We start from the raw sequence: 57,106 nt of genomic DNA, 5'->3' as shown, positions 1-57,106 counted from the left end.
AAATCCCCTGCCGCCACATGTTCCAGCTGTTCAATTGAGCTTTGCAGCGGTTTTAACAGCATATGACGCAGCGCCAGCCAGGCCAGCACAATGATCCCGGCCACCAGCAGCGCCACTACCATAATCAGCATCATTACGACATTTTTACTGCTCTGCACCGCAGTGACTTCCGCTTTGCCGCGCGCTTCGCTCCACTTCTGAAATGCCTGCATGTCGTTATCAAACTTGCGTGAGATCGGGATAAGTTTGTTTTCCAGCAAATCGTAGTAGGCATCGGCGCTCTGTTGGTTTAGCGCGTTCTGCATCGGTTTAATCCCCTGGCTTACGTAGTCGCCGTAGCTTTTCGCCAGTTGCGCCAGCAGCACAGAACCCTGCTCGTCATCTACGCCCGCATTGATCACACCAGCCAGCGCTTGCTCGCCGTTCTCGATTTCGCCATTGATCATTTTCACAGATTTAGCAGCATCATCCAGCAAGCCAACTTCCATCATGCGCACGGCCTGGCCGGCTTCGTTACGTGCACGCAAAATCAGGGTATAGCCTTCGCTCAGGCGCGCCATCTTCTCGCCCTGCAGTTGGCTAATGCGTTCAAGGGAAGAGGAACTTTTATTGAGTGCGTAAACCCCGATGCCGCTGACCAGCAGCAGGAGAAGTGTCATAACAGCCAGTAAAGAAAGTAAACCAGTACGGATCGAAAGCGTTTTAAGCATGATATGAATCCCGGTAGCAGTGATACTTTTTGGCGTGAATTAAGCCTTGTTCGACAGTTATCGACTGCTACCGGAATTACTTTAGGGAAAAACAACCTTTTCAATATGTTACTATTTTGTTGCTGTAGTGCTAACGCGTGTAACAGGTGAGCTTTGGCGGCTCTCCCACAGTACCGTGAGGCCACGTTGCAACGCGATAAAAATAAACAACAGGATGCCGATGGCGATCTTCGTCCACCATGAGCTCAGCGTGCCGTCAAAGTTAATATAGGTCTGGATAAGTCCTTGTATCCCTACGCCAAACAGCGTGCCGAGCACCGTGCCGACGCCGCCGCTCAGCAGCGTGCCGCCAATGACCACCGAGGCGATAGCATCCAGTTCAACGCCGACGCCCGCCAGCGCGTAACCGGCCTGGGTGTAAATAGAGAAGACAATGCCCGCCAGCGTCGCAAGGCCGGTGGAGAGCATATAGATGCGTATAGTGGTGCTGCGCGTTGAAATCCCCATCAGGTTAGCCGAAGTGGCATTGCCGCCGATGGCGTAAACTTCATTGCCAAAACGGGTGCGGTGGGCAAGAAAAATACCGACGATCACCACCAGCAGCATCAGCAGCCCCATCGCGCTCAACCGCCCGCCGCCGGGGATCATCCACGCCAGGCTGGAGAGGGAATCGTAGACCGGATGGTTAATGGGAATAGACTCTTCCGACAGCAGATAACTCACGCCGCGCAGGAAAAACATCCCCGCCAGGGTGATGATAAACGCCGGAATTTTTAGCGCGTCGATCAACAGCCCCATAAACGCACCAAACGCGGTGCCCATCAGAAGAATCAGAGGAAAAGCCAGCAGCGGCGAAATACCCCAGTCGCCAATGGCTTTGGCTAAAAATACCCCGGTGAAGGCGATCACAGAGCCGACGGACAAATCGATGCCACCCGAAAGGATCACAAACGTCATGCCGACGGCAATAATCCCCAGAAACGCGTTGTCGGTAAGGATGTTACAAATCACCCTTGTTGAGGCAAAGCCGGGAAATTGTGTCAGGCAGTAGAGGTAGCCGAGCACAAATACGCCCAGCGTTATCATCAGCGGTAAGTTACGTTTTATCATGACCGCGTACTCCTTTAATCAACGCGATAAAGCGCGGCGACTGCACAATCAGTACGCACATCACCACCACCGCTTTCACCACCTGGTTGAGTTCCGGCTGGAAACCGGAGAGCAAAATGCCGGTGTTCATGCCCTGAATAATCAGCGCGCCCACCACCGATAGCACAAGGTTAAAGCGCCCGCCCATCAGCGAAGCGCCGCCGATCACCACCGCCAGAATGGCGTCCAGCTCCAGCCACAAGCCCGCGTTATTGGCATCCGCGCCGCGAATATCCGCCGTGACAATCACCCCGGCGATTGCCGCGCAGACGCCGCTCAGCACATAGGTCAGCATCACGACAAGGCGCGTATTCACCCCGGCGTTTTTCGCCGCGCGAATATTAATGCCCACCGCCTCGATAAACATGCCGAGGGCGGTTTTACGGGTAAAGACCCAGAACAACAGCAGCGTCACCAGCGCGATAATCACCGGTGTCGGGAACAGCAGCAGCGAGCCGCTGCCGAGCCACGAAAGCGACGGAGCGTTAAAGGTAACGATCTGTCCGGAGGTAATGAGCTGGGCAACACCGCGCCCGGCGACCATCAGGATCAGCGTGGCGACAAAGGGCTGAATTTTTAAAATCGCGACCAGGATACCGTTCCATAATCCGGCCAGTACGCCGGTGGCGAGCGCCGCCAGCAGCACCACCGTCAGGCTGTGCCCGGCGACCGTTAACGAGGCCGCCGTCGCACCGGCAATTGCCATTACCGCGCCAACGGAGAGATCGATACCGCCGGTGGCGATCACCAGCGTCATGCCAATCGCCAGCAGCGCAACGGGCGCGGCGCGGTTAAGAATATCTATTGGGCTGCCGAATAGACGACCATCCTGTAACACCACCTGATAAAAATGCGGCGCGACAAGGCTATCGACCACCAGCACCAGCAGCAGAGCTATCAGCTGCGGCGTACCCGTCGGCCAACGAAAGCGGCGCTTGTGCGGCGTCGCTTGACCCAGTGATTGAGGCATCACACTCTACTCCTTACGCCGCAATGGCATTCATGATCGCCGGCACCGACAGCTCAGCGAGCGGGATCTCCGCCACCTGTTTGCGATCGCGCATAATAATCACCCGATCCGCATAGCCCACCAGCTCCTCCAGTTCGGACGAAATGACCAGCAGCGCGAGGCCGTCGGCACAGAGGGTTTCGATCAGGCGAATAATTTCCGCATGAGCGCCGACGTCGATGCCGCGCGTTGGCTCATCAAGAATTAGAAATTGCGGGCGCGTCAGCAGCCAGCGCGACAGCAGGACTTTTTGCTGGTTACCGCCGGAGAGAAATTCGATCGGCTGCTCGGCGTTCGGCGTGCGAATGCCGAGCTGGCGAATAAAGCGTTCGGCAATGGCGTTCTGCTCTTTACGCGGAATCGGCCGCAGCCAGCCGCGCTGAGCCTGTAGAGCCAGCACAATGTTTTCCCGCACCGATGCGGCGGCGATAATGCCGTCGGTTTTCCTGTCTTCCGGGCAAAAACCGATGCCCAGGCAGGAAGCCTGATGCGGGGAACGTAAGCTTTGCTGTTTGCCTTTCAGCATGGCGCTGCCGCTGTCGGCGGGTTTAATACCGAATATCACTTCGGCGGTTTCGGTACGGCCCGAGCCTAACAGCCCTGCCAGGCCGACAATTTCGCCGGGCCGCACCTGCAGATCGAACGGCGCGATGACGCCTTTTTTGCCGTAACCGGTAAACGCCGCTACCGGTTTGTCACTCAGTAAAGTACGTCCGGCGCGTTGCAGCGCATTACTTTCCAGCTCGCGGCCAAGCATCATTTTGACCAGTTCTATTTGCGGCAGCTCGCGGGTGGATTTGCAGCCGACAAAACCGCCATTGCGCAGTACGGTAATACGATCGCTGACTTCATAAACTTGATCGAGAAAATGGGTGACAAAGATCAGGCTAACGCCCTGATCGCGCAATTGGCGCATCAGGGTAAACAGCATCTCCACTTCCTGGGTGTCGAGGCTGGCGGTGGGTTCATCAAGGATCAACACCTTCGCGGAGAGATCGATGGCGCGGCAAATCGCGACAATCTGCTGCATCGCCACCGAATAACGGTTGAGGGGCTCGCGCACATCCAGCGAGAAGCCGTAAGACTCCATTAGTTTCGCCGCGCGCTGCTCCATCTCTTTACGCCGCAGCAGACCGAAGCGTCGAGGCTCGCGGCCAATAAACAGGTTATCCGCCACCGACATATTGGGCAGCAGGTTCACTTCCTGGTACACCGTCCCGATGCCCAGCTGCTGGGCGTGAGCGGTGTTTTTTGGGTTGATTTGTTGACCTTCCAGCCAGATGGCACCTTTATCTGCGTGATAAACCCCGGTTAAGGCTTTTATCAGCGTCGATTTTCCCGCGCCGTTTTCCCCGAGCAGGGCCATGATCTCGCCGCGGCGCAGGCTAAAATCCACGTTATCGAGCGCTTTGACGCCGGGAAAGAATTTACTTAAGCCTTCAGTACGCAGGATTTCCTGGTGTGCTTCCGCGTTCATTGTGACCCCTTACACATTGACCCCCTCCCCGGCGGGGAGAGGGTTTTTGCGACTCAGTAACCCATGTTTTTCTTCTTCTCGAGCTCCTCTTTCGCCGTGTCCGGCAAATAGAGCGTCGATTTGGTAATGGTCAGCTTCGGCGGCTCGGTGCCGTCCTTTTTATATTTCTCCAGCGCATCAAACGCCGGACCAGCCATGTTCGGCGTCAGTTCAACGCTGGCATTGGCTTCGCCGTCGATCATCGCTTTATAGATATCCGGTACGCCGTCAATTGAGCCGGTGAGAATATCTTTGCCCGGTTTTAGACCGGCTTCCTTAATGGCCTGAATCGCACCAATGACCATGTCATCGTTATGGGCGTAAACCATGCAGATGTTTTTGCCGTTGTTTTCCGCCTTGATAAAGCTCTCCATCACCTCTTTACCTTTGCTGCGGGTAAAGTCGCCAGACTGAGAACGAATGATCTTAATGTTGGAGGCTTTGGAGATGGCTTCGGCAAACCCTTTCTTACGATCGATAGCCACGCTTGCACCCACGGTGCCCTGCAGCTCAACGACGTTACAAGGTTTACCGTTGACGGTTTTCACCAGCCATTCGCCAATCAGCTTGCCTTCAAGGATGTTGTCGGCGGTCACGGTGGTCATAAACAGCGATTTATCTTTGACATCAATTGAGCGGTCGAGCAGAAAGACCGGGATTTTGGCGTCTTTGGCTTCTTTCAACACCGGCTCCCAGCCTGTCGCTACCACCGGCGCGATAAAGATCGCATCGACGCCCTGGGCGATAAAGGAGCGTACCGCTTTAAGTTGGTTTTCCTGTTTTTGCTGACCGTCAGCGATTTTCAGCGTGATGCCACGCTTGCTGGCTTCGCTTTTCGCGACGTTGGTTTCAGCGGCTCGCCAGCCGGATTCAGATCCGACCTGCGAAAATCCTACGGTTAACGGGGCGGCCATCGCCATAGACGACATGGCTGCCGAAACTGCTGTGACAAGAAGTAAGCGCTTCCACATAAGAGCATCCTCAAGGGTTATTGTTGGCTACAACTTCGCCTGCGGAGAAAACTATAGACAATCGGAGATGTAACAAAATGCGTTACATCACAAATCGGAAAAGTTAATAAAATGTTGATATGCAGTTGAGATCTGACACGCGAAAAGCGCTGTTTTCATTCACCTGATTTATCCATTGAAATTGCAGATATTTACCATCAATGGACCGAGTGATGAAATCACTGTAATCGGTTACACAAAATTATTGAGGATGCTGCTATGGTTATGGATAAAACAGTCATAAATTAGTGCCAGAAAGCGCCGAAAAAAGTGTGAGCCGGTTAAAACAGCCCAAGACATTCACCGCCAGTTGGCTATAATACCCGGCACTTGTTTGCCACACATTTTAAAGGAAACAAACATGAGCTTACTGAACGTCCCGGCGGGTAAAGATCTGCCAGAAGATATCTATGTTGTTATCGAAATTCCGGCTAACGCTGATCCGATCAAATACGAAGTAGACAAAGAGAGCGGCGCGCTGTTCGTTGACCGCTTTATGTCCACCGCGATGTTCTATCCGTGCAACTATGGCTATATCAACCACACCCTCTCTCTGGATGGTGACCCGGTTGACGTACTGGTGCCGACGCCGTACCCGCTGGAGCCAGGTTCCGTTATCCGCTGCCGTCCGGTTGGCGTACTGAAAATGACCGACGAATCCGGTGAAGATGCCAAACTGGTTGCCGTGCCGCACACCAAACTGAGCAAAGAGTACGATCACATTAAAGATGTGAACGACCTGCCGGAACTGCTGAAAGCACAGATCACGCACTTCTTCGAGCACTATAAAGATCTCGAAAAAGGCAAATGGGTGAAAGTTGACGGCTGGGAAAACGCTGAAGCCGCGAAAGCGGAAATCGTTGCCTCCTTCGAGCGTGCTGCGAAGAAGTAAGCCGGTTTCGCCGAATGAAACCCTGACGCGCCCGGCGCTCAGGGTTTTTTTATATCTGTTGTTTGTTTACCTGCACGGGATGCAGCCGGGGCTTTTCTCAGCAAACGGATTTATCGCGCGTTTAGCATCGTCGTTTTTCTGATCTTTTTCCTGCCGGTGATATCCAGTAATACCCGCTGCATTAATCACGCAGGCTATTCGCGTGCGCTGTGCCTTATCTGGCTTATCGCGCCCTACCTGATGCTGTTTATTCCCTTTTTTCTTCCGCGAAAGCTGCAGGCATAAAAAAACCGCGCCCTGCGGCGCGGTTCTCTTTGCATGATTACTTCTGATACTGTTCGCGGTCGAGCCAGTTACCGCTCTCAATCAAGGTTTTCCCCTCAACCGAGCGCTGGTAAACATACATCCAGGCGCTGCCATAAGGCGTCTGGATCAGCTGACGTTTGTACTCGCCGCCCGCGGTGCGCAGCGCGTCCAGCTCTCCGAGCGTCGCCGCGTCGATACGGTACACTTCGCCCTTCACGCTTCCTTCACCGGCTACGGCTCCCGGATAGTGCCCCAGGCTGTACAGCTGATGATTTTCGACACAAAAGTCCCCCAGCCACTGCGCATTGGTCATCCAGTGGCTGTTGCCCTGCTTGCGTCGTAAACTGCCGTAAACAAATATTCGCATTGCTAAAACTCAAACTGATAGAGCAAATCAAGTGCCTGATCTACGCCAGACACCGCTTCAAGATACAGCTTAGGCATCAGACGATAACGTAACGTGAGAGTCGCCAGTGAGTCAAAAATTCCTACACCATATTTTACTTGTAGACCCGGCAACACATAGCCGCTGACCACCACCTGGGAAGAGTCACCGACGCCCTGGGTGTCCAGCGCCAGATTGCTGACGCCAAAAGTCTCGCCGATTTTACCCACAACCTGACCACTTTGTGCAACCCCTAAGCCAATCAGCATGGAGGTCATCGCCGCACTGTCGCTCTGCCCGCTATCCAGCCCCTGGCCGCGCAGGAGGTACGAGAGGGCTTCTTGTTGCGACATCGCCGGGTCGGAGAAGATTTCCGCTTTCGGCTCATCGGCATTGCCGGTCACGCGCACGCCGGCAATCACCCCATTCTCCGTGGCTTCCGGGTTACGAATCGCTTCAATATTGAGCATCGGCTGATCCGGCGGCCCGGAGAACAGCAGCTCGCCTTTGCGCACCAGCAAATCCTGACCATACGCGCGGAAACGCCCTTCCGGAATATTGATCTGGCCGTTCAGCCCCAGGCCCTGCTTATCCTGGGCCACTTTCAGATCGCCCGTCAGGCGCGCTTTCAGGCCGAAGGCGTTGAGCCGCACGTTGTTGCCGACATGCACCGTGACGTTACTGTTAATCGGAATCGACGCGCTTTTCCGCTCCTCCGGCTGCAGCTGATCGTTCAGCATCACTTCGTCGCTGGAGACGCCGACGGCGCTTTCCGGCAGATCGTGCACCACAATGCGCGCCCAGGGTACATCCACATCGCCATCCAGCGTAAACAGGCGTGGCGTGGCTTCAAACACCACATCCGGCGAGACATCAAGTCGCACCATCGGCGGCACGGTAATCCGCACTTTGCTGCCTTTGGCCGCCACGCGAGCGCGCCAGTTATCAATCTGACTCCAGTCGGCGTCGCCGCTGAGGTTAATCTCCCCCTGCCCGGTGCGTACAACACCCTGCAAGGTTGAGCGCATGCCGTTGAAATTGATCGCCAGCTGGCTCGGCTGCATATCAAAAGGCATAAAGTTGCCATCAATATCTACGCCGTTCAGCCCCAGTTGCCCGAACAGCTGCGGACTTTGCACATTGCCGCCCAGGCGCAAGTTGGCGTTGAGGGTACCCACGGCTTTTTCACCCCGGCTAAAGATGGCGTTCGCCATGGCCAGTGAGAAGTTGCGAATATTAACGTTGCCGCCGAGATTGCGCCGCCCCTGCGGATCCGTCACCTGGATCTTGCCATCGAACTGACCGTTATTACTCAAGCGGATAAGCCATCCTAAATCGGCACGGTTATTACTCAGTTTCGCATTCAGATTGAGCGTATCGAAGGCCACCGGCAGCGGCGCATCGTTGACGATTTGCGTCACCTTCACGCCACGCCCGGAGAGCGTCACTTCCCCCTGCGGTAAGCCAGCTTTGGTGGCATCCCAGCTGATATCCGCTTTACCGCTGAACATGCCGCTTGCCTGGGTTGTTTCCGGCATAAAGGGTTTCAGCATCGCCAGATAAAAGCGGTTCAGATTGATAACCGCCCGCCCCGTCTCACCAACGTCAACGGTTTGCGGAATGCACAGCTCGGCATTGGGGTTAAGCCAGCAGTGGGGACCGATGGCGATTTTTTGCTCCTGGTTGCGATAATCAAGCGTTACCGGGTGGTTGATGGACCAGGGCCCCACGGGCGTTGCAAAGCGCGTATCGCTGAGAGTACCTTTCCAGCGCTGCTGCTGGCGGTCAAAACTGCCTGACAGGTTAAGCTGACCGGAAACCGGCTCGCCCTGCAGCCGCAGCTGCAATTTATGCTGCTTTTCATTACCGTCCGCCGCAAGCTGCACAAGGCTGATATTAACGCCTGGCTGGACAATACGCTCCACGCGCACGTTGAGTTTGCCGCCAATCTGATCGCTGGATTTCACATCGCCTTCCACGCGTACGCGGGAAACAGAGAGTTCCTGCCAGCGCAAATTGTTGGCGGTAATGTCCGCCAGCGCCTGCGGGGCATCCACCGTACCGCGAATCTTCACCAATCCTTTTGCCGTACCGCCAAGACCCGGCAGCGCATTGTTCAGCCCCGGCGCGTCAATAGTGGCATCAAGGTTAAGATCTTTGACTCCCAGCTCCCCTTTAATATCGGCGCTGTTTTTGCCAAGGGTGAGATGCAGTCCCGGAATGATCCATTGCAGATAACTGTTGCCTTTGATCTGTCCGTCAACGTTGACCTTGTTCTCTTTGACGTTACCGCTGAGCTTCAGCTCCGGCACATCCACCTGCCAACTACCGCCGTACAGGCTGCCGCGGGTTTTGATGGAACCGTTAATTTTTGACGGCCAGTCGGGGAACGCTTTCGCTGTATCAATGCCGGTGAGGGTCAACGCGCCGCTCCAGCTGATCGCCTGCTGCCAGTCGAGCAGCGCTTTCAGCTCGGTTTTGCCTTCCAGCGCAGCAATCACCAGCTTATCAAGATTCAATTGCTGTTCATTCCCTTTGGCCTCAAGGGTAATGGTGGCAGGCGGCACACTTTGGCCTTTTACCGCCGCGCGAAAAGCCAGCGTATAGTCGGTCATTTTGCCGGAAAGCTTCAGGCTAACGTTGTCCGCCTGGTACTGTTTATCCCCGGTAAAGGGCCAGTAAAGTTGCTTACTGGCTATCTCCAGATTCAGCGGCAAACCGGCTTCCGCCAGCTGGGTTTGCGCTTGCAGCGTCATATCAACCGGGCCGGAAAGATTGACAGCAACGTTGAGCTGTTTACGCACTTCGCCGCCGACTTTTAGCTTTACCTTCTCCCCTTTCAGCGGGTCAAAATTGAGCGCCGTATTGAGGGTGATGTCCACCGGCCAGTTATCGCGCAGCTGGGCGCTGCCGGTGGCGCTTACCTGCCCCTGATTGGAATCCACTTCTAGCGCATCGAGCTTCATTTGCCCGTCAATACTGCTCACTTTCAGCAGCAGGCTACGCACCAGAATGTCGGTGTCGCCGGTAAGGCGCAGCTGTTCGCCGCGAAACGCCTCGATATTAAGATTCAGCGGCAGGTGAACATCGGTCATCTCCGGCAGCAGCGGTTTTTCAAACAGCACCTTCATGGTTTCACCAAGGGGCTTTTCCTGCGGCTGCGGATTCTGAATTTTCGGCTCTACCACCTCTTTTTGCGCCACATCCGCTACTTTCGGCAGGGCGATTAGTAGCCCCTGCAGCGACGTCGGTTTCAGCGTCAGGTTCTTCTCCTGCCAGTGCAGGCCAGAGCTGAAGTCCATTACCGAGACGGTAGTGTCATCAATGTTGATATTGATATTATTGAGCGCTACCCGGCTTAAAGTTATCGGGTAAGGCGTGGAGAGATTGAGCGGCCCGTTATCGACCTCTTCGACAGGCTTCGTGGGCGCCATTTTTTTGCTGTCGATAACCACATTGATATCTTTTAACGACAGGTCGTTGACGCACAGGCTGCTGTTGCGCAGACAACCGAGGTTAACCGCCAGATGGACTTCCCCGGCATTCACCGCCACGCCCGGCTGGGTATAACGGATATTTTTTAGCGTCAAATCGCGCCAGCCGCCGGTCACCTGGCTAATCTCCAGCCCCGGCACCCAGCGGTTGGCGGCTTTAAATAACAGATGCAGACCGGGGGTGGTGCCCACCAGCAAGGCCACGGTAACCAGTAGCAGCAGGATAAAGGCGAGGATGCCGAGACTGATTTTCTTCCATAAACTCATAATTCCGGCCCCAATCCGATATAAAACTGCAGTCCGTGTTCTTCTTTATCCCCCACCGGCACCGCGAAATCGAGCTTAACGGGCCCGACGGGCGATTCCCAGCGCACGCCAATGCCCGCGCCGGTTTTCACGTTGCTGCGCCGGATGTCGCTAACCGCTTCGCCGCTGTCGATAAACGCCGCGCCCCACCACTTACCGGTCACGTTGTACTGATATTCCAGTGAACCGGTCGCCAGCTTCGAGGCACCGATCAGTTTGCCGTCGTCATTTCTCGGGGCGATAGATTTGTATTTGTAGCCGCGAATACTGCGATCGCCACCGGCGAAGAAACGCAGATCCGGCGGTACACGTTCAAAATCACCGGTTTCGATCCAGCCGAGGTTACCGCGCGCCACGAAACGGTGGCGATCGTACAGGGTGCGGATCCAAACGTTTTGTGCCTGCAGTACCAGGAAGTCGACATCGGACCCCCAGGCGGTATTGGAGTAGTCCACTGAGTAGCGCTGTGAATCGCCCCAGGTTGGCATCAGGCCGCCGCGCGAGCGAGTGCGGCTGATCATCACGCCCGGGTAGAGCAGCATGGTGGTATTGGTGACATTGGCCTGCGTAAAGTGATCGAGGCTCCAGCGCAGGTTAATCGCACGCTGCCAGCCGCTGGAGAGCTCCCAATAGCGAGACAGCGCAAGGGTAGTGGAATCCGCCTTCGTGTCATTTAGATCGGTACGTTTAAAACCGCCCTGCGCCAGGTAATATTGCTCAAGGGGATTTTTCAACAGCGGCATTTTGTAGCTGAAATCGAGCTGCTGTTCGGGCGCCGAAATACTGGCGCTGGTGGTCAGGCTGTGGCCGTAGGAGTTCACCCACGGTTTTTTCCAGGTGGCTCTGACGCGCGGACCGACATCGGTCGAGAATCCGACCCCGGTTTCGATGGTGTTTTCCGTGCGCGGCGAAACCACGCCCTGCAGCGGCAGAATTTTCGTTTTTCGCGCTTTCTCGAACTCCGGCGCAACAATCACCGAATTAAACCAGCCGGTGGCGGAAAGGCGGCGGTTTAGCTCCGCCAGCTCCTGCGTCTGGTAGTAATCCCCTTCATGGAAAGGCACCAGGTTTTGCAGATACTCCTCGCGAATCTGCGAGCCTCGAAAGGTGACCTTGCCAAAGCGGTAGCGCTCGCCGCTGTCGTAATCGATATCCCAGAACGCCTGGCGGCGGTCCAGCGCGACGCCAAGCTGGCTTTTGGTGAACTGGCTGTCAAAGTAGCCTTTGCGTAACGCCACGCGGGTGAGCGACTTTTTAAAGCTGTCATAATCGTTATGGTGCAGCACGGTGCCGATAGCGGGACGTTTTTTCAATAGCGTCAAATAATCGCTGTCGGTGCGTGCGCCGCCGCGCAGGATAACGTTCGTTCCGCCAATCAGCACCGGCTCGCCGGCCTTTACGCGGGCGATTAATACCTGCCGACCTTTCACCGGCGGCGGGCGCAGTTCAAATTCAATAGTCGGTTCGTAGTAGCCTAAGGCTTTTAACCCCTCGCGGATGGCGTCATCCACCCGCGCCTGAAAACGGCGATCCGGTGTGACTTCATCGCTTTGAATGGTGGATAACTGGGCGCGGACGTTCTTTTGCAACGCCCCGGTTAGCCCTTCGAGTTGCAATCGCACATCGGCGGCGAAAGCCGTTTCACTCACCAGCAACAACGCGGCACAACATAGCAGACGGATCTTTGGCACGTTCTCTCCTGAATATCCTTGTTCCCACCCCTGGAAGGAAACGTAAGCGCAACTCCGCGCTGAGCCCGGTTTTGCTTTACAACAAAACACAAGCCGATAAAAATCTGTTAACACAGATTGAAAAACGGACGACTATCCCAAACTTTCTTATTTTAAATCTAGTCTGGTTTAGGCCGTGTATTGTGTTAAAACAACGGCCGCAACACAACCCTAACCGCAATTAGCCCCTCCGGGAGGTATCACCGTGAGTCTATTCGATAAAAAAGACCTTGTTTCCCCGTCAGATGCATTGCCCGGACGCAATACGCCGATGCCCGTAGCCAGTTTACATGCTGTTAACGAGCATTCAATGAGCCATGTCCCGCAAGGCTTTGAAACGGCCTTGTTCGCCATGGGCTGCTTCTGGGGCGTTGAACGCCTGTTCTGGCAGCTGGAGGGCGTTTACAGCACCGCCGCGGGCTACACCGGTGGCTATACGCCAAACCCGACCTATCGCGAAGTGTGCTCCGGGATGACCGGCCATGCGGAAGCGGTGCGCGTGGTGTATGACCCGAACGTGGTGAGTTATGAAAAATTGCTGCAGGTGTTCTGGGAAAACCACGATCCGGCCCAAGGTATGCGTCAGGGCAACGATCTCGGCACCCAGTACCGTTCGGCAATCTATCCCCTGACCCAGGAGCAAAGCGACGCCGCCCAGGAAAGCCTTGCCCGTTTCCAGCAAGCGATGCAGAGCGCAGGCGACACACGACAGGTCACGACAGAAATTAAAACCGCGACGCCGTTCTATTACGCTGAAGATGATCATCAACAGTATTTGTATAAAAACCCGCATGGCTATTGCGGTATCGGCGGGATTGGCGTCTGCTTGCCACCGCAGCTTAACCCCTGAAAACATGTGGCTTTTCTCACCAAGCAACGGTGAAAATTAAGCCTCTGGCAGCTTGTAACACCCTTACGCTATACTACCCCTCGAAATTGCCGGTCCACCGCTTCGGACCGGCTTTCATTGTGTTTACCACATGGATATTCAAAAACCCCTTCCGAGGATCCGGTTAATAGCTGGATAAATTATGTTAAACAGTATCTTAGTCATACTCTGTCTGATCGCGGTTAGTGCGTTTTTCTCGTTATCCGAGATTTCGCTCGCCGCATCGCGAAAAATTAAACTTAAACTTCTGGCCGATGACGGCAACATCAACGCACAACGTATTCTGAAAATGCAGGAAACCCCCGGCACCTTCTTTACGGTGGTGCAAATTGGCCTCAACGCCGTTGCCATCCTTGGCGGTATCGTCGGCGACGCGGCATTCTCCCCTGTTTTTTACAGCCTGTTGATCAAGGTTATCTCCCCGGAGCTGGCTGAACAGCTGAGCTTTATTATCTCCTTCTCGCTGGTGACCGGTCTCTTTATCCTCTTTGCCGACCTGACACCGAAACGCATCGGTATGATTGCGCCCGAAGCCGTGGCTTTGCGTATCATCAACCCGATGCGCTTCTGCTTATTCGTTTTTCGCCCGCTGGTCTGGTTCTTCAACGGTCTGGCCAACGTTATTTTCCGCATTTTTAAACTGCCCATGGCGCGTAATGACGATATCACCTCGGACGATATTTACGCGGTGTTCGAAGCCGGTGCGCTGGCCGGGGTGCTGCGTAAGCAAGAACATGAACTGATTGAGAACGTGTTTGAGCTGGAGTCGCGTACCGTACCGTCTTCTATGACGTCTCGTGAAAACGTCATTTGGTTCGACCTGCATGAAGACGAGCAGAGCCTGAAAAATAAAGTATCCGAGCATCCGCACTCGAAGTTTCTGGTCTGTAAGGACGATATTGACCATATCGTCGGCTACGTTGATTCGAAAGACTTGCTTAACCGCGTGCTGGCAAACCAGAGCATGGCCCTTAACAGCGGCGTGCAGATCCGCAATACCCTGATTGTGCCGGATACCCTGACGCTCTCCGAAGCGCTGGAAAGTTTCAAAACCGCAGGGGAAGACTTCGCGGTGATCATGAACGAATATGCGCTGGTGGTCGGCGTTATCACCCTGAACGATGTGATGACCACGCTGATGGGCGATCTGATTGGTCAGGGGCTGGAAGAGATGATAGTCGCCCGCGATGAGAACTCATGGCTGATTGATGGCGGTACGCCGATTGATGACGTGATGCGCGTGCTGGATATCGATGAGTTTCCGCAGTCCGGCAATTATGAAACCATCGGCGGTTTTATGATGTTTATGCTGCGTAAGATCCCGAAACGTACGGATTCGGTGAAGTTTTCCGGCTACAAATTCGAAGTGGTGGATATTGATAACTACCGCATCGATCAGCTGTTGGTGACCCGTATCGATACGCGCGCCGCCGTGCTGACGCCAAAGCTGCCGGATGCTGAGGATAAAGGCGCGGCCTGATCTGCCGCAGAAACGTCAACGGCCCCTGCGGGGCCGTTTTTTTTATACTTAAACTACTGCATAGCACTGCTGTTAAGCCATTTCGGTCTGCAGACGCATAACCTGACGGTTAACTTCAGACATCACAGACAGATGCTGTATGTCTTTCACTTTCGGGATCAGGATTTTACCTTTATCAAACTCGAAAGCGCCAACGTCCTTAATATACAACCGTCCACGGAACAGGATTTTTACGTACTTTGCCACCTGGAGTGGGTTGTAACGCTGGAAAATTTTCATTCTTATATCTCCTGTAGAACATTACGCTCTTGCGGTTCCACAATCGGACCAGCGTCGATGAGCGCAAATTTTAATGCTCAATGACTATAGTTCAGAACCTAACCGATACATAGTGTGAATAACTTTATTTACCATCTGATGACAATTATTCAGAATATTCTTTTCAAAGCGGCAATATGCGCAGTATAAGCCGACATTTTTTTACAGTTATGTGCGTTCACACGCAAACTGGCACCCGGATTGCGGGAAAAACGCATTAATCGCATTTATGATTGAAAGACGATCCCAAGTGGTCGGATCACCTGCATAAAGACAATAAACGCAACAGATAAAGGAAACGCCATGACCCTACGTAACATCCTGGCAGCGACTTGCCTGTTACTGCCGCTGGTTGCCGCAGCGCATAATTTTGAAAACAACCAGCGCGTGCCGCCTGTGGGCATAGCCGACAGAGGGGAGTTGATTCTCGATAACGATAAGTTTAGCTATAAAAAATGGAACAGCGCCCAACTTGCTGGCAAAGTGCGAGTGGTGCAGCATATTGCCGGTCGATCGTCAGCCAAAGAGAAGAATGCCGGGCTGATAGAGGCGATCAAGGCGGCGAAACTTCCTCACGATAAATACCAAACCACCACCATCGTTAACACCGACGATGCCATTCCCGGCAGCGCCATGTTTGTGCGCAGCAGCATTGAAAGTAATAAGAAGCTCTATCCGTGGTCGCAGGTGATTGTGGATAGCGAAGGCGTGACGCGCAAAGCCTGGCAACTGGAAGAGGAAAGCTCGGCGGTGGTGGTGCTGGATAAAAACGGTCGCGTGCAGTTCGCCAAAGATGGCGGCCTCAGCCAGCAGGAAGTGCAGCAGGTAATTGACCTGCTGCATAAGCTGCTCGCTCAGTAGAGCGAGACGCGGAAACCGGGATTGAGGAAGGATTCACGCGGGGTGTAATCCAGCGTGCGTCCCTGCCAGTCGTGAACGTGCGCCCCGGCGGCGACCGCCACCGCGTGACCCGCCGCGGTATCCCAGACGTTGGTCGGCCCAAAGCGCGGGTAAAGCTGCGCTTTACCTTCCGCCACCAGGCAGAACTTCAGCGAGGAGCCAATCGCCGTGGTCTGATGCTCCCCAAGCTGCTGCAAATACTCTTTCAGTTCATCATCGGCATGAGAGCGGCTTACCACCACCAGCGGCGGGCGCGCATCACGCACCTGGATCTGCTGATGATGCCCGGCGTCATCTTTCCAGGCTTTACCTTCCGCCGCCGAATACATCACTTTCAGCACCGGCGCATACACCACGCCAAGCACCGGTTTCCCATTTTCGATCAAAGCAATATTGACGGTAAACTCGCCGTTGCGCTTGATAAACTCTTTGGTGCCGTCCAGCGGATCCACCAGCCAGTATCGTCCCCAACTCTGGCGAATCGCCCAGCTGGGCGGATCTTCTTCTGAGAGCACCGGGATCTCCGGCGTCAACGCCTGTAAGCCGCGCACAATCACCCCGTGCGCCGCAATATCCGCAGCCGTGACCGGAGAGTCGTCCACTTTGCTGGTGACCTCCATCGGCTGATGGCCATCGTAAACCTGCATAATAGCATCGCCCGCTTCGCGCGCGAGCTGGCAAATTGCATCTAACATTTTCCACCTCTTCTGTTAAGTGGTACGTAACTCATTGTTTTACTTATAACGTATCGCAGTGGAATCTGCCATCTGTGATAGTGCTTGCGTTTTCTGTGCACATTTTTATGGCAGTATTCACAATTCTGTAAGCAACAAAATGTACATAACAATTTATTTTGTGGCTTGTACCCAAAAATAATTCGCATTGTATGACGGGTACAGATCGAAAAAGGATGCCTCTGATGATTAAGTTTAGTGTAACGCTTCTGGCCACGCTGATTGCGGCCAGTGCGCAGGCCGCAACGGTGGATTTACGAATTCTGGAAACCACTGATTTGCATAGCAACATGATGGATTTTGATTACTACAAAGATACGGCGACGGAAAAGTTTGGCCTTGTGCGCACCGCCAGCCTGATTAATGCCGCCCGCCATGAAGTCAAAAACAGCGTGCTGGTGGATAACGGTGACTTAATCCAGGGCAGCCCGCTGGGCGATTATATGGCGGCGAAGGGGCTGAAAGCCGGTGAGATCCACCCGGTGTTTAAAGCGATGAACACGCTCGATTACGCCGTCGGCAACCTTGGGAATCATGAGTTTAATTACGGTCTGGATTACCTGAAAAAAGCGCTGGCCGGGGCAAAGTTCCCCTACGTTAATGCCAATATTATTGATGCGAAAAGCAAAAAGCCGCTGTTTACGCCGTATCTGATCAAAGAGACGCCGGTGACGGACAGTGAGGGGAAAAGCCATACGCTGCGTATCGGCTACATTGGTTTTGTGCCGCCGCAAATCATGGTGTGGGATAAAGCCAACCTGAGCGGCAAAGTGACGGTCAATGACATCACCGAAACCGCCCGCAAATATGTGCCGGAAATGCGCGCCAAAGGGGCGGATCTGGTGGTAGTTGTTGCCCACTCCGGGCTGTCGGCGGAGCCGTACCAGGCGATGGCGGAAAATTCCGTTTACTACCTCAGCGAAGTGCCGGGCGTGGATGCGATCCTGTTTGGTCACGCCCACGCCGTTTTCCCGGGTAAAGATTTCGCCGCCATCAAAGGCGCGGATATCAGCAAAGGGACGCTGAACGGTATTCCATCGGTAATGCCGGGCATGTGGGGCGATCATCTTGGCGTGGTCGATCTGGTGCTCAATAACGATTCCGGTAAGTGGCAGGTGAGCGAGTCGAAAGCCGAAGCGCGGCCAATCTATGACGCGGCGGCTAAAAAAGCGCTGGTGGGCGAAGACAGCAAGCTGGTGCAGATCCTTAAACACGATCACGATGCCACGCGCGAGTTTGTCGGCAAGCCGATCGGCAAATCCGCCGACAATATGTACAGCTACCTGGCACTGGTGCAGGACGATCCGACGGTACAAGTGGTGAACAATGCGCAAAAAGCCTATGTCGAACACTTTATTCAGGGCGATCCGGATCTGGCGAAACTGCCGGTGCTTTCTGCCGCCGCGCCGTTTAAAGTCGGCGGGCGTAAGAACGATCCCGCCAGCTATGTCGAAGTGGAAAAAGGACAACTCACCTTCCGTAACGCCGCTGATTTGTACCTCTATCCGAACACGCTGGTGGTAGTAAAAGCGACGGGCAAAGAGGTGAAGGAGTGGCTGGAGTGTTCCGCCGGGCAGTTTAACCAGATCGATCCCCACAGTGACAAGCCGCAAAGCTTGATCAACTGGGACGGCTTTCGCACCTATAACTTCGATGTCATCGACGGCGTTAACTACCAGATTGATGTTACGCAACCGGCGCGCTACGACGGCGAATGCCAGAGCGTAAACCCGCAGGCAGAACGTATCAAAAATCTGACCTTTAACGGTAAGCCAATCGATCCGAATGCGGTATTCCTCGTGGCGACCAATAACTACCGCGCCTACGGCGGCAAGTTTGCCGGTACTGGCGACAGCCATATCGCGTTTGCCTCACCGGATGAAAATCGCGCCGTGCTGGCGAAGTGGATTGGCGATGAGACTCACCGTGCAGGGGAGATTCACCCGGCAGCCGACAATAACTGGCAGCTGGCACCGATTCACAGCGACACGCAGCTGGATATTCGTTTTGAAACCGCGCCAACGGACAAAGCCGCCGCGTTTATCAAAGAGAAAGCCCGCTATCCGATGCAAAAAGTGGCCAACGACGAGATCGGTTTCGCGATTTATCGCCTTGAACTGAACAAGTAGTTAGCCGACCAACGCCTGCTGGCCTTCCCGCACCTCGCGGAAGGTCAGCACTTCCTCAATATTCAGCTCAATCCAGTCCGCCAGCGCGGCGACCTTAACACTTACCTGCTCGCCCATTGGCGTCAGGCTGTATTCCACATGGGGCGGGACGACCGGATAAGAGACACGGTTGATAAACCCATCCTGCTCCAGCCATTGCAGGCTCTGCGCCAGCATCTTCTCACTCACGCCACCCATTTTGCGGCGCAGGTCGCTAAAGCGGTGGGTACCATCGCGAAGCGCCAGCAGAATTAATACGCCCCAGCGGCTGGTGACATGTTTCAGAACATCTCGCGAAGGGCACTGCTCGGCGAACAGATTGCCGTTGCGGATCTGCTCACTCAACGTTTGTGGCCGGGATGCTGTTTTCATACTTACCTTTTTGTACGTACTTACTAAAAGTTAGTTAAGGTGCTAGCGTACCACAACACTCACCGAAGATGACAGGAGAATACCCATGATCGCACTCACCGGCGCGACCGGCCAACTGGGCCAGTTTGTGGTTGCAGAACTGCTGAAAACCGTAGCGGCAAAAGAGATTGTCGCCATCGTCCGTAACCCGGCAAAAGCCGAAGCCCTCGCTCAGCAAGGCGTGCTGGTACGCCAGGCAAATTATGGCGACCAGGCCGCGCTGACCCAGGCGCTGGCGGGCGTGGATAAACTGCTGCTGATTTCCAGCAGCGAAGTGGGCCAGCGCGCCACGCAGCATCGCAACGTGATTAACGCCGCCAAAGCTGCCGGAGTGAAATTCATTGCCTATACCAGCCTGCTGCATGCGGACAATTCGCCGCTTGGTCTGCATGTTGAACATGTCGAAACGGAGAAAATGCTCGCCGAATCCGCTATCCCGTACGCCCTGCTGCGTAACGGCTGGTACAGCGAAAACTACCTGGCCAGCGCACCGGCCGCACTGGCTCACGGCGTGTTTATTGGCGCGGCAGGTGACGGTAAAATCGCCTCCGCCACCCGCGCCGATTACGCCGCCGCCGCTGCGCGCGTCATTAGCGAAGAGGGGCACGCAGGCAAAATCTATGAGCTGGCGGGTGACAGTGGCTGGACTCTGAGCGAACTGGCCGCGCTGCTGGGCAAAGCCAGCGGTAAAAACGTGGTCTACCAGAACCTCAGCGAAGCGGATTTCGCCGCCGCGCTGAAAGGGGCTGGGTTGCCGGAAGCCTTCGCTAACCTGCTGGCGGATTCCGATGTCGGCGCGTCGAAAGGCGGGCTGTTTGACGATAGCTTAAGCTTAAGCAAACTGATTGGCCGCCCAACGACCTCGATTGAAGAGAGCGTTAACGCCCTCTTCTGAGGTTACAAAACGGTTAATTTTTGTAGCCTCCCGCCGGGTCATCCCTAATAATGAAGGTATGACCCGAGCGGAGAGAAGCAGTGGAAGGCGTACCCGAACAGTTTACTGACGAGCGTGATTGCGCAAGCTTTCGTCACCTGGCGTTACTGCCGGGCGTTGAGCTGTACCATGCGCATATCTCGCGCTACGCCTTTGAACCGCACACCCATGAAGCGTTTGGCATTGGCGCGATTGAAGCCGGTGCCGAGCGCTTTCGCTATCGCGGCACCCAATATGTCGCGCCGACAAACTCTCTTGTCACCATGAACCCTGACGAGCTGCATACCGGCGAAGCGGAAACCGCTGATGGCTGGCGCTACCGCATGGTCTATCTCGAACCGGATTTACTGGAACAGGTCACCGGGATTCGCCACTGGTGGTTTCGCGATGTGCTGCGCCACGATCCGCTGCGCACCCGGCAGATTTGTGCACAAATTCATGGGCTATGGCACACGGACGATGCGCTGGCGCAGCAGGGGATTTTACTCAATCTTATCGATACTTTCCGCCCGCTGGCGCACCATGCGCCGCAGCGTGCGGAAGGTGGACATCGCTTTGAGCGCGTTCGCGATTACCTGCATGATAACTATATGCATACGCTCACCCTCGACGAACTGGCAAGGGTGGCGGCACTCAGCCCTTACCATTTCCAGCGCCAGTTCAAGGCGCATTTTCACGTCACGCCCCATCAAATGCTGATGGCGATTCGCCTGTGGCGCGCCAAATCCTTTCTTGCCCAGGGCATGCCCGCCGCCGATGTCGCGGCCGTTACCGGGCTTACGGATCAGTCACACCTGACCCGGGCGTTTACGCATCGCTATGGCATCACGCCGGTCCGTTACCAAAAGCAGGTCACGCGCCGCTAATGCGCAACCTCGTACAATATTCCCGCCAGCACCTCTCCTACACTGAGCATTGCCGAAGTCGATGTGGATAGAAAAATGATTCGTGGTGTGCTGTATGCCCTGCTCGCCGGGCTGTTGTGGGGGCTGATATTTGTCGGACCGTTGCTGGTGCCGGATTACCCGGCAGCGCTGCAATCCACCGGACGCTATCTGGCGCTGGGGATTATCGCTCTGCCGCTGGCATGGCTGGGACGCGCCCGTTTGCGCAAGCTTGCGCGCCACGACTGGTTCACCGCCTTGCGCCTGACAATTATGGGCAACCTTATCTATTATCTTTGCCTGGCAAGCGCCATTCAGCGCACGGGCGCGCCGGTATCGACGATGATTATCGCCACCCTACCGGTAGTGATTCCGGTTTTCGCAAACCTGCTTTATAGCCAGCGTGATGGCAAACTCCCGTGGCGGCGGCTGGCACCCGCGCTGCTGTGCATTGCGCTGGGGTTAGCCTGTGTCAATATCGCCGAGCTGCGCGGTGGGCTGCCGGACTTTAGCGGCTGGCGTTATGGAAGCGGCATTGTGCTGGCGTTCAGCGCGGTGGCCTGCTGGGCATGGTATGCGCTGCGTAATGCCCGCTGGCTGCGAGAAAACCCGGATAAAAACCCGATGATGTGGGCAACGGCGCAGGCGCTGGTGACGCTGCCGGTTTCGCTGGTGGGCTATCTGGCGGCGTGCCTGTGGCTCGGCGCGCAGCAGCCGGATTTCGCCCTGCCCTTCGGCCCGCGTCCGCTGGCGTTTATTGGCCTGATGTTCGTTATTGCGGTGCTCTGTTCGTGGGTGGGCGCGCTGTGCTGGAATATTGCCTGTCAGCAGTTACCGACGGTGATTGTCGGCCCATTGATTGTCTTCGAAACCCTGGCCGGGCTGCTGTATACCTTTCTACTGCGCCAGAGCCTGCCGCCGCTGCTGACGGTTATCGGCATTATCCTGCTGGTGGGCGGCGTGGTGATGGCGGTACTGTCAAAGCCGGAAAAAGCGCGGGTTACTGCCCTTTCTGCAGAATAAAAAACCCGGCATGTGCCCAATGCCAATGGCTCCCTGTTATGGAAGCCGTTATAGTCCGCAGATTAAGGATTGGTCAACGGATCCTTAACCGATCGGCATTGCACAATAATGCGGGTTTTTATTAGGGATCAGTTTGGGGTGTTTCGGCAAAAGTGGTTTTTGATCTGGTGTCTAACGTCCCTGCGAAGAACTGAGGCTCAGTCTTCTGTAGCGCCAGGCTTTAAAAGTTAATACCGGGGGTTGAAAAAACCATGTAACCAACAGGCCGAAAGTCAGGGCCACGCCCCCGGAAATGATATTGTAGAGTTCAGCAAAAAGCACCAGAGCGAGAAAAACCAGTATTTAGCCGATGGTTATGCATAACACCATAACAAAACGTTGCCCCAGTTCCTCGACAACCTCGCGAAGCGTTGATCCGTATCGGCTGATATTGTTATTCAGGTAGGACAAATCCTTTTGTGTGAAACCTGATTCAAGCAATTCCGTTTCAAAACTGGTCATATACGCTTCCCTCCCGCTTTTCGAAATATAATCCGACTTACCTTAATCCAAAACAAATGTGAGCAAACAGTCCCCTGTTATGTCAGTGTGAAATCATCATCGAATAAATGCGCAGCACTGGCGACCCAGTCGGCAATGATTGTGTATTTAATCCCCTCAGCCAGCGAAACCGGGCGAGCAAATTCCAGCATAAAACAATCATCATACGTTTTTTTGAACCCGTATCCGCATTCTTTAGGCCGCTGAAAAAACGCATTATCCGGCAGGCTGCTTTTCAGGTTTCTGAATCCGGCCTCGATTTCCCACCGCGTGTGGTAACGCTCTGCCACCTCTTTTGCTTTATAGCGCTCTGCCGAAAGCGAGGTCAGTTCCGTTTTTCCACGCCATTCAGCTCATATGTCACCGCCCCCAGCCGCTGACGTGCCTGGGTAACCGCGCTGCGGGCCAGCAGGTTCAGACGCCGGACCACATCGATAATGGGCTCATTGCGGTAAAGGCCATAGCCACCACCATCCAGATAACCATGCCGCCCGGTAAACGACGGCGGCGAACTGTTGCATGTTCAGAAAGCGTCAGACAATGTTGTATCCACTGCGCAGGAAGATGTTCCGCAACATCTGTGCGGATGACGGTGGTATAAGCGGAAGGTCACTGAAGTCGAGAAGGTCGTTGAGACGTGGCATAAGAAAACGGCTCCCTGTTATGGAAGCCGTTATAGTCCGCAGATTAAGGATTGGTCAACGGATCCTTAACCGATCGGCATTGCGGCATGTGCCGGGTTTTGATGATGCCAAAGGATTATCAGAAGGTTTCCCAGTTGCCTTCGTTAAAACTCTCACTCGCTTTTACCGGCGCTTTGCCTGCGGGCGTCACCAGCGCGGGGCGGCGGGTGCTGGAGGTACGGTTGAGCTTAAATACCGCCACCGTTTCGGTCAGGCGCGCAGCCTGCTCTTCCAGCGCGGCGGCGGCCGCAGCGGACTCTTCCACCAGCGAGGCGTTCTGCTGAGTGACGCGATCCATTTCGGCAACGGCCTGGCCGACCTGATCGATACCGCGGCTCTGCTCATCGGAAGCAGAAGAGATTTCACCCATAATATCCGTAACGCGGGTGACGGCGCTGACGATCTCGGCCATCGTTTCCCCGGCCTGGTGTACCAGTGCCGTACCTGCGTTTACCCGATTACCGGAATCTTCAATCAGGCCTTTAATCTCTTTCGCCGCCTGCGCGCTACGCTGCGCCAGGGTACGCACTTCTCCGGCAACCACCGCAAAACCACGACCCTGTTCGCCGGCGCGCGCCGCTTCTACGGCGGCGTTGAGCGCCAGGATATTGGTCTGGAAGGCAATACCATCAATCACGTTGGTGATCTGGGCAATTTTGCTGGAGCTGGTGGCGATTTCGTCCATGGTGCGCACCACGCCATCCACGACGTCACCGCCTTTTTTCGCCGTGCCGGACGCATTCAGCGCCAGCTGCGTTGCCTGACGCGCGTTGTCGGCGTTCTGTTTCACCGTGGCGGTCAACTGCTCCATGCTGGCGGCGGTCTCTTCCAGAGACGCGGCCTGTTGTTCGGTACGGGAAGAGAGATCGTTGCTGCCCGTCGAGATTTCGCCTGCGCCGGTATAAATGGTATCTGCACCGTCGCGTACTACGCTCACGGTTTTCACCAGCGATTGCTGCATCTCCAGCACGTTTTGCGCCAGCAGCGCCATTTCGTTTTTGCCTTCGGCATCAATGTCATGGGTCAAATCACCGGTAGCGATGTGGCGAATATGGCCCATTACCGTGCGCAACGGCTGCAGCAACACGCGCTGCATGGCGACCCAGCTCAGAACAATTACCGCCAGCACCACCACCATGACCGTGGTGAGGATCCACAGAATACGCTGGTATTCATGTTCGCTCTGGGTAACACCTTTGTCCGCCAACACGGTTTGTGCATCGCGCCACGCGCGGTAGCTTTTCTGCATAGCAGCCTGCTTGGCTTCGGCATTCTGGCGGAACATCTCTTCCAGGTTGCCCGCCACCAGCAGACGGTTCATTTCCGTCAGCGTCGCATGATAGATGCCGTACTGGGTTTCCAGATCTTTTGATAACGATTTATCCAGCCCCGGCGTTTCCGGGATGCCTTTGTACTTCTCAAAATGCTTCTGCGCCTGGTTCAGCAAATCGGTCGCGGCGCTGGACAGCTCGCTGAGCTGACCGCCGTTAATCTCACCAGCGGTGCTGCTTTGCAAACGCAGCATGGCGCGGTTCAGGGTGACTCGCGCCTGGTTGAGGCTGATCCAGGCATCGGTAAATTCGGAAACGTTCTGGCTGGATACCTGAGAAATGTTGAAGTTGGTTTTGTCATTGTTAAGGGCGCTGATAAACACGCCCGCAGAGATGAGCTGCATGGCGCCAAGCACAACCAATACCATGATTAATAGAGTAATAACTTTTATTCGTTTAAACATTATGGGCCTTTATAACGTGCAGGATATTGTCTAAAGACTGGGTATCGGCAGCCAGCTGGTGATGTTTAATCCACCGACGGCGCAAAACGGAAAAATTTCCAATAAAGACAACGCCTTTCAACGGCTTAAAGATTTAATAATATTTGTGACGAATATCACGGTTTTTACCACAGGAAAGGAATAAGGCACCCATGAATGCCTAAAAAGGGGTATATCTTCGGCTTAAAGATGCATTTAATATACATCTTATAAATTCCACTTGAGGTAACTGCTATGGCTTTCCGCGATCAACCCCTGGGCGAGCTGGCGCTCTCTATCCCCCGCGCCTCCGCACTGTTCCGTAAATATGATATGGATTACTGCTGCGGCGGTAAGCAAACGCTGGGCCGTTCTGCCGAGCGTAAAGAACTGGATATTGATGCTATTGAAGCTGAGCTTGCCGCCCTTGCCGCACAGCCGATTGAGAAAGACTGGCGCATCGCGCCGCTCGCGGAAATCATTGACCATATCGTTGTGCGTTACCACGATCGCCACCGTGAACAGCTGCCGGAGTTGATCCTGCAGGCTACCAAAGTTGAACGTGTGCATGCAGACAAACCGAATGTACCGCGCGGTTTAACCAAATACCTGACCATGCTGCATCAGGAACTCTCCAGCCACATGATGAAAGAGGAACAGATCCTGTTTCCGATGATCAAGCAGGGCATGGGCTCCCAGGCGATGGGGCCGATAAGCGTGATGGAAAGCGAGCATGATGAAGCGGGTGAACTGCTGGAAGTGATCAAACACATTACCAATAATGTGACGCCGCCGGCGGAAGCCTGTACCACCTGGAAAGCGATGTATAACGGTATCAATACGTTGATTGACGATCTGATGGAACACATCAGCCTCGAGAATAACAATCTGTTCCCGCGTGCCCTCGCAGGCGAATAAATAAAGGCGCCCGAGAGCGCCCTGTATCATGGAAGTTTAGAGCCGCTCGCGCGGCTCTTTTTTATGGCTGGCGGTTAGCCATACGCTTTTTACCCGCGTAGAGCCAGCCTGCGCCGAGGATGATAAACCACAAAGGCGTGACCAGCAGCGCCTGGCGGGTATCCGCTTCCAGCGTCAGCAGCACCAGTACAAAGACGAAGAACGCCATGCACACCCAGCACATCACTTTACCCAGCGGCATTTTGTAGCTTGATTTCTCGTGCAGCTGCGGGCGCTGCTTACGGTACACCAGGTACGAACAGAGAATAATCGTCCAGACGAACATAAACAGGATCGCCGAAACGGTGGTGATCATGGTGAAGGCGGCAATCGCGCTCGGATTGACATACAGCATCACCACGCCGCCCAACAGGCAGATACAGGAGAAGGTCAGCCCTTTCGCCGGTACCGCGCGTTTAGAGAGTTTGGCGAAGGCTTTCGGCGCAACGCCATCCTGCGCCAGTCCGAACAGCATGCGGCTGGTGGAGAAGACGCCGCTGTTGGCGGAAGAGGCCGCGGAAGTCAGCACCACAAAGTTGATGATGCTCGCCGCCGCCGGAATACCCACCAGCACGAAGAGTTCCACAAACGGGCTTTTATCCGGCACCACTGAGCTCCACGGCGTCACCGACATAATCACAATCAGCGCGAAGACGTAGAACATAATGATACGCACCGGAATGGAGTTGATGGCGCGCGGCAGGGATTTCTCCGGATCTTTGGTCTCGGCAGCGGTGGTGCCCACCAGTTCAATACCGACAAAGGCAAACACCGCAATCTGGAAGCCGGCGAAGAACCCGCTGATCCCTTTCGGGAACCAGCCGCCGTCATTCCATAGGTGTTCAAAGGAGGCTTCAACGCCGGTCGGCGATTTAAAGTGCATCAGTACCATCGCCACGCCCACGATAATCAGCGCGACAATGGCGACGATTTTGATCATCGCGAACCAGAACTCCATCTCGCCGAACATCTTCACCGTCGCCAGATTAAGGCTTAACAGCAGTAGAACGACCGCCAGCGCGGCCACCCAGTCTGCAAGGCCTGGATACCAGAACTGCGCATAGGCGGTGATGGCGACAACATCCGCCATGCCGGTGACGACCCAGCAAAACCAGTATGTCCAGCCGGTAAAGTACCCCGCCCACGGGCCTAACAGGTCGGCGGCGAAGTCACTAAAGGATTTATATTCGAGATTCGATAGCAGTAATTCGCCCATGGCGCGCATGACGAAAAACAGCATAAAACCGATGATCATATAGACAAATATGATTGACGGCCCGGCGAGGCTAATGGTTTTCCCGGAGCCCATAAACAGCCCGGTGCCGATGGCGCCGCCAATCGCAATAAGCTGAATATGCCGGTTTGTGAGATTTCGCTGGAGCGACTGTTCGGTCGAAACCTGTTCGTCGGCCGCAACCTTAACCTGATCTACCATGATGTATTCCTGTCTGTGTTGTTGGGCTCTACTGGCCTTTTATATATGCTGGTTCCGTCCTGGACGGACGCAAAGATAGTAGGTAAGAATCGGCGGGATGAATACCAGGAATTAAAAACAATGTTAAATATTTGTTTAAAGTGAGTGTCATATCACTGAGCTAACGCGAAACAGGTCACAAAAATACACCTGCTTGCGCCATTTGCAAGATAATCTGTCGACATTGGTTTGATTAACAAAGGATCAGCGCAGTGAGGGGCTGCCCCTCCCCGAACGGGAAGAGGCATTCACGTGGTAAATCAGAGGATTTCGAGCAGTTCCACTTCAAATACCAGCGTGCTGAACGGCGGGATAGAGGCACCAGCGCCGCGCTCGCCGTATGCGAGGTTATGCGGAATGGTCAGTTCCCATTTCGAGCCAACCGGCATCAGCGTCAGGGCTTCGATCCAGCCAGCAATAACGCCGTTAACCGGAAATTCAGCCGGCTCACCGCGGGCAACGGAGCTGTCGAACACGCTGCCGTCGATAAGCTTACCGGTATAATGTACGCGTACGCGGTCGGTACGCGCCGGAATTGCACCTTCACCCTGGGTGAGTACGCGGAACTGCAGGCCGGATTCGGTGCTGTTCACGCCTTCGCGCTCGCGGTTCTCTTCCAGGTATTTAACGCCTTCGGCCGCCATACCTTCAAAACGGGTGCGACGCACCGCGTCGGCACGCTCATGAATTTCACGCAGCGCGCGATGTACCACGTCTACCGGCACAGCAGGTTGTTTGCCTTCCAGCGCATCGGCAATACCAGCAACCAGCGCTTCCGGTAACAGCCCCTCTAACCCGGATTCACTCAGCTGTTGTCCTACCTGCAAACCAATGCCGTAGCTGGCTTGCGCTTCGATCGTGTCAAAAGTTGGGGTTGTCATGGGTTTTCCTTTCATCGCTTTTTAAGGTAGCGCGCAGCATAACAGCCGCGCTGCAGCGGGTAAAACTTTGTCGCAGGAAAGATGACAAATCGCAGGGAAAGGGAAAGAATATTGAAAGTAAGATGCAGCCCCAATTATGTTCACAAAACGACGCTTTTTACCGCCTTTCAGGCAGTTAAAAACGATGCCCACCGCCTTTGCGGGCTAAAGTGTATATACTACGAGACAGGACATTACATGACGCGGAGCAGGAGGAAAGCCATGCCCGGGCGATTTGAACTGAAACCTACCCTGGTGAAAATCTGGCATGCCCCGGACCATTTTCGCCTGATGGATCCGCTCCCGCTAATGCACCGTCGCGGCCTGATCCTTGCTGCGCTGCTGGTGGTTATCGGTATTCTGTTACCGTCCACCGATGATAACAGCCGCAGCACAACGCCTTCCGGCGCGCGTGAAGCGCAGCTTAATCTGCCGAACAGTGCGGATGCACCGCCGCCGCCGGTGGTCAGCGAGCAGGAGGCAAGCGTGCCAAGCGCAGAAGAGTCTATCCAGCAGCAGCAGCCCGAAGCGGAGCCGGTGCAGCAACAGCGCCAGCCGGTGGCGCAGAATACCCTGCCCGCCTCCAGCGGTATTGAGCAGCAGTGGCGTACTTACCGAGTTGAAGAGGGGAAAACCCTGGCGCAGCTGTTTCGCGATCACAATCTGCCGCCAACGGATGTTTATGCCATGGCAAAAGTGGAAGGTGACGGTAAGCCCTTAAGTACGTTAAAAAGCGGCCAGATGGTGAAGATTCGCCAGAACGCGAGCGGCGTGGTCACCGGGCTGACCATTGAAACCGGCGGCCAACCGGTGCTGTTTACCCGCCAGCCGGACGGCAACTTTATCCGCGCACGCTAATGCCCCAGGCCGGGTAAAGGTTTACCCGGCTCGCTTGTTGACCCACCAAATCCCCGAACATACCAATATCAGCGCAACCGCGTATTTGATATCGAGAATCTCTTCCCCCAAGAAAATAGCTGAAAGCACCGTACCGGCGACCGGGATAACGAAATTGAAGGGCGCTATCATGCTGACGCGGTTTACTTTTAACAGCATGCTCCACAGCGCGAAGGCGACCGACGACAGCAGCGTCAGATAAGCCAGCAGCAGCACCGCGCTTACGCTGTACACCTGCAGAGAGCCACCTGACCGATAGCCGCCCGCCAGCAGCGCCAGGCCGCCAATCGCGAGCTGCCAACCGGTCATTACCGTCGGATCCACCGTTTGCGAGATGCGTTTGCCATACAGCGTAGCGGCAGAGAGGATAAAGGCTGCCAGCACAATAAAGCCGTCGCCCTGCCAGACAAAGGTAAAATCGCGCAACCCGCTATGGAAGTTAACCAGCATCACGCCGGCAAACCCTAAACCACAGCCGAGGATTTTGTTATAACTGAGCTTGTCGTTTTGATAGATAAAGTGCGCCAGCAGCACGCTAAAAAAGGTGCCGGTCGCATTCATGATCGAGCCATTCACGCCGGTGGTCCAGGCAAGGCCAATATAGAAAAAGGTATATTGCAGGGTGGTTTGCGTTAAACCGAGCAGCGTTAACTGACCAAACTGTAGGCGGGTTAGTCGGCCGATGGGTTTGCGCTGCACTAGCGCGAACAGTAGCAATAACACGCCAGCGAAGAGGAAACGGTAGCCCGCGAATACCACTTTCGACGGGATATCATCGGTGGCGATATGAAAGAGTTCGTAACCGTTTTTGATAGCCGGATAGGAGCTACCCCAAAGCAGACAGCAGAGCGTGGCGCAGGCATAAGCCACATGACGACGGGCAAACAGCGGCGCAGGCAGAGCGGATTCCATAGCAAATCTCAAAGATAAAATAGCGTTTCACTTTATTATCTGAGGATGCGGGACAAATAGCCACCCTGCGCAGGTAAACCACTCTTTTTAGTGGGCAGAAAAGCAAAACGCCGGCACAAGGCCGGCGCTTCGTTCCCTGTTATCGTGCAGACAAAAGCCTGAACAACTTCAGAGCATCGTCACGAGTAAAAATTACTCAGCAACAACGTTTACAGTCAGTTTAGCGAACACTTCGCTGTGAACCTGGAAGTCCACTTCGTGCTCACCAACGGTACGCAGAACGCCGTTCGGCAGGCGAACTTCGCTCTTCGCAACGTTAACGCCAGCTGCAGTTACAGCGTCAGCGATGTCGCGAGTACCGATGGAACCGAACAGTTTACCTTCGTCGCCTGATTTAGACGCGATGGTAACGGAGCCCAGTGCATTGATGCTTTCAGCACGAGCGTTAGCCGCTGCCAGAACGTCAGCCAGTTTGGCTTCCAGTTCAGCGCGACGAGTTTCGAAAAACTCAACGTTTTTCTTGGTAGCAGGAACAGCTTTACCCTGCGGTACCAGGAAGTTACGAGCGTAGCCCGCTTTAACGTTAACCTGATCACCCAGGCTACCCAGGTTTGCTACTTTATCAAGCAGAATAACTTGCATTACCTTATCCTCTCAAAGTCGTATTAATGGACCGTGACCGATTACTGATGACGATCAGTGTACGGCAGCAGGGACAGGTAGCGAGCGCGTTTGATAGCGCGTGCCAGCTGGCGCTGATATTTTGCACGGGTACCGGTGATACGGCTCGGGACAATCTTACCGCTTTCGGTGATGTAGTTTTTCAGCGTAGCGATATCTTTATAGTCGATCTCTTGAACGCCTTCCGCGGTGAAACGGCAGAACTTGCGACGACGGAAATAACGTGCCATTTGGCTAGTCTCCAGAATCTATCAATTCAATCTGCTCGGCATGCAAAACCATTTTGCTCAGACCGTTCTTTGCCTTGTGGCAACTAATGAACCCCTGAACGGTAATGCGGCTGCCGACCGTTATACTGTGAGTAATGGCCTGGTTCTCCTGCCCGCTGATTATTACAGGCATTTGGCACCACGCCTGCCGGTGAAATCCGGCCTCCTCCTGCACAGAACGGTGCTCAAGCACGAACTGGCAGTGAGGAATTCCTGACGGGCTGACCTTACGAAGCGGCGTCTGACACACTGTGCCGGACAACACCAGGCGGTTGGCCATCAGTAATTACTCTTCAGAATCCCCAGCATCTGCATCATCTGCGGTTTCGTTGGCGAAATCATCGCGACGCTCACGACGCTCATCTTTCGCTTTAACCATCGGAGATGCTTCGGTAACAGCGTGTTTAGTACGCATTACCATGCTACGGATAACGGCGTCGTTGAAGCGGAAGTTTGTTTCCAGCTCATCGATCGCTTCCTGCGGAGCTTCAACGTTCAGCAGAACGTAGTGCGCTTTGTGCAGTTTGTTGATCGGGTAAGCCAGCTGACGGCGGCCCCAGTCTTCCAGACGGTGGATCGTACCTTCTGCTGCAGTGATTGCACCAGTGTAACGTTCGATCATACCCGGAACCTGTTCGCTCTGGTCAGGATGGACCATAAAAACGATTTCGTAATGACGCATCGAATTGCTCCTTACGGATTATTCAGCCTCCTGTCTGGGTCAGCCGTATCCCGGGGAGGCAAGGAACGTGTTAAAGGTCGGCTGAAAAATTGACGCGCCATAATACTGGCCTACCCCGATAAACTCAAGGTCATTGCACAAATAATTCGCACTAAGCGCAAAGAGAAGTCGCTCAGGCGGATTAAAATTAACCACACCGCCCTGCGGCAATTTTTTTGAATAAGTGCATCAGAAAGGGTCGCGATACCTTTTCGGCCTAACGCGTAAACTGTTAATACGCCTCAAAACCAAGGAGGAGAGATGAAAGAAAATTAACAACAATACGTCGTAACGGAGCACAACATCATGAAATACATCGCACTTTTACTCGTCACCCTGCTTTGCGCCAATGCTGCTGCGGCCATTAAAATGACGCCTCAACAAGCCCGCAATATGGACGATGTTCACAGCTTAGGCGTTATCTATATCAATCATAACTTCGCTACCGCGCAGGAAGCAGACCAGGCGCTTGAGAAAGAAGCCGATACGCGCAGCGCCAAATATTACCGTGCAGAACTTATTCATGAGCCGGGCAGCAACGGCAATCTGCACGCCAGTGCCTTTCTCTACCGCTGACCAGATTATTGCGGCCCCGCTATGGGGCCGCGCACCGCAGCATCCCTTTTGCGCCGGTTGCGATAAAACTTCGCCGAATGGCTTAAAGATAACGGCTGAAAAAATCCGTCGTGGCGCTCAGGGCCTGCGGGGTAATTCGATGCTTAACGCCAGCTTCCCACTGCCAGGTCAATTGCGCATCCAGCCCCTGTGCCTGCAATGCCTGCTGTAAACGCAACGACTCCGCCGCCGGCACCACATCATCCTCTTCACCGTGCCACAGCAGTAGCGGGCGATCGGCGACACGCGCCAGCTGGGTGCTGACTTCCCATTCGGCCAGCGGGGCGATTATCGCGTCGAATTCGCGCTGTTGTTGCGGGTTAGTGACCGTTAACGGTGGGAAAAGCCTAGGGGCAAGAGAAGTGAAATAACCTGAACCCATCAGGCTTGCGACACAGCGCACTTCTGCGTGTCGGGTCATTATCCCCAGCGCCGTCATGCCGCCCATTGACGCGCCACCAACCGCCAGGCGCTGCTTATCAATCAACTCGCGCGCCAGTAACGCATCGCGCAGCGCGGCGAACTCTTCAAGATTACCGCGCAATATTTGCCAGAACTGGTGCAAACGGCGTTCAACATTGCCGCTAAAACGCGCGCCGTGCTCCGGCGCGTCTGGCATCACCACGCGAAAACCCGCCTGTGCCAGCGCCACGGCAAAATAACTGTAAACCAGCTTAGAAGAGGCAAAACCGTGATAAAAGACCACACAAGGCAGCGGTTCTGCGCCTTTTCCCGCCGGGAAAGCATGCAGCGCTTCGATACCAGCAAAATGTTCAGTTTGAAGTTCAATCATGACGAGCTCCTTGATCTATAGTGCTGGTATGCCACTGGCAACCTGCTGGCGCAAGTCAGATTTCGTATTAGCCTTCGGCAAGGGTGAGAGATAGCTTACGCTTTCAAAACACTTTCATTCGAAATTAGTGCTTAAGGTAACAATTCGGGAACATTCCCCCCAAATGCACATTTACCAGGAACTACACTATGGCAATCAGGAGAAATGAGAAAACCCTGCGCAGTTTGCTTTACGTTCTGTTTGCTGTGCTATTAAGCAGCTGCGCAGGACTGGAAGGTAAGCCGCAGCCCGCACCGCCAGTTAGCGACCATCCGCTGGAAATCCGCCGCGATCAAACGCAGGCACTCAGCAAAATTGGCGCTATTAGCGTAACGGTAATAGGTTCTCCCATGGACGTAGAAGACGCGATCAAAGCCAAAGCTGCGGCAGCCAGGGCCGATTATTACGTCATCCTTTCAATGGATGACACTATTTTCCCCGGCCGCTGGTTCGGACGCGCCCTGTTGTATAAACAGTAAAGAGGCGTTGATTTTCAGTACCTTTACATTGCTTTGCGTCCCTTGATCTTCTCCTGGCCACAATGAGATTTTTCGGATCTGCTACGCGAAAGGAAGCCCTGCTACCAGGGTAACGAAAAATGGGACTGAATATGAAACGATCTCTTGCCTTAAACATGCTGTTGCTGTCTACCGGTTTGCTCAGTACCACGGCGCAGCCTGCAGAGTTCGCCAGTGCGGATTGCGTGACGGGATTAAACGAAATCGGCCTTATCTCCGTCAGTAATGTCACAGGGAGCCTACAGGATGTGGAGCGGGTTATCGCGTTAAAAGCAGATGAACAGGGTGCTTCCTGGTATCGCATTGTGCAAATGCAGGAAGATCAACGCGTTGATAACTGGCGGGTGCAGGCCATTTTGTACGCCTGAGCCGCCTGATGAAAACCACCTTTTTTGGGTGGTTTTCTTATGCCCCTACATTCTTTAAGATTATGTTATTGCAAAGAAACATAGATGCAACATCTTGTTACAATAACCGACTAAATGTTAGTTAAAATGTGCCGTTGAAGGAGCCTCATACACAGAACAACGGACAGATTATGAGCGCCCTTTTTCGACGTACCGGCCTCGGTGCAAAATTGTCACTTCTGACTGGCGCAAGCGTAGCAACGCTTTTCCTCTTCTTCACTTTTCTGATGAGCAATAAAGCCAGCCAACAGTTGGAAACTCTGGCCATGGAAGACCTGCACAATCAGTCCACCGGCGTGGTGGATATGGTTGAAATGTTCAACAGTAGTCTCAGTGATGAAGTCGAGAGCTACACGCGCTTGTTCAGCAGTTTTTTACCACAGCCGCTGGCAGTTGATCTCCAGCAACGCCGCGAAATTAATGGTATTGATGTGCCGCTTCTCAAAGCGGGCGACACGGAACTGCATAACAACAACGCTATCCCTGACGACTTTCTCAACCGCACCGGCGCTATCGCTACCCTGTTTGTACGCAGCGGCGACGACTTTGTTCGAGTCGCCACTTCGCTGCGTAAAGAGAATGGCGATCGCGCTATCGGCACCAAACTGGATAAAGCCAGCCCGGCTTTCGTGCCGGTGATGAAAGGTGAAGTCTATCGCGGGCTGGCGCTGCTGTTTGGCAAGCGCTACATCACCCAATACCAACCGGTCAAAGATGCCAGCGGCAACACCATTGCCATTCTGTTTGTTGGCGTCGATATCTCCCGCTCCTGGCAGGTGATGCGTAATAAGATCCTCGGCCGCAAGCTGGGCGAAAGCGGGCACTTCTTCGTCCTCGATCGCAACGAAGGCAAGAATTACGGTAACTACCTGTTTCACGATACTGACGAAGGCAAACGTCCACAGTGGGATGAGCAAACGCTGCAGACCCTGTTGAAAAACACCAGCGGCACGCTGGCGCACCAGAGTTCTGACGGTCGTACGCTGATGATGTCTTATATCGCGCTGCCCGGCTGGAACTGGACGGTGGTCGGGGAAGTCGACAAAGCGGTACTGCTGCACGATGTGACCACCATGCGTAACCAGTTCCTGCTGGCGGGCGTTGTGGTTTCTCTGCTGTTCGCCGCGCTGTTTGTGGTGATTATTCGCCGCTGGTTAAGCCGCCCGCTGCGTAATGTTATCGATGTTGCCCGGCAGTATGCAGATGGCGATCTGCGTGCGACGCTGACCGTCGAACGCCATGATGAAGTCGGTCAGTTGATCGAAGCCATTAACGGTATCGGCGATGGTCTGCACAAAATTGTGCTGCAGGTTCGCGAGTCTGCCGCCGAGATTAATCTTGGCACCAATGCGCTGGCTGCCGATAGCGGCGAGATTAGCGAGCAGATCAACAAACAAGCCAGCAGCGTAGAAGAGACTTCCGCCAGCATGGAGCAGCTTGCCGCTACCGTGCAGCAGAACGCCGCCAATATGGAACAAACCCAAAGCCTGGTAAATGAAACCACCAGCGCGGTGCAAAAAGGCGGTGAAACGGTCAATCACTCGGTGGCGACGATGGAAGATATCCGGTCGGCCTCTCAGCGAATTGCCGATATTACCCATGTCATTGAATCCATTGCGTTCCAGACCAATATCCTCGCCCTGAACGCCGCCGTGGAAGCCGCGCGCGCCGGTGAACACGGGAAAGGTTTTGCCGTGGTCGCGCAGGAAGTTCGCGCCCTGGCAGCGCGCAGCGCCAACGCGGTAAAAGAGATTGAAGCCTTGATTGGCGATACGTTGAAGAAAGTGGGCGAAGGGCATGCCCAGTCAGAAGCGACGCGCGTGGCTATGCAATCGATCATCAGCCATATGGGTGAGATCAACCAATTAGTGCATGAGATTAACCACGCTTCTCACGAGCAGTCCGCCGGCATTAATCAGGTTAACCTTGCGATGACGCATATTGGCGACGCCACCCATGTAAACGCCGGACGCGTTTCGCAGAGTGAGGAAACCGCCCGGACGCTGCGCGAGAAAGGCGCGCATTTAAGTGAACTGGTCAGCCTGTTCCGCTTAAAAATGGATTAACTCGCCCCGCCCGTGGCGCGCAGCAGCAGATCGCTTTGCACCTGCTCGCTAATGGGCGTTGTGCCACGCGTATCAAGCCAACCCTGACACCACGCTTGCGCCATCGGCGGCGCAGCGTGGTGCAGCATTTGCGCCGCTGTGCCCAACCACCAAAGCTGCTGCGTAATTTCCCTTCCCTGCGCTTCGTCAGGTCTGCGTAACCGATGCTGTAACTGCCGCCATGCGCGGTCGAAATGGCGATCTTGCCCCTTCACGGTGGCAAACTCCTCGCTTAACCACTCCAGAATGCCGGGCTGTTTACTTAGCACGCGCAGCACGTCGAGGCACATCACATTGCCGGAACCTTCCCAGATACTGTTGACCGGCATCTCACGATACAGGCGCGGAAGTTCGCTATCTTCGCAGTAGCCAATGCCGCCGAGCACTTCCATCGCCTCACCGACAAATGGGATGCCGCTTTTACACACCGCGAACTTCGCGACGGGCGTAAACAGACGCGCAAACAGTGCCTCTTGCTCATTACGGCGACCGTCCCACGCGCGGGCCAGGCGAAACAGCATCGCGGTTTGCCCTTCCAGTTCGAGCGCCATTCGGCTAAGTACACTGCGCATTAACGGTTGATCGACGAGGTTTTTACCAAATGCTTGCCGACGGTGCGCATGGTACAGCGCTATCGAGAAGGCACGGCGCATCAGCCCGTGGCTGCCCAGCGCGCAATCGAAGCGCGTGAGCCCGCCCATTTTGAGGATCTGCCGTACGCCATCGCCCTCTTCGCCAAGCAGCCAGCCGCTGGCATCGCAGAACTCCGCTTCGCTGCTGGCGTTAGAACAGTTACCGAGCTTCTCTTTTAGCCGCTCGAGCCGCACGCCGTTACGCTGGCCGTCAGGCAAAAAGCGCGGCACAAAAAAGCAGGAAAGCCCGCCTTTCGCCTGCGCCAGCACCAGATGCGCATCGCTTTGCGGCACCGAGAAGAACCATTTATGCCCCACCAGCCGGTAGGTATCGCCGCTTTTTTCCGCCCGCGTGGTATTGCTCAGGACGTCCGTTCCGCCCTGCTTTTCCGTCATTCCCATACCAATCAACAGCCCGCGTTTCTGATTACCCGGCGCCAAATGGGGATCGTAACGATCGCTGAGTAACGGTTTTAACCAGTCATGAAAAGGTTTAGGCAACAGCTGTTGCAGCAGCGGCGTGGCGGCCGAGGTCATGGTGACAGGACACAGCGTGCCGGATTCGACCTGAGCGTGTAGCACAAACCGCGCGGCGCGGGCGACAAACGACCCAACGCGCGCGTCCTCTTCCCACGCCAGGTTATGTACCCGGTTGGCGCACAGGCCCTGCATCAACAGATGCCATGCCGGGTGAAAGCGCACATCATCCAGCCGCTCGCCGGTGGTGTCATAACGCAACAGTTCGGGTGGATTGGCGTTGGCTAAGCGCCCTAATTCCAGCGATTCTGCGGTGCCCAGCTGCTGACCAATACTTGCCAGCAGCTCCGCGTCCCAGGCCGCGCCTTCGCGCATTACCGCCTCGCACAAGGGTCGGTCGGAGAGAAAAAGGTTGCTGTTTTTTAACGGAATGGGTTGATTAAAAACCGTATGCGTCTGCCAGTGCATTGTGTGTCCCTCCCTCATTGGCAACGAAGGTAAGTATGGACAGCACACGGCAGGGCTGCATGGGAGAAGGCTCACAAGGCGCTAAACTGATGGCATTCATTCGTGAAATGCTTCACACAATATAAGAATAATATATTTCATGAATGAACATGTTCATGAATAATTTATTCTCACCTTGCCAATGAGAATAATTATGTCCACTTCCCAGCTTGCCCCCAATACGCATAAACGCGCCTTAGTTGCAGGCTCGATTGGTAACTTCATCGAGTGGTATGAGTTCGCGGTTTACGGCTTTCTTGCCACCGTGATCGCAAAGAACTTCTTTCAACTTGCGGGCGAAACGGGGCTAACCAGCCTGATTCTCACTTACGCCTCATTCGCTATCGCCTTTTTCTTTCGTCCACTGGGCGCGATGATTTTTGGCCGTATGGGCGATCGCATTGGCCGTAAACCGACGCTGATTTTCGTGCTGGTGATGATGACCCTCGCCACCGCCGCGATTGGGATTGTTCCGGTGTATGCCAGCATTGGCATTGCTGCGCCGCTGCTTATCACCGGCCTGCGAATTTTGCAGGGGCTGTTTGCCGGAGGGGAATATGGCGGCGCGGTATCGCTCATGACCGAGTTCGCGCCGCGCGGTAAGCGCGGGCTATACGGCGCCTGGCAATCTTTTACCGTGGCGCTGGGCTTGCTGGCGGGTGCCGGGATCGTAGCACTGCTTTCCGCCGTAATGACGCCAGAGGCGCTGCATGATTGGGGCTGGCGCATCCCTTTCTTTCTGGCCTTGCCGATGGGGATCGTCGCTCTTTGGCTGCGGGTAAGCATGGAAGAGACGCCCAGTTTTGTGCAGCAGCAGGCGCAATCTGCCGCCGCGCCTGCGAAGGTTGCCGAGACCCTAAAGGCCATCATCATGGGGATTGGCCGGGTGATGGTGTGGTCCGCTGCCGGTTATACTTACCTCGTCATCATGCCCACCTATTTACAATCGGCGCTACACACGGGGTTTAATCAGGCGCTGCTGATTGCGGTGATCTCTAACATTGGCTTTGCGTTGACGATTATTCCCGCCGGTATGTTGAGCGATCGTATCGGCCGTCGTACGGTGATGATAATGGCAACCGTGCTGCTGCTGGTTCTGGCGCTGCCGCTGTTAAACATTCTGCAAGCGCAAGACAGCACGCTGGCGGTGAAATCGGCGGTGGTTCTGGTTGCCGGCGGGCTGGTGGGTATGCTGGCGGGACCCGGCCCGGCGATGCTGGCAGAGATGTTCCCGACGCGCGTGCGCTATACCGGGCTTGGGCTGGCTTATTCCCTGTCGAATGCGCTGTTTTCAGGCTGCGCGGGGCTGATTATTACCGGCCTGATTAAAGAGACCGGCAATGTCGATATCCCGGCCTGGTACGTAATGGCGACGGCACTGGTGAGTATGCTGGCGCTGCTGACGCTTAATAAAGACGACCATTTGCGGGAATTTGAGAAGTAAGAACTGGTCCGGCGATAACAGTCTGGACGCGCCGGGAAAGTTTGCGCTCGCGTTAGGCTATTCGCCAGAGGTTGCGAATGGCCCTAAAAAGGGTTGTACACCTTGTAAGTTAAAACGAAAGTCGTATTGGCTAAAAACGGCACCCGGGCTTGTTGGCTAGCCGGGTGCCGTTCAAAAAGTGGTTTACAGCGAACGCTGGCGCACCGCTTCAAACAGGCAAATACCCGTCGCAACCGAGACGTTGAGCGACGAAACGCTGCCGGCCATCGGGATGCTGATCAGCTCATCGCAGTGCTCGCGCGTCAGACGGCGCATACCTTCGCCTTCCGCACCCATCACCAGCGCCAAACGGCCGGTCATTTTGCTCTGAAACAGGGTGTGATCCGCTTCGCCTGCCGTACCGACGATCCAGATATTCTCTTCTTGCAATATGCGCATGGTGCGCGCCAGGTTGGTCACGCGGATCAACGGCACGTTCTCTGCTGCGCCGCAGGCGACTTTTTTCGCGGTCGCATTCAGCTGCGCGGATTTGTCTTTCGGTACGATCACCGCATGGACGCCAGCGGCGTCGGCGCTGCGTAAGCAGGCACCGAGGTTGTGCGGATCCGTGACCCCATCGAGGATCAGCAGGAACGGCTGTTCGAGGCTGGCGATAAGATCCGGCAGATCGTTCTCCTGGTACTGACGCCCCGGTTTCACGCGTGCAATGATCCCCTGGTGCACCGCGCCTTCGCTTTTTTCATCCAGATACTGGCGGTTCGCCAGTTGGATCACCACGCCCTGCGCTTCCAGCGCGTGGATCAGCGGCAGCAGACGTTTGTCCTCGCGGCCTTTCAGAATAAACACTTCCTGAAAACGCTCCGGAGCGCGTTCCAGCAGGGCCTGCACCGCATGGATGCCGTAAATCATTTCACTCATTGAGGGTACTCATTTGGGGCGGTTTCGCCGCGTTATGTGGGCCGTGACACGTATCACTTGCGCTCATTATAACCGACACGCGCCGCAGAAAGCACCTTTGCGCATGTGTCGCAGCGCAGAAAAAAGCCCTTCACCAGGAAGGGCTTGAGGAGATTACTGGGCGGGTTTCTTTTTCGCCGCGCGTTTCGCTTTGGTGGCGGCGGCGATTTTTTGCGTTTTTGCCGACGGCTTTTTCGCTTTATTCCCTTTACCTTTTCCGCCTTCGTTACGGAACGCATTATCCGGCTCAAAGTTTACTTTTTTGCCCATCTGGCGGCGCGGCGGCTTTTTCGCGGCATTACTTTTGCCTGCGTTACCTTTGCGGGCTTTTTCACGCTCGGTTTTACCGACATTGCGCGGCGCGCGCTCGCTGGAGATCAGCGAGAAATCGATTTTGCGCTCATCCATATTGACCGCTTCGACTTTCACCTGCACCCGATCGCCGAGGCGATAAGTTTGCCCGCCGGATTCACCAATCAGCCGCTGACCTACCTGGTCAAAGCGGTAATAGTCATTATCCAGCGACGAAACATGCACCAGTCCGTCGATAAACAGCTCGTCGAGGCGCACAAAGAAGCCGAAGCCGGTGACGCTGGCGATAACACCCGGGAAGGTGTTACCGACCTGATCCTGCATAAAGTCGCACTTCAGCCAGTCCGATACATCACGCGTCGCTTCATCGGCGCGACGTTCGGTCATCGAACAGTGCTGCCCCAGCTGCAGGACTTCTTCCATGCTGTAGTGCCAGCCGCCGGTTTCGGTGCTGTTGCCCTTCAGCCCCTGCTCTTTCGCCAGCAGGTACTTAATGGCGCGGTGCAGGGATAAGTCCGGATAGCGACGAATCGGCGAGGTGAAATGCGCATAGGATTGCAGCGCCAGGCCAAAGTGCCCCCGGTTTTCCGGATCGTAAATCGCCTGTTTCATCGAGCGCAGCAGCATGGTTTGCAGCATTTCGTGATCGGGACGATCGGCAATCGACTCCAGCAGCGCGGCATAATCACGCGGCTCGGGTTTGTTGCCGCCCGGCAGCTCCAGCCCCAGCTCGGCGAGCACCGAACGGAACGCGGTAATCGCGTCATTGGTTGGTTTATCGTGAATACGGAACAGTGCAGGTTCGCTGGCTTTCTCGACAAAACGCGCCGCCGAGATGTTGGCGAGGATCATGCACTCTTCAATCAGTTTATGCGCATCGTTACGCTGGGTCTGCTCGATGCGTTCAATCCGGCGTTCGGCATTAAAGATAAACTTCGCTTCTTCACTCTCAAAGGAGATACCGCCGCGCTCAGCGCGTGCCTGATCGAGTACTTTGTAGAGGTTGTGCAGTTCTTCGATATGCTTCACCAGCGGCGCGTACTGCTCACGCAGCTCCGCGTCGCCCTGCAGCATGTGCCACACTTTGGTGTAGGTCAGACGCGCGTGGGAGCTCATTACCGCTTCGTAGAATTTGAAGCCCGTTAAGCGCCCTTTCGACGAGATGGTCATTTCGCAGACCATGCACAGCCGATCGACCTGTGGGTTCAGCGAGCATAGACCGTTCGACAGCACTTCCGGCAGCATCGGCACCACCTGCGACGGGAAGTAAACCGAGGTGCCGCGGTTGCGGGCTTCGTTATCCAGTGCTGTACCGTGGCGCACGTAGTAGCTGACATCGGCAATCGCTACCCATAAGCGCCAGCCGCCGCCGCGCTTCTTCTCACAAAAAACGGCGTCATCAAAGTCGCGGGCGTCTTCGCCATCAATGGTGACCAGCGGCAGGTCGCGCAGATCGACGCGCCCGACTTTTGCCTCTTCCGGGACTTGTTCTTTCAGACCGGCGACCTGTTTTTCGACTTCAGGCGGCCACTGATAAGGAATTTCATGGGTGCGCAGGGCCATATCGACAGCCATGCCGGTGCCCATATTGTCACCGAGCACTTCAACAATTTTACCAATCGCTTTGGTGCGGCGAGTCGGACGCTGGGTGAGTTCAACCACCACCACAAAGCCCATGCGCGCGCCCATCACCTCTTCCGGCGGAATAAGGATATCGAAGCTCATGCGGCTGTCGTCCGGCACCACAAAGCCGACGCCAGCGTCGGTAAAGTAACGGCCGACGATCTGACCAGTTTTCGGTACCAGCACGCGAACGATGCGCCCTTCACGGCGGCCTTTACGGTCGGCTCCCAGCGGTTGTGCCAGCACCTGATCGCCGTGGATGCACATTTTCATCTGTTCGCTGGAGAGATAGAGATCGTCTTTGCGGCCTTCGACACGCAGAAAACCGAAGCCATCGCGGTGACCAATTACCACCCCTTTAAGCAGGTCCAGACGTTCCGGTAAGGCGTAGCACTGGCGGCGGGTAAAGACTAATTGCCCATCCCGCTCCATGGCGCGCAGGCGACGGCGCAGCGCTTCAATCTGCTCTTCGCCCTGGATATTGAGTTCATTGGCCAGTTCATCCCGATTGGCTGGTTTTTCGCGTTTGGCTAAGTGATCGAGGATGAATTCGCGGCTGGGAATGGGGTTGGAATATTTTTCAGATTCGCGTTCGAGGAAAGGATCTTGTGACATTGCGGTTCCTCCGTTGTCAGCTCCGGTGGATATAGTCGTCATTCCACCAGCAATAATTTGTAAAGCGGTTGATTCTCTTCAACTAAATCGGCAAGCGTGTAGTTATCAAGCTCCTTGAGAAAACTTTGCACGGCTTTAGAGAGCGCCTTTTTCAGGCGGCAGGCGCTGGAGATGTGGCAGAACTCGCTGCTGCAATTCACCAGCGAAATAGGCTCGAGGGAACGGACTACATCACCAATGCGAATTTCCTGCGCGGGTTTTCCCAGACGGATCCCCCCGTTTTTCCCACGGACGGCCGCAACGTAGCCTTCACGACTCAGCTGATTGATTATCTTGACCATATGATTACGGGACACGCCATACGTTTCTGTGACTTCAGTAATGTTGGTCATTTGTCCCTCCGGTAGCGACGCCATGTAAATTAAGGCTCGCAAACCATAATCGGTAAAGCTTGTTAACTGCACATCAACCTCATAAAACGGAAAAGATGAGATACCCGCAGGTATTGACGCTATTGATGATAAACCAGCCACCAGTCAGGCCGCTAATTTATTTGAACGGAAGGGTAAAAAAAGCGTAGAAAAAGGGCGCGATTTACGCGCCCTGATAAACCATTATGCGTCGAACGGGTCGCGCAGGATCATGGTTTCAGTACGGTCCGGACCGGTGGAGATAATGTCGATCGGCACGCCGGTCAGTTCTTCAATACGTTTGATGTAGTTCAGGGCGGCCTGCGGCAAACCGCTGCGCTCTTTCACACCAAAGGTGGTTTCAGACCAGCCAGGCATGGTTTCGTAAATCGGCTCGATACCTTCCCAGTTGTCGGCTGCCAGCGGCGTAGTCGTCACTTCGCGGCCGTCCGGTAAACGGTAGGCTACGCAGATTTTCACCTCTTTCAGGCCGTCCAGCACGTCCAGCTTGGTCAGGCAGAAGCCAGACAGGGAGTTGATTTGTACGGCACGGCGTACGGCAACCGCGTCCAGCCAGCCGGTACGACGACGACGACCGGTGGTCGCGCCATATTCGTTACCCTGCTTGCAGAGGAATTCGCCGATATCGTCGAACAGCTCGGTCGGGAACGGACCCGCACCCACGCGAGTAGAATAGGCTTTGATAATGCCGAGCACGTAATCGACGTAACGCGGGCCAAGGCCAGAACCGGTCGCCACACCACCGGCGGTGGTATTGGAGGAGGTCACGTACGGATAGGTACCGTGATCGATATCCAGCAGCGTACCCTGCGCGCCTTCGAACATTACGAAGTCGCCGCGCTTACGCGCCTGGTCCAGCAGATCGGAGACATCGACAACCATCGCCGTCAGGATGTCGGCAATCGCCATCACATCATCCAGCACTTTCTGGTAGTCAACCGCTTCGACTTTGTAGAAGTTCACCAGCTGGAAGTTGTGATATTCCATCACTTCTTTCAGTTTGTCGGCGAAAGTGGCTTTATCGAACAGATCGCCAACGCGCAGGCCGCGACGAGCGACTTTGTCTTCATACGCCGGACCGATACCGCGACCGGTGGTGCCGATAGCTTTCGCGCCGCGCGCTTTCTCACGCGCAACGTCCAGCGCAACATGATAATCAAGGATTAACGGGCAGGCTTCTGAGAGCAGAAGACGTTCGCGAACCGGGATCCCACGGTCTTCCAGTTCTTTCATCTCTTTCATCAGTGCAGCTGGAGACAGCACCACGCCGTTACCAATAATGCTGGTGACGTTATCGCGCAGAATGCCTGATGGAATAAGATGGAGGACGGTTTTTTCACCGTTGATTACGAGAGTATGGCCCGCGTTGTGACCGCCCTGGTAGCGCACAACATATTTAGCCCGTTCAGTCAGAAGATCGACGATCTTCCCTTTACCTTCGTCACCCCATTGGGTGCCCAGTACGACGACGTTGTTACCCATTTTTCAAAATCACCGTTTGCTTAAAAAAGGATTCTACCACCGCTTTTTTTCAGATTCAGCACTTTTTCTGTGCAAAAATGCCCAAACAACCGGTGATTTGCCTTAGCCAATCGTTTTCCTCAACATGTAGTAGATCACCACTCCTGCAACCACAAGCCCACCGCCAAATCGACGCAAAAGATGATCCGGTAACAGGCTTAATGAAGCGATCATTCGTCGCCATGCGCGCGGATAAAGCATCGGCCCCAGCCCTTCAAGCACCAGAACCAGCGCAAGGGCGAGCCAGATTGTCGAGTTCATTCCTGATCCTTATAAAGACAAAACCACCGCCGGGAACGGCGGTGGTTTTAATGTTAAAACAGCAATTTTATCTTAACGCGTTGCGGAGGACGGCGTCTTCATATAGCGGAAGAAGTCGCTCTCCGGGCTGAGTACCATAACGTCCTGGTTGCTCTGGAAGCTGTTTTCATAAGCACGCAGGCTACGGATAAAGGCGTAGAAATCCGGATCCTGACTGAATGCGTCTGCAAACAGCTTAGCGGCTTCCGCATCGCCTTCACCGCGCAGGATACGGCCCTGACGTTCGGATTCTGCCAGCGTTTTCGTCACTTCGTAATCCGCGCCAGCGCGCAGTTTTTCCGCTTCTTCCTGGCCTTGCGAGCGATGGCGACGGGCAACCGCTTCACGCTCGGCGCGCATACGGTTGTAGATAGCATCGGACACTTCCGCCGGCAGGTTGATCTGCTTAATACGCACATCCACCACTTCGATACCTAACGCCGCCATGCTGTTCGGATTGACCACCGGCACTTTGCCATTGGTTTCAGCCTGAACGCGCTCGGCCGCTTTGGCGATAGCATCGTCTGCCGCTGGCGTGGTCACTTCATCTTCGGTACCGGCCGTGCCCGAGTTCAGCGCATCGCGCACTTCGAGGGTCAAACGACCGCGAGAATCCGTAACGATATCTTTCACATCCAGACGCCCGATTTCAGAACGCAGACGGTCAGAGAATTTACGTTTCAGCAGCACTTCCGCCTGGGAGACGTCGCCGCCGCCGGTCGCCAGATAGTAGCGGCTGAAATCGCTGATACGCCACTTAATATAAGAGTCGACGATCAGATCTTTCTTCTCTTTGGTCACAAAGCGATCGGCCTGGTTATCCATGGTCTGGATACGGGCATCAAGCAATTTAACTGATTCAATAAACGGCATTTTGAAGTGCAGGCCCGGTGCGAAAACCAGCGGCTTGTTGTCGCTGTCACGCAATACTTTACCAAAGCGCAATGAGATGCCGCGCTCGCCTTCTTTCACGACAAAAATTGAGGTGTAGAGCACTACCAGCACGATGATGATAATCGCGATAACTGACTTACGCATCGTTATTCCCCCTGACGCTGGTAGTCGTTACGCTGCGCGTTAACGCGGCGTTGGTCCATGATATCTCCCGCAGATGTTGCCGGGGCGCTGTTGGCACTGCTGCCGGAGTTTGATGATGGTGGCAGGCGCAGCAGGTTATTCGCGCCGCTGTTATCACTCTTAGCGGCAGGCGCATTACCGCCTTTCAGCATCTGATCCAGCGGCAGAACCATCAGGTTACCGCCTTTATCGTTAACCAGCACTTTGCGGGTATGGCTCAGCACTTTTTCCATGGTTTCGATATACAGACGCTCGCGGGTAATCTCCGGCGCGGCTTTGTATTCCGGCAGGATTTTGGCAAACCGCGCCACTTCACCCTGTGCTTCCAGGATGGTCTGTGTTTTATACGCGCGCGCTTCTTCAAGGATACGCTGCGCCTGGCCGTTCGCTCGCGGCTGAACTTCGTTGGTGTAGGCTTCCGCTTCGCGAATAAACTGCTGTTCGTTTTCACGGGCGGCAATCGCGTCATCAAACGCCGCTTTCACCTCTTCCGGCGGACGAGCGGCCTGGAAGTTAACGTCCAGCAGGGTAATCCCCATGTTGTAAGGACGAATGGTCTCTTCCAGCTCGCGCTGGGTATCGCTACGAATAACGGTACGGCCTTCCGTCAGGATACGATCCATGGTGTATTTACCGATGACGCCGCGCAGGGCGCTGTCCGTCGCCTGACGCAGGCTATCGTCGGCGCTGGTCACGCTAAACAGGTAACGTTCCGGATCGGTAACGCGGTACTGTACGTTCATCTCAACGCGCACCACGTTTTCGTCAGAGGTCAGCATTACGCCGGACGCCGCCAGTTCACGCACGGATTCGACGTTAACGGCGGTGACGTTATCAATAAAGGTCGGCTTCCAGTTCAGACCCGGTTCGACGAGATGGCTGAACTTGCCGAAGCGGGTAACTACACCGCGTTCCGCTTCTTTGATGGTGTAGAAACCTGTCGCAGCCCAGATAATGACGGCCGCCGCGGCAACGATGCCGATGATGCGGCCGCTCGCCGGGCCGCGCGGACCCGTTGTGCCTGGATTACCGCCGCCGGTGCTTTTACCTCCGCCCAGCCCACCGAGTTTTTTACTCAGTTTGCGGAAAATATCATCCAGATCAGGTGGCCCCTGATCGCGACCGCCTTTGTTTCCATTTCCCTCAGAGTTGCCGCCTGGTTTGCTGCTTCCCCACGGGTCGCGGTCTTGTCCGTTGTTACCGGGCTGATTCCACGCCATGTATGTGCTCCATATTTATTTGCGGTGTATACCCGGCCTTTGCGGGCACCCCCAAAGGGGAAAAATCTTCAGGCTGTCGGTCAAACGACATACTCGACAAGTGCCGGTTCTTGTTTACAGAGTCGACGCCAGTCGACAATCGGCATACGCACCTGCAAACCGACGCTGCCATCGTCTTCCATCCACTCTTTTTCTATTGCCTGAAGCTGGTAAAACCGACTTCTCAGACGCCCTTCCTGCGGAGGTAATAGCAGCGTATGCTGCGCCACCTCGCCCGCAAGGCGCTCCGTCAAAGCCTGGAATAACAGTGGTACGCCAACCCCCGTCTGAGCAGAGAGCCAGACACGGATTGGTTTATTCTCTTCATCCCGGTCGATACGCGGTTCGAAATCATCCAGCATATCGATTTTATTCATCACCAGCAGCGTCGGGATATCGTGCGCATCAATCTCTTCCAGCACGGTGTTTACTGCATCAATGTTTTCCTGCACCCGCACATCCGCCGCATCAATAACGTGCAGCAGCAACGTTGCCTGGCGCGTCTCCTGCAGGGTGGCTTTAAATGCCGCCACCAAATCGTGCGGTAGATGGCGAATAAACCCTACCGTATCTGCCAGCACCGTTTCGCCTACGTCCTCGACGTCGATACGGCGTAACGTGGGATCGAGCGTGGCAAACAGCTGATCGGCCGCGTAGACCTTCGCCTGGGTTATCTGGTTAAACAGCGTGGATTTACCGGCGTTGGTATACCCCACCAGTGAGACCGTTGGAATGTCGGCTTTTGTGCGGGAACGACGCCCCTGCTCACGCTGTTTTTCAACCTTTTCGAGGCGCGAAAGGATCTGGGTAATACGGTTACGCAACAAACGACGGTCGGTTTCGAGCTGGGTTTCACCCGGACCGCGTAAACCAATGCCGCCCTTTTGTCGTTCAAGGTGGGTCCAGCCACGCACAAGGCGTGTCGCCAGATGGCGCAACTGCGCCAGCTCAACCTGCAATTTACCCTCATGGGTACGCGCACGCTGAGCGAAAATATCTAATATCAGACCCGTGCGATCGATTACACGACATTCGCACAGCCTCTCCAGGTTACGTTCCTGGGCTGGGGTTAGCGCATGATCAAAGAGCACAACAGAAGCACCCGCAGATTTTACGGCATCCGCAATTTCGACTGCTTTACCTTCACCAACAAAATACTTAGGATGCGGTGCTTTACGGCTACCGGTAATCACCTGCATTGCTTCGACACCGGCGGAAGAAACCAGAGCTTCAAACTCCTGGAGGTCTTCCATATCTTTGTCTTGCGAAAAATAGATGTGTACCAGTACCGCCTGCTCACCGGCGTCATAACGGTCAAACAAGCGTAAACCCTCATAAAATACCAGCGGGGAACACAGCTTTACTGGCTCCCCGATCTGGAAAATCAGCCGTCAACCTTATTCGGTCTCTTCGCCTTCCTGCTGTGCAGAGCCCTGCGCGTTGCTACCATGATGGTAGTTACTGCTGGAACCGCCGCCGGCATTGTTGCTGTGATGAGAAACCGGACGAGATGGAACAACAGTAGAAATCGCGTGCTTATAGACCATCTGACTGACCGTGTTTTTCAACAGGATCACGAACTGATCGAAAGACTCAATTTGCCCTTGCAGCTTGATACCATTCACCAAATAAATTGAAACTGGAACACGTTCCCGACGCAGTGCGTTCAGGAACGGATCTTGTAAAGATTGCCCCTTAGCCATTCTATCTTTTCCTTATATGCTTGTTTTGTACTTAGAACCCGTAAGTTCTGAAAACTGCGTAAAAATTTGCGCACGATACGACGTAATTGTACACATTCACCCTGCGATAGCACTAACAACCTGTAACACGTCACGGTAAGACTGTTCTGGCTTTTCACTCTCTAACCAGTGAACGCCATCCCAACCCCGTAACCAGGTAATCTGCCGCTTGGCTAACTGTCTCGTCGCGCAAATACCTCGATAAACCATTTCATCGTATGAAATCTCGCCTTCAAGATAAGACCACATCTGGCGGTATCCCACACAACGAACGGAAGGCATATCCGTATGCAAATCACCACGAGCAAAAAGCGCCCGTACTTCTGCTTCAAAACCTGAAGCCAACATCTGATGAAAACGCTGCTCAATTCGTTGATGGAGCAGTTCACGGCTCGCCGGGGCGATGGCGAACTGATGCACCTGGTAAGGCAGAGCGTCTCCTGAGGTTTGCGTCAGATCTGTTAAAGTTTTACCCGAAATGAAAAAAACTTCCAGTGCTCGGGAAAGCCTTTGCGGATCATTTGGATGAATCCGCGCTGCTGCTACAGGATCGATCTCCTGTAACTGCCGATGTAACGCATCCCAACCGCGTTCTGCCGCCTGTTTTTCAATACCCGCTCGTACCTGCGCATCTGCCGACGGAAGGGGCGATAAACCTTCCAGCAACGCCTTAAAGTAGAGCATCGTCCCGCCTACCAGCAAAGGAATACGCCCGGCATCGGTTATCTCTCTCATCTCGGCGAGGGCGGCGCGGCGAAAATCAGCCGCAGACCAGGCCTGCGCGGGATCGAGAATATCCAACAACCGGTGCGGCGCAGCCTCTAGCTCCTGCGCATTCGGCTTGGCGGTACCGATATCCATTCCACGATAGATAAGGGCAGAATCTACGCTTATCAACTCTACTGGCAAAACTTTACGAAGCTCAATCGCTAATGCGGTTTTACCGGAGGCCGTCGGCCCCATCAAAAAAATTGCCTTTGGCAGGTTTGCTTTACTCACTTCACTCATTTTTCAGCGCGATCATCGCTTTTTGTAAATCGACAGGTTGTAATAAACCATCCGGCGGGGTCTTCACCAGATGCGGACAAAGGCGTTCAACGTCGGCAAGCAGGGTTATCGCCTGCGCCACGCTCCATTGTGGATGTTCACTCGCCAGCTGGCGCGCCAGCCAGTGGGCGATATTCACCGCGTCAATGCTTGTCTGCTGCGCCAGGTAGCCTATCAGAGCGGGAATCAAGATTTGTAAATTTTGTTGGCGCAAGGGTAAAGGTACTGCTCGGATGGTTACGTACTGGCCATCGGGGACAAATTCGATACCCATTTCCGCCAGTACGCCCTGAGTGCGCTTCAAAACCGCACTCTCATCGGCAGAGATTTTTAAACGCACCGGAATCAACAAGGGCTGTCCGCAGCTGGGCGCGTTGTCCGGCGATAATTGGGCATGGCGCAGCCAGCGTTCGGCGACGGGCAGCGCTAGTAATGCCAGATTTCCATCACGTTCAAGCAGCGCATAATGCGGGGCAATCAGGGTCAATACACGGCCAAAGCTCTGGCTATGGCCTTCCAGGGCAGGGCCAGCAGCCTCTGTTTTTCCCCCTTTGCGTTCGGCGATGGGCGTTTCCAGCAGTTGTCGATAGAGCGCCCCCTGCTGCTTTTGATAACCCGGCTGGGCGTTTGGCCACGGCTGAGCAGGCGCGCCACCGCTGCGTGCCCCTTCGTTAGATGAGGTCGCATAACGCGGTGCCTGCGGCTCACGGGTAACTAATGGCTCGGCGAACTGGTTACGCCCCGCCGCTACCCGGTTCTCCGGCAACGTTCTGGGGGCCGGTTCTTCCGCCAGCGGTAACAGCGTTTCAGTTTGCTGTTGCAGCACGCTCACGACGCCCTGGTAGATAAAGTCATGCACCAGCCGCGATTGATGGAAGCGCACTTCATGCTTAGCCGGATGGACATTCACATCGACCTGATGGGGATCGATCTCCAGATAAAGAACGAACGCTGGCTGCTGATCCGCCCCGAGCTTGTCTTCACAGGCCTGGCGAATGGCGTGATTAATCAATCGGTCGCGCATCATGCGGCCATTTACATAGCAATACTGGATCTCGGCGAAGGCGCTGGAGGTACGTTTGGGATCCGCCACCCAACCGCGCAGGGCTAAATCGCCGTGCTGCCACTCAATGGCTAACGCCTGTTCTAAAAACGGCGTACCGCAAATCGCGCCGAGGCGGCGCTCTTTTTGCCCATCCTGAGCCACCGCCCGGTACTGGCGCACCATTTTGCCGTTGTGATTAAGGTTAATTGTGACGTCGAAGCGCGCCAGCGCGATGCGGCGAATCACCTCGTCGATATGACCAAACTCGGTTTTCTCCGTGCGCATAAATTTGCGCCGCGCGGGGGTATTGTAAAACAGATCCAGCACTTCAAGGGTGGTGCCCACCGGGTGGGCCGCGGGTTTGACCGTCACCGCCATCTCGCGCCCTTCGGCGTATGCCTGCCAGGCTTCTTGCTGATCGGCAGTACGGGAAGTGAGGGTTAAACGGGAAACCGAGCTGATACTGGCCAGCGCTTCGCCGCGAAAACCGAGGCTAACAATCGCCTCCAGGTCATCCAGCGAAGCAATTTTACTGGTGGCGTGGCGCGCCAGCGCTAACGCCAGTTCATCCTTTTTGATGCCGGACCCGTTGTCGCGGATGCGAATCAGCTTGGCGCCACCGCGTTCGATATCTATATCAATGCGCGTTGCGCCCGCATCAAGGCTGTTTTCCACTAACTCTTTTACCACCGACGCAGGACGTTCAACCACTTCGCCTGCGGCGATCTGGTTCGCAAGCTGTGGCGGTAGAACCTGTATCGGCATGAAAAGATCCTTAATTAAGCAGTCCGTTAGCAGATAAGCCCGCGCTGGCGGTTTGTCCGCCGCTCTGCGGTGCTGATTGCAACGGATGGGCAAGGAAATAGTTGCGCAGCCCGCCATAAATCGCTTCGGCAATTTGCTGCTGGTACGCATCGCTGCCTAATAACCGCTCTTCGCTGCCGTTACTGATAAAACCCGTTTCAACCAATACAGAGGGGATATCTGGCGAGCGCAGAACACCCAGGCTGGCATGTTCCGGGCGGCGTTTATGCAGGGAGCCGATGCGTTGCAGCTGGCTGAGCATATTAGTAGCAACATCATAACCTACACGCTGAGAATGGCCGAATTGTAAATCCAGCACCGCCTGGCTCAGATAGGGATCGGCCTGGCTGTTTGCCAGCACATCTCCTGCCCCGCCGAGCAGCTCCGACTGCTTCTCATGCTGCTCAAGCCAGCCCGCCATTTCACTGTTCGCACGCCGGTTTGACAGCACCCATACCGACGCGCCGGTTGCGTCGCGGTTAGGCGCCGCATCCGCGTGAATCGAGACGAGGAAGTTCGCATTCTGCTTACGCGCCACGTCAGAACGGCCCATTACCGAAATAAAGTAGTCGCCGTCGCGGGTCATCACCGGTTTGAACAAGGGATCTTCATTTAGCAGCGCGCGCAGCTTACGGGCAATCGCGATGGTAACATTTTTCTCTTGTGTGCCCCCACCGCCAATCGCGCCGGGATCCTGGCCACCGTGTCCGGCATCAATAGCAATTACCACTTTGTCACCCGAGGCAACGCGCGTCTGCACTGCCGGGCGGGTGATGGTATTGCTGCTGGTGACGCTGGTAATTCGGTCATTTTCACCTTTAAACGGATTGCGTCCAGGTGTGGTTTGCTGCGGGATCACCGCCGGGGTTTCTACGCGTTTGACCACCGCTTTTGGCGGCGGCGGTGGCGGCGGTACGTCGGCGTCAATAGTAAAGACCACCGTGTAACCCGCACCGCTTTGCTGTTTCACCGCACGCGTTTTGCCATTTTGCGTCAGATCCACCACCAGGCGAATTGACTGATTGTCCTGCGCCGTACCGGCACGAATGCTTTTTACCAGATTATTGCCGCTAAACTGGAGCGGTAGACCCTGAATGGTTCCGGTCTGTTTAATATCCAGCGCCACGCTGCGTTTGCCCTGCTGGGAAAACGAATAATCAGGATCGCCCATAAAGCTAAAGGTAATGCGCGCCTGGCTGTCGCCATTCGACACTTGAATATCCGCTAAACTTGCCGCATTCGCCTGTGTACAGAGCAGCACGAGGGCCAACGCCAACCAACTTTTCACGCGACAGATCATGTTCATCTTTCCAGTTAATCGGCGATTCGCGCCATTAAGGCATCGCCAGATGAGGATACAGCGTTTACGCGCGCCTCACGCCCCTGAGCCTGATAATCAAAGTGGATTTCAATATCCGGTTCGGGCAGCACGCCCGCGCCTTGCTGCGGCCACTCGACCAGGCAGATCGCATCATTGGCGAAATAATCACGGATGCCCATAAATTCCAGCTCTTCAGGATCCGCAAGGCGGTAAAGATCGAAGTGGTACACCATCAGATTATCAAGGGTGTAAGGTTCAACCAGAGTGTAGGTCGGGCTTTTCACATTGCCGTTATGGCCTAACGCCTGCAAAAAACCACGGCTAAAGGTGGTTTTACCTGCGCCCAGATCGCCATATAAATAGATAACCGTTGCGCCGTCGCAGGCCTGCGCAATGCGCTTGCCGAGATCCAGGGTCGATTGCTCGTCAGGTAAAGGAATAACTCGATTAATCATCTTCTATTTCAATTACATCCGGGTTAACTACACGCAACAGCGTGCTAAAAAGATCGGTGGCGAGCATACCGCGCTGCCCTTGCTGTGCGGCAAAGCGATCTGCTGCGGTGCCATGGGCGACGCAGCCGGCACACGCTGCATCATATAAGCTCATTTTTTGCCCCAGTAGCGAGCCGATAATGCCTGAAAGCACATCGCCCATCCCGCCACTTGCCATCCCCGCGTTCCCGGCATCGATAATGCCCGTTTCGCCCTCTTCGCAGGCGATAATCGTGCCTGCACCTTTTAACACCACCACGCCTGCGTAACGTTGTACCAGACGCCGGGCGGAAAGTAAGCGGTCGCTTTCAATTTCCGCCACGCTACAGTTGAGTAATCGTGCGGCTTCGCCGGGATGCGGCGTCAAAATGCGATTGTGACGTTTATCGGGATTGATTGCCAGAAGGTTCAACGCATCCGCATCCCATAACATCGGTTTGCGGAAATTCTCCACTTTTTGCAGCGCCTTTTTCCCCCACTCTTGCTGCCCAAGACCGGGGCCAATAACCACCACATCCGCCCATTCGAGGCACTCATCCAGCGACTCGGCGGTCAATTCATTTACCATCAGTTCAGGACGGGCAGTGATAATCGGCGCGATATTTTCACGCCGCGTCAACACGCGCACTAAGCCCGCGCCCGTACGTAACGCCGCTTCGCCCGTCATGCGTACCGCGCCCACCGTCCCGTGATCGCCACCGATAATGACCAGTCGCCCGAAATCGCCTTTATGAGACGTGGGACGACGCGGTGTAAACCAGTGAGCAAGCTGGCTGGCATCATAACGAGAAATCAGTGTCTGCTGGCCGGCGAGAAAGTCGTCAAGCCCCAGCCCATGATGATGAAGCGTCCCGACCCACTCGCGCGCCTTGCCGGTCAACAGACCTGGTTTTAAGGCGATAAACGTTACGGTATGACACGCATTTATCACCGCACCGGCAGCAACGCCGGTTTGCGCGTTCAGACCAGAGGGTATATCCAACGCCACTACCGGCGCAGGATGCCCATTGGCGCGTTCGATAAGCTCAGCCGCTGCATCGCGCGGCGCGCGGGTGAGACCGGTGCCAAACAGCCCATCAATAATCAGATCAATCTCTTCCGGCCATAGCAGGTCCGCCGCATGGATCTCGCCGCCCGCATTAAGCCAGGCTGCGCGCGCCTGCTCTGCTTCCTCCGGCAGTGGCTTATCGCTTTCTAACGCCACAAGCGTGACGGAAATACCCGCCGCCGTTGCTAATCGCGCCACGACATAACCATCGCCACCGTTATTGCCGTGGCCGCACAGCACCAGCCAGCGGCGCGCGTCGGGAAAGTGTAGCCGCGCAATATTAAACGCCGCTTCGCCCGCGCGCTGCATCAGTTCATAAAGCGTGATACCGAGGCTATCCGCAGCCTCTGTTTCAAGACGTTTGAGGTCCTCCGCAGGCCAGACAGAGTGTGGTATACTTGCTGCGATTTTCTTCATAGTATGGTCCGTCATGTCAGAACCCCTCGATCTCAATTATTTAGCGCAACAAATCAAACAGTGGGGCACTGAACTGGGTTTTCAGCGGGTCGGAATTACCGATACCGATCTTAGCGCCAGCGAACCCAAACTGCAGGCATGGCTGGACAAACAATATCACGGCGAGATGGAGTGGATGGCGCGTCACGGCATGATGCGCGCCCGCCCCCACGAGCTTCTCCCCGGCACGCTGCGCGTAATAAGCGTGCGCATGAATTACCTGCCCGCACAAGCGGCCTTCGCCAGCATCCTAAAAAATCCGTCCCTCGGCTATGTCAGCCGTTATGCGCTGGGCCGTGATTATCATAAGTTGCTGCGTAACCGGCTTAAAAAACTGGGCGAGATGATTCAGCAGCAGTGTGCGTCGCTGAATTTTAGACCGTTTGTCGATTCCGCGCCCATTCTTGAGCGCCCGCTGGCGGAAAAAGCCGGGCTGGGCTGGACAGGTAAGCACTCACTTATCCTGAGCCGCGACGCAGGTTCGTTTTTTTTCCTCGGCGAGCTGCTGATAGATTTGCCCCTTCCCATCGACAGCCCCGTTGAGGAAGGCTGTGGCCGCTGCGTCGCCTGCATGACCATTTGCCCAACCGGCGCGATTGTCGAACCCTATACGGTGGATGCCCGACGCTGCATCTCCTATCTCACCATTGAGCTGGAAGGGGCAATTCCAGAAGCATTCCGCCCGCTGATCGGTAACCGCATCTACGGCTGCGACGATTGTCAGCTGGTTTGCCCATGGAACCGCTTCTCGCAGCTCACCGTCGAAGAGGATTTCAGCCCACGAAAAGCCCTGCACGCGCCAGAGCTGATTGAGCTGTTTAGCTGGAGCGAAGCACACTTTTTGAAAGTAACGGAAGGTTCAGCTATCCGCCGCATTGGTCATCTTCGCTGGCTGCGAAATATTGCGGTCGCCTTAGGCAATGCACCGTGGGACATGGCGAATCTGCAGGCGCTGGAAAAACGTTTAGGTGAGCACCCACTTCTCGACGAACACATACAGTGGGCGATTGCGCAGCAAATTGAGAGGCGAAACGCCAGCGTGGTGGAGGTTCTAACGACGCAAAAACAGCGGCTGGTGCGGGTGGTTGAAAAAGGGCTGCCGCGCGATGCGTAAGCCATCCACAGCTTGTGAATAAAATAAAAAACACATTACGATTCAACGGCTGCAAAATCGTCAAGCGATCGCGTTAACGTTTTGAAATGTTTTTTATTTGATATTTTTCAATAGCCTGGCGGGCGGTATTTTACTTTTTGAAGTAATGGTTATATTGCGAATGAAAGTCGCACCTGTGGATAAGTCTGTTCACAAAGGTTTAGTGAATACAATAAAAAACGTCCCCAGCGAGGAGTTCCGCTGTGGATAATTTATTGAGTTTGAAAATTTGGAGCGGGAAACGAGACTCGAACTCGCGACCCCGACCTTGGCAAGGTCGTGCTCTACCAACTGAGCTATTCCCGCATA

At 54.9% G+C, this 57,106-nt stretch carries 53 protein-coding genes, 1 tRNA gene and 1 pseudogene (1 of these 55 cut by a window edge); 16 read left to right on the top strand and 39 right to left on the bottom strand.

The annotated features are described in order from the left end of the window. The 5 genes from RW65_RS04910 to ytfQ form a co-directional block, all read right to left on the bottom strand. A protein-coding gene (locus tag RW65_RS04910; RefSeq protein WP_039055550.1) for a methyl-accepting chemotaxis protein crosses the window boundary here: on the bottom strand, window positions 1–710 show its 5' portion. 856 nt of this gene lie to the left of the window's left edge; 710 of the gene's 1,566 nt are visible here — the first part of the coding sequence; it begins with the start codon at window positions 708–710; its stop codon lies off the left edge, out of view. 111 nt (window positions 711–821) lie between these two features. Further along, complete coding sequence (gene yjfF, locus RW65_RS04905) at window positions 822–1,820, bottom strand: galactofuranose ABC transporter, permease protein YjfF (RefSeq protein WP_039055549.1); 999 nt, start codon at window positions 1,818–1,820, stop codon at window positions 822–824. Then, window positions 1,807–2,832 (bottom strand): galactofuranose ABC transporter, ATP-binding protein YtfT, encoded by a 1,026-nt coding sequence (gene ytfT / locus RW65_RS04900; protein ID WP_197058864.1) that lies wholly within the window; start codon window positions 2,830–2,832, stop codon window positions 1,807–1,809. Before ytfT ends, yjfF begins: the two co-directional genes overlap by 14 nt. A 10-nt stretch (window positions 2,833–2,842) precedes the next feature. After that, the gene (ytfR, locus tag RW65_RS04895; RefSeq protein ID WP_039055547.1) at window positions 2,843–4,345 is read right to left on the bottom strand and encodes a galactofuranose ABC transporter, ATP-binding protein YtfR; all 1,503 of its coding nucleotides are present in this window, start codon (window positions 4,343–4,345) and stop codon (window positions 2,843–2,845) included. Window positions 4,346–4,398: 53 nt separating this feature from the next. Then, on the bottom strand, window positions 4,399–5,355 hold the full coding sequence (gene ytfQ, locus RW65_RS04890; protein ID WP_039055546.1) for a galactofuranose ABC transporter substrate-binding protein YtfQ: 957 nt from the start codon (window positions 5,353–5,355) through the stop codon (window positions 4,399–4,401). A 400-nt stretch (window positions 5,356–5,755) separates the two neighbouring features. Between ytfQ and ppa the strand changes: the two genes are divergently transcribed. Beyond that, window positions 5,756–6,286 (top strand): inorganic diphosphatase, encoded by a 531-nt coding sequence (ppa, locus tag RW65_RS04885; RefSeq protein ID WP_039055545.1) that lies wholly within the window; start codon window positions 5,756–5,758, stop codon window positions 6,284–6,286. Between the two features lie 322 nt (window positions 6,287–6,608). Here ppa and RW65_RS04880 read toward each other — a convergent pair whose 3' ends face one another. From RW65_RS04880 to tamA, 3 genes are read right to left on the bottom strand one after another with little or no spacing between them, the layout of a single operon-like run. Then, the gene (locus tag RW65_RS04880; RefSeq protein ID WP_020456270.1) at window positions 6,609–6,959 is read right to left on the bottom strand and encodes a gamma-glutamylcyclotransferase family protein; all 351 of its coding nucleotides are present in this window, start codon (window positions 6,957–6,959) and stop codon (window positions 6,609–6,611) included. A gap of 2 nt (window positions 6,960–6,961) precedes the next feature. Continuing rightward, window positions 6,962–10,738, bottom strand: a complete 3,777-nt coding sequence (gene tamB / locus RW65_RS04875; protein WP_039055544.1) for an autotransporter assembly complex protein TamB — start codon at window positions 10,736–10,738, stop codon at window positions 6,962–6,964. Beyond that, entirely contained in the window at window positions 10,735–12,468 is a 1,734-nt protein-coding gene (gene tamA, locus RW65_RS04870; RefSeq protein ID WP_039055543.1) for an autotransporter assembly complex protein TamA, read from the bottom strand. Before tamA ends, tamB begins: the two co-directional genes overlap by 4 nt. A gap of 244 nt (window positions 12,469–12,712) precedes the next feature. Between tamA and msrA the strand changes: the two genes are divergently transcribed. Together msrA and paeA are read left to right on the top strand one after the other, a co-directional pair. Further along, window positions 12,713–13,357, top strand: coding sequence for a peptide-methionine (S)-S-oxide reductase MsrA (gene msrA, locus RW65_RS04865; protein ID WP_039055542.1), 645 nt, complete (start codon window positions 12,713–12,715; stop codon window positions 13,355–13,357). A gap of 181 nt (window positions 13,358–13,538) precedes the next feature. Then, on the top strand, window positions 13,539–14,876 hold the full coding sequence (gene paeA, locus RW65_RS04860) for a polyamine export protein PaeA (protein ID WP_039055541.1): 1,338 nt from the start codon (window positions 13,539–13,541) through the stop codon (window positions 14,874–14,876). Window positions 14,877–14,948: 72 nt separating this feature from the next. Here paeA and RW65_RS04855 read toward each other — a convergent pair whose 3' ends face one another. Continuing rightward, window positions 14,949–15,155 carry a DUF1107 domain-containing protein gene (locus tag RW65_RS04855; protein WP_039055540.1) on the bottom strand — a complete coding sequence of 69 codons (207 nt, stop codon included), beginning with the start codon at window positions 15,153–15,155 and terminating at the stop codon, window positions 14,949–14,951. 342 nt (window positions 15,156–15,497) lie between these two features. Here RW65_RS04855 and RW65_RS04850 point away from each other — a divergent pair, with 342 nt between their 5' ends. Continuing rightward, complete coding sequence (locus RW65_RS04850) at window positions 15,498–16,055, top strand: YtfJ family protein (protein ID WP_039055539.1); 558 nt, start codon at window positions 15,498–15,500, stop codon at window positions 16,053–16,055. On the opposite strand, the gene cysQ is transcribed toward RW65_RS04850, so the two are convergent. After that, window positions 16,049–16,789 carry a 3'(2'),5'-bisphosphate nucleotidase CysQ gene (cysQ, locus tag RW65_RS04845; protein ID WP_039055538.1) on the bottom strand — a complete coding sequence of 247 codons (741 nt, stop codon included), beginning with the start codon at window positions 16,787–16,789 and terminating at the stop codon, window positions 16,049–16,051. The two genes, RW65_RS04850 and cysQ, sit on opposite strands and share 7 nt — an antisense overlap. A 224-nt stretch (window positions 16,790–17,013) precedes the next feature. Between cysQ and RW65_RS04840 the strand changes: the two genes are divergently transcribed. After that, window positions 17,014–18,957 carry a bifunctional 2',3'-cyclic-nucleotide 2'-phosphodiesterase/3'-nucleotidase gene (locus RW65_RS04840; protein WP_156123969.1) on the top strand — a complete coding sequence of 648 codons (1,944 nt, stop codon included), beginning with the start codon at window positions 17,014–17,016 and terminating at the stop codon, window positions 18,955–18,957. Here the strand turns inward: RW65_RS04840 and RW65_RS04835 are convergent, their stop codons facing one another. Then, entirely contained in the window at window positions 18,958–19,368 is a 411-nt protein-coding gene (locus RW65_RS04835) for a winged helix-turn-helix transcriptional regulator (RefSeq protein ID WP_039055536.1), read from the bottom strand. It abuts the gene before it with no gap. A gap of 85 nt (window positions 19,369–19,453) precedes the next feature. On the opposite strand from RW65_RS04835, the gene RW65_RS04830 reads away from it, so the two are divergent. The 3 genes from RW65_RS04830 (at window position 19,454) to RW65_RS04820 (ending at window position 22,248) form a co-directional block, all read left to right on the top strand. Further along, the gene (locus RW65_RS04830) at window positions 19,454–20,302 is read left to right on the top strand and encodes an SDR family oxidoreductase (RefSeq protein WP_039055535.1); all 849 of its coding nucleotides are present in this window, start codon (window positions 19,454–19,456) and stop codon (window positions 20,300–20,302) included. Between the two features lie 80 nt (window positions 20,303–20,382). Beyond that, the gene (locus RW65_RS04825; RefSeq protein ID WP_039055534.1) at window positions 20,383–21,207 is read left to right on the top strand and encodes an AraC family transcriptional regulator; all 825 of its coding nucleotides are present in this window, start codon (window positions 20,383–20,385) and stop codon (window positions 21,205–21,207) included. A gap of 75 nt (window positions 21,208–21,282) precedes the next feature. After that, window positions 21,283–22,248, top strand: a complete 966-nt coding sequence (locus RW65_RS04820; RefSeq protein ID WP_039055533.1) for a DMT family transporter — start codon at window positions 21,283–21,285, stop codon at window positions 22,246–22,248. A 342-nt stretch (window positions 22,249–22,590) separates the two neighbouring features. Here RW65_RS04820 and RW65_RS22565 read toward each other — a convergent pair whose 3' ends face one another. From RW65_RS22565 to RW65_RS04805, 4 genes and pseudogenes are all read right to left on the bottom strand, one after another. After that, entirely contained in the window at window positions 22,591–22,749 is a 159-nt protein-coding gene (locus RW65_RS22565; protein ID WP_156123968.1) for a hypothetical protein, read from the bottom strand. A 77-nt stretch (window positions 22,750–22,826) separates the two neighbouring features. After that, entirely contained in the window at window positions 22,827–23,117 is a 291-nt protein-coding gene (locus RW65_RS22960) for a transposase (protein ID WP_072037700.1), read from the bottom strand. A gap of 23 nt (window positions 23,118–23,140) precedes the next feature. Then, a pseudogene (locus tag RW65_RS22955) lies at window positions 23,141–23,432 on the bottom strand (transposase domain-containing protein); the annotation flags it as partial. 118 nt (window positions 23,433–23,550) lie between these two features. Further along, entirely contained in the window at window positions 23,551–25,206 is a 1,656-nt protein-coding gene (locus RW65_RS04805; RefSeq protein ID WP_039055532.1) for a methyl-accepting chemotaxis protein, read from the bottom strand. A 273-nt stretch (window positions 25,207–25,479) separates the two neighbouring features. Here RW65_RS04805 and ytfE point away from each other — a divergent pair, with 273 nt between their 5' ends. After that, the gene (gene ytfE / locus RW65_RS04800) at window positions 25,480–26,142 is read left to right on the top strand and encodes an iron-sulfur cluster repair protein YtfE (RefSeq protein ID WP_039055531.1); all 663 of its coding nucleotides are present in this window, start codon (window positions 25,480–25,482) and stop codon (window positions 26,140–26,142) included. Between the two features lie 61 nt (window positions 26,143–26,203). Here the strand turns inward: ytfE and cycA are convergent, their stop codons facing one another. After that, complete coding sequence (gene cycA / locus RW65_RS04795; protein ID WP_039055530.1) at window positions 26,204–27,616, bottom strand: D-serine/D-alanine/glycine transporter; 1,413 nt, start codon at window positions 27,614–27,616, stop codon at window positions 26,204–26,206. Window positions 27,617–27,915: 299 nt separating this feature from the next. After that, on the bottom strand, window positions 27,916–28,536 hold the full coding sequence (gene bamJ, locus RW65_RS04790) for a BamJ family beta-barrel-assembly machinery protein (RefSeq protein WP_039055529.1): 621 nt from the start codon (window positions 28,534–28,536) through the stop codon (window positions 27,916–27,918). A 261-nt stretch (window positions 28,537–28,797) separates the two neighbouring features. Between bamJ and RW65_RS04785 the strand changes: the two genes are divergently transcribed. Next, window positions 28,798–29,433, top strand: coding sequence for a LysM-like peptidoglycan-binding domain-containing protein (locus RW65_RS04785; RefSeq protein ID WP_039055528.1), 636 nt, complete (start codon window positions 28,798–28,800; stop codon window positions 29,431–29,433). Window positions 29,434–29,454: 21 nt separating this feature from the next. Here RW65_RS04785 and RW65_RS04780 read toward each other — a convergent pair whose 3' ends face one another. The 5 genes from RW65_RS04780 to rpsF form a co-directional block, all read right to left on the bottom strand. After that, window positions 29,455–30,384, bottom strand: coding sequence for a DMT family transporter (locus tag RW65_RS04780; RefSeq protein ID WP_039055527.1), 930 nt, complete (start codon window positions 30,382–30,384; stop codon window positions 29,455–29,457). 192 nt (window positions 30,385–30,576) lie between these two features. Further along, on the bottom strand, window positions 30,577–31,026 hold the full coding sequence (rplI, locus tag RW65_RS04775) for a 50S ribosomal protein L9 (RefSeq protein ID WP_039055526.1): 450 nt from the start codon (window positions 31,024–31,026) through the stop codon (window positions 30,577–30,579). A 41-nt stretch (window positions 31,027–31,067) separates the two neighbouring features. Further along, window positions 31,068–31,295 (bottom strand): 30S ribosomal protein S18, encoded by a 228-nt coding sequence (rpsR, locus tag RW65_RS04770; protein ID WP_000135199.1) that lies wholly within the window; start codon window positions 31,293–31,295, stop codon window positions 31,068–31,070. A gap of 4 nt (window positions 31,296–31,299) precedes the next feature. Further along, window positions 31,300–31,614, bottom strand: coding sequence for a primosomal replication protein N (gene priB / locus RW65_RS04765; protein WP_039055525.1), 315 nt, complete (start codon window positions 31,612–31,614; stop codon window positions 31,300–31,302). A gap of 6 nt (window positions 31,615–31,620) precedes the next feature. Then, window positions 31,621–32,016 carry a 30S ribosomal protein S6 gene (gene rpsF / locus RW65_RS04760; RefSeq protein WP_039055524.1) on the bottom strand — a complete coding sequence of 132 codons (396 nt, stop codon included), beginning with the start codon at window positions 32,014–32,016 and terminating at the stop codon, window positions 31,621–31,623. 345 nt (window positions 32,017–32,361) lie between these two features. Here rpsF and RW65_RS04755 point away from each other — a divergent pair, with 345 nt between their 5' ends. Continuing rightward, a complete protein-coding gene (locus RW65_RS04755; protein WP_039055523.1) occupies window positions 32,362–32,631 on the top strand; it encodes a YdgH/BhsA/McbA family protein in 270 nt (89 codons plus the stop codon). Between the two features lie 82 nt (window positions 32,632–32,713). Here RW65_RS04755 and yjfP read toward each other — a convergent pair whose 3' ends face one another. Continuing rightward, window positions 32,714–33,463 carry an esterase gene (yjfP, locus tag RW65_RS04750; RefSeq protein ID WP_039055522.1) on the bottom strand — a complete coding sequence of 250 codons (750 nt, stop codon included), beginning with the start codon at window positions 33,461–33,463 and terminating at the stop codon, window positions 32,714–32,716. Window positions 33,464–33,651: 188 nt separating this feature from the next. On the opposite strand from yjfP, the gene bsmA reads away from it, so the two are divergent. The 3 genes from bsmA to RW65_RS04735 all read left to right on the top strand — a co-directional run bounded on the left by bsmA (window position 33,652) and on the right by RW65_RS04735 (window position 36,493). Beyond that, complete coding sequence (gene bsmA, locus RW65_RS04745; protein WP_039055521.1) at window positions 33,652–33,981, top strand: biofilm peroxide resistance protein BsmA; 330 nt, start codon at window positions 33,652–33,654, stop codon at window positions 33,979–33,981. A 119-nt stretch (window positions 33,982–34,100) separates the two neighbouring features. Further along, window positions 34,101–34,388, top strand: a complete 288-nt coding sequence (gene yjfN, locus RW65_RS04740) for a DUF1471 family protease activator YjfN (RefSeq protein WP_039055520.1) — start codon at window positions 34,101–34,103, stop codon at window positions 34,386–34,388. A gap of 170 nt (window positions 34,389–34,558) precedes the next feature. Then, on the top strand, window positions 34,559–36,493 hold the full coding sequence (locus RW65_RS04735; protein ID WP_039055519.1) for a methyl-accepting chemotaxis protein: 1,935 nt from the start codon (window positions 34,559–34,561) through the stop codon (window positions 36,491–36,493). Here the strand turns inward: RW65_RS04735 and RW65_RS04730 are convergent. Next, window positions 36,490–38,109 (bottom strand): isovaleryl-CoA dehydrogenase, encoded by a 1,620-nt coding sequence (locus tag RW65_RS04730; RefSeq protein ID WP_039055518.1) that lies wholly within the window; start codon window positions 38,107–38,109, stop codon window positions 36,490–36,492. The two genes, RW65_RS04735 and RW65_RS04730, sit on opposite strands and share 4 nt — an antisense overlap. A 193-nt stretch (window positions 38,110–38,302) precedes the next feature. Here RW65_RS04730 and RW65_RS04725 point away from each other — a divergent pair, with 193 nt between their 5' ends. Further along, entirely contained in the window at window positions 38,303–39,592 is a 1,290-nt protein-coding gene (locus RW65_RS04725) for an MFS transporter (protein ID WP_039055517.1), read from the top strand. Window positions 39,593–39,775: 183 nt separating this feature from the next. Here the strand turns inward: RW65_RS04725 and rlmB are convergent, their stop codons facing one another. The 14 genes from rlmB to nnr all read right to left on the bottom strand — a co-directional run bounded on the left by rlmB (window position 39,776) and on the right by nnr (window position 55,620). Then, window positions 39,776–40,510 (bottom strand): 23S rRNA (guanosine(2251)-2'-O)-methyltransferase RlmB, encoded by a 735-nt coding sequence (gene rlmB / locus RW65_RS04720; protein ID WP_039055516.1) that lies wholly within the window; start codon window positions 40,508–40,510, stop codon window positions 39,776–39,778. A 153-nt stretch (window positions 40,511–40,663) separates the two neighbouring features. Further along, window positions 40,664–43,099: a ribonuclease R gene (gene rnr, locus RW65_RS04715; RefSeq protein WP_039055515.1), complete on the bottom strand. Its 2,436-nt coding sequence runs from the start codon at window positions 43,097–43,099 to the stop codon at window positions 40,664–40,666. 38 nt (window positions 43,100–43,137) lie between these two features. Further along, on the bottom strand, window positions 43,138–43,563 hold the full coding sequence (gene nsrR / locus RW65_RS04710) for a nitric oxide-sensing transcriptional repressor NsrR (protein WP_039055514.1): 426 nt from the start codon (window positions 43,561–43,563) through the stop codon (window positions 43,138–43,140). Window positions 43,564–43,713: 150 nt separating this feature from the next. Continuing rightward, window positions 43,714–45,012, bottom strand: a complete 1,299-nt coding sequence (locus RW65_RS04705) for an adenylosuccinate synthase (protein ID WP_039055513.1) — start codon at window positions 45,010–45,012, stop codon at window positions 43,714–43,716. A 102-nt stretch (window positions 45,013–45,114) separates the two neighbouring features. Then, window positions 45,115–45,312, bottom strand: a complete 198-nt coding sequence (locus tag RW65_RS04700; RefSeq protein WP_017459167.1) for a DUF2065 domain-containing protein — start codon at window positions 45,310–45,312, stop codon at window positions 45,115–45,117. A 72-nt stretch (window positions 45,313–45,384) separates the two neighbouring features. Next, window positions 45,385–46,389 carry a protease modulator HflC gene (gene hflC, locus RW65_RS04695; protein WP_039055512.1) on the bottom strand — a complete coding sequence of 335 codons (1,005 nt, stop codon included), beginning with the start codon at window positions 46,387–46,389 and terminating at the stop codon, window positions 45,385–45,387. Between the two features lie 2 nt (window positions 46,390–46,391). Further along, window positions 46,392–47,648, bottom strand: coding sequence for an FtsH protease activity modulator HflK (hflK, locus tag RW65_RS04690; protein WP_039055511.1), 1,257 nt, complete (start codon window positions 47,646–47,648; stop codon window positions 46,392–46,394). An 80-nt stretch (window positions 47,649–47,728) separates the two neighbouring features. Beyond that, window positions 47,729–49,009 (bottom strand): ribosome rescue GTPase HflX, encoded by a 1,281-nt coding sequence (gene hflX, locus RW65_RS04685; RefSeq protein ID WP_039055510.1) that lies wholly within the window; start codon window positions 49,007–49,009, stop codon window positions 47,729–47,731. 75 nt (window positions 49,010–49,084) lie between these two features. Then, window positions 49,085–49,390, bottom strand: a complete 306-nt coding sequence (gene hfq, locus RW65_RS04680) for an RNA chaperone Hfq (RefSeq protein ID WP_039055509.1) — start codon at window positions 49,388–49,390, stop codon at window positions 49,085–49,087. Window positions 49,391–49,486: 96 nt separating this feature from the next. Continuing rightward, window positions 49,487–50,437 carry a tRNA (adenosine(37)-N6)-dimethylallyltransferase MiaA gene (gene miaA / locus RW65_RS04675; RefSeq protein ID WP_039055508.1) on the bottom strand — a complete coding sequence of 317 codons (951 nt, stop codon included), beginning with the start codon at window positions 50,435–50,437 and terminating at the stop codon, window positions 49,487–49,489. After that, complete coding sequence (gene mutL / locus RW65_RS04670; RefSeq protein ID WP_039055507.1) at window positions 50,430–52,286, bottom strand: DNA mismatch repair endonuclease MutL; 1,857 nt, start codon at window positions 52,284–52,286, stop codon at window positions 50,430–50,432. The genes miaA and mutL overlap by 8 nt, the downstream gene beginning before the upstream one ends. Before the next feature lie 10 nt (window positions 52,287–52,296). Then, entirely contained in the window at window positions 52,297–53,625 is a 1,329-nt protein-coding gene (gene amiB / locus RW65_RS04665; protein ID WP_039055506.1) for an N-acetylmuramoyl-L-alanine amidase AmiB, read from the bottom strand. 14 nt (window positions 53,626–53,639) lie between these two features. After that, a complete protein-coding gene (gene tsaE, locus RW65_RS04660; RefSeq protein WP_039055505.1) occupies window positions 53,640–54,101 on the bottom strand; it encodes a tRNA (adenosine(37)-N6)-threonylcarbamoyltransferase complex ATPase subunit type 1 TsaE in 462 nt (153 codons plus the stop codon). After that, entirely contained in the window at window positions 54,094–55,620 is a 1,527-nt protein-coding gene (nnr, locus tag RW65_RS04655; RefSeq protein WP_039055504.1) for a bifunctional ADP-dependent NAD(P)H-hydrate dehydratase/NAD(P)H-hydrate epimerase, read from the bottom strand. Before nnr ends, tsaE begins: the two co-directional genes overlap by 8 nt. Between nnr and queG the strand changes: the two genes are divergently transcribed. Next, on the top strand, window positions 55,619–56,758 hold the full coding sequence (queG, locus tag RW65_RS04650; protein ID WP_039055503.1) for a tRNA epoxyqueuosine(34) reductase QueG: 1,140 nt from the start codon (window positions 55,619–55,621) through the stop codon (window positions 56,756–56,758). The two genes, nnr and queG, sit on opposite strands and share 2 nt — an antisense overlap. A gap of 269 nt (window positions 56,759–57,027) precedes the next feature. Here queG and RW65_RS04645 read toward each other — a convergent pair. Next, a tRNA-Gly gene (locus tag RW65_RS04645) sits at window positions 57,028–57,103 on the bottom strand. Window positions 57,104–57,106: the final 3 nt, after the last annotated feature.

The organism is Enterobacter sp. Bisph1, from assembly GCF_000814905.1.
Taxonomy (GTDB): Bacteria; Pseudomonadota; Gammaproteobacteria; order Enterobacterales; family Enterobacteriaceae; genus Kosakonia.
The sequence above is the reverse complement of the archived record's forward strand: the minus strand, read 5'-3'. Positions and strand labels throughout refer to the sequence as shown.

What these genes read in the sequence shown, in the direction of transcription:
- hflC (WP_039055512.1), bottom strand. Translation starts at nt 46,389, where the DNA reads ATGCGTAAGTCAGTTATCGCGATTATCATCATCGTGCTGGTAGTGCTC.
- hfq (WP_039055509.1), bottom strand. Translation starts at nt 49,390, where the DNA reads ATGGCTAAGGGGCAATCTTTACAAGATCCGTTCCTGAACGCACTGCGT.
- bsmA (WP_039055521.1), top strand. Translation starts at nt 33,652, where the DNA reads ATGGCAATCAGGAGAAATGAGAAAACCCTGCGCAGTTTGCTTTACGTT.
- RW65_RS22565 (WP_156123968.1), bottom strand. Translation starts at nt 22,749, where the DNA reads ATGACCAGTTTTGAAACGGAATTGCTTGAATCAGGTTTCACACAAAAG.
- RW65_RS04840 (WP_156123969.1), top strand. Translation starts at nt 17,014, where the DNA reads ATGATTAAGTTTAGTGTAACGCTTCTGGCCACGCTGATTGCGGCCAGT.
- yjfF (WP_039055549.1), bottom strand. Translation starts at nt 1,820, where the DNA reads ATGATAAAACGTAACTTACCGCTGATGATAACGCTGGGCGTATTTGTG.
- rpsF (WP_039055524.1), bottom strand. Translation starts at nt 32,016, where the DNA reads ATGCGTCATTACGAAATCGTTTTTATGGTCCATCCTGACCAGAGCGAA.
- rpsR (WP_000135199.1), bottom strand. Translation starts at nt 31,295, where the DNA reads ATGGCACGTTATTTCCGTCGTCGCAAGTTCTGCCGTTTCACCGCGGAA.
- RW65_RS04730 (WP_039055518.1), bottom strand. Translation starts at nt 38,109, where the DNA reads ATGCACTGGCAGACGCATACGGTTTTTAATCAACCCATTCCGTTAAAA.
- RW65_RS04830 (WP_039055535.1), top strand. Translation starts at nt 19,454, where the DNA reads ATGATCGCACTCACCGGCGCGACCGGCCAACTGGGCCAGTTTGTGGTT.
- ppa (WP_039055545.1), top strand. Translation starts at nt 5,756, where the DNA reads ATGAGCTTACTGAACGTCCCGGCGGGTAAAGATCTGCCAGAAGATATC.
- RW65_RS04780 (WP_039055527.1), bottom strand. Translation starts at nt 30,384, where the DNA reads ATGGAATCCGCTCTGCCTGCGCCGCTGTTTGCCCGTCGTCATGTGGCT.
- hflK (WP_039055511.1), bottom strand. Translation starts at nt 47,648, where the DNA reads ATGGCGTGGAATCAGCCCGGTAACAACGGACAAGACCGCGACCCGTGG.
- tamB (WP_039055544.1), bottom strand. Translation starts at nt 10,738, where the DNA reads ATGAGTTTATGGAAGAAAATCAGTCTCGGCATCCTCGCCTTTATCCTG.
- yjfP (WP_039055522.1), bottom strand. Translation starts at nt 33,463, where the DNA reads ATGATTGAACTTCAAACTGAACATTTTGCTGGTATCGAAGCGCTGCAT.
- RW65_RS04755 (WP_039055523.1), top strand. Translation starts at nt 32,362, where the DNA reads ATGAAATACATCGCACTTTTACTCGTCACCCTGCTTTGCGCCAATGCT.
- queG (WP_039055503.1), top strand. Translation starts at nt 55,619, where the DNA reads ATGTCAGAACCCCTCGATCTCAATTATTTAGCGCAACAAATCAAACAG.
- mutL (WP_039055507.1), bottom strand. Translation starts at nt 52,286, where the DNA reads ATGCCGATACAGGTTCTACCGCCACAGCTTGCGAACCAGATCGCCGCA.
- cycA (WP_039055530.1), bottom strand. Translation starts at nt 27,616, where the DNA reads ATGGTAGATCAGGTTAAGGTTGCGGCCGACGAACAGGTTTCGACCGAA.
- RW65_RS04805 (WP_039055532.1), bottom strand. Translation starts at nt 25,206, where the DNA reads ATGTTTAAACGAATAAAAGTTATTACTCTATTAATCATGGTATTGGTT.
- yjfN (WP_039055520.1), top strand. Translation starts at nt 34,101, where the DNA reads ATGGGACTGAATATGAAACGATCTCTTGCCTTAAACATGCTGTTGCTG.
- RW65_RS04850 (WP_039055539.1), top strand. Translation starts at nt 15,498, where the DNA reads ATGACCCTACGTAACATCCTGGCAGCGACTTGCCTGTTACTGCCGCTG.
- RW65_RS04835 (WP_039055536.1), bottom strand. Translation starts at nt 19,368, where the DNA reads ATGAAAACAGCATCCCGGCCACAAACGTTGAGTGAGCAGATCCGCAAC.
- ytfQ (WP_039055546.1), bottom strand. Translation starts at nt 5,355, where the DNA reads ATGTGGAAGCGCTTACTTCTTGTCACAGCAGTTTCGGCAGCCATGTCG.
- RW65_RS04880 (WP_020456270.1), bottom strand. Translation starts at nt 6,959, where the DNA reads ATGCGAATATTTGTTTACGGCAGTTTACGACGCAAGCAGGGCAACAGC.
- RW65_RS04700 (WP_017459167.1), bottom strand. Translation starts at nt 45,312, where the DNA reads ATGAACTCGACAATCTGGCTCGCCCTTGCGCTGGTTCTGGTGCTTGAA.
- RW65_RS04735 (WP_039055519.1), top strand. Translation starts at nt 34,559, where the DNA reads ATGAGCGCCCTTTTTCGACGTACCGGCCTCGGTGCAAAATTGTCACTT.
- ytfE (WP_039055531.1), top strand. Translation starts at nt 25,480, where the DNA reads ATGGCTTTCCGCGATCAACCCCTGGGCGAGCTGGCGCTCTCTATCCCC.
- tsaE (WP_039055505.1), bottom strand. Translation starts at nt 54,101, where the DNA reads ATGATTAATCGAGTTATTCCTTTACCTGACGAGCAATCGACCCTGGAT.
- nnr (WP_039055504.1), bottom strand. Translation starts at nt 55,620, where the DNA reads ATGACGGACCATACTATGAAGAAAATCGCAGCAAGTATACCACACTCT.
- RW65_RS04785 (WP_039055528.1), top strand. Translation starts at nt 28,798, where the DNA reads ATGCCCGGGCGATTTGAACTGAAACCTACCCTGGTGAAAATCTGGCAT.
- amiB (WP_039055506.1), bottom strand. Translation starts at nt 53,625, where the DNA reads ATGATCTGTCGCGTGAAAAGTTGGTTGGCGTTGGCCCTCGTGCTGCTC.
- miaA (WP_039055508.1), bottom strand. Translation starts at nt 50,437, where the DNA reads ATGAGTGAAGTGAGTAAAGCAAACCTGCCAAAGGCAATTTTTTTGATG.
- paeA (WP_039055541.1), top strand. Translation starts at nt 13,539, where the DNA reads ATGTTAAACAGTATCTTAGTCATACTCTGTCTGATCGCGGTTAGTGCG.
- rlmB (WP_039055516.1), bottom strand. Translation starts at nt 40,510, where the DNA reads ATGAGTGAAATGATTTACGGCATCCATGCGGTGCAGGCCCTGCTGGAA.
- RW65_RS04855 (WP_039055540.1), bottom strand. Translation starts at nt 15,155, where the DNA reads ATGAAAATTTTCCAGCGTTACAACCCACTCCAGGTGGCAAAGTACGTA.
- ytfR (WP_039055547.1), bottom strand. Translation starts at nt 4,345, where the DNA reads ATGAACGCGGAAGCACACCAGGAAATCCTGCGTACTGAAGGCTTAAGT.
- priB (WP_039055525.1), bottom strand. Translation starts at nt 31,614, where the DNA reads ATGGCCAACCGCCTGGTGTTGTCCGGCACAGTGTGTCAGACGCCGCTT.
- rnr (WP_039055515.1), bottom strand. Translation starts at nt 43,099, where the DNA reads ATGTCACAAGATCCTTTCCTCGAACGCGAATCTGAAAAATATTCCAAC.
- RW65_RS04820 (WP_039055533.1), top strand. Translation starts at nt 21,283, where the DNA reads ATGATTCGTGGTGTGCTGTATGCCCTGCTCGCCGGGCTGTTGTGGGGG.
- cysQ (WP_039055538.1), bottom strand. Translation starts at nt 16,789, where the DNA reads ATGTTAGATGCAATTTGCCAGCTCGCGCGCGAAGCGGGCGATGCTATT.
- RW65_RS04725 (WP_039055517.1), top strand. Translation starts at nt 38,303, where the DNA reads ATGTCCACTTCCCAGCTTGCCCCCAATACGCATAAACGCGCCTTAGTT.
- bamJ (WP_039055529.1), bottom strand. Translation starts at nt 28,536, where the DNA reads ATGACAACCCCAACTTTTGACACGATCGAAGCGCAAGCCAGCTACGGC.
- RW65_RS04705 (WP_039055513.1), bottom strand. Translation starts at nt 45,012, where the DNA reads ATGGGTAACAACGTCGTCGTACTGGGCACCCAATGGGGTGACGAAGGT.
- rplI (WP_039055526.1), bottom strand. Translation starts at nt 31,026, where the DNA reads ATGCAAGTTATTCTGCTTGATAAAGTAGCAAACCTGGGTAGCCTGGGT.